General features: G+C 68.7%; 41 protein-coding genes, 1 tRNA gene, 1 pseudogene and 2 CRISPR repeat arrays (1 of these 45 cut by a window edge). Of the genes and pseudogenes, 23 read left to right on the plus strand and 20 right to left on the minus strand.

Features of this window, described 5'->3' with window-relative positions; genetic code table 11:
- The 3 genes in view from OZ671_RS17070 to dnaN are tightly spaced (at most 15 nt apart) and all read right to left on the minus strand, a layout consistent with a single transcriptional unit that may run on beyond the window.
- Positions 1–450 carry the beginning of a 2-dehydropantoate 2-reductase gene (locus OZ671_RS17070; RefSeq protein WP_268861865.1) on the minus strand. 576 nt of this gene lie to the left of the window's left edge, so the window shows 450 of its 1,026 coding nt (coding positions 1–450); its start codon is at positions 448–450; its stop codon lies off the left edge, out of view.
- A 15-nt stretch (positions 451–465) separates the two neighbouring features.
- Positions 466–1,374: a bifunctional methylenetetrahydrofolate dehydrogenase/methenyltetrahydrofolate cyclohydrolase FolD gene (gene folD, locus OZ671_RS17075; RefSeq protein WP_268861866.1), complete on the minus strand. Its 909-nt coding sequence runs from the start codon at positions 1,372–1,374 to the stop codon at positions 466–468.
- A gap of 6 nt (positions 1,375–1,380) precedes the next feature.
- Complete coding sequence (gene dnaN / locus OZ671_RS17080) at positions 1,381–2,499, minus strand: DNA polymerase III subunit beta (RefSeq protein WP_268861867.1); 1,119 nt, start codon at positions 2,497–2,499, stop codon at positions 1,381–1,383.
- A 318-nt stretch (positions 2,500–2,817) separates the two neighbouring features.
- Between dnaN and OZ671_RS17085 the strand changes: the two genes are divergently transcribed.
- Positions 2,818–3,258: a hypothetical protein gene (locus OZ671_RS17085; RefSeq protein WP_268861868.1), complete on the plus strand. Its 441-nt coding sequence runs from the start codon at positions 2,818–2,820 to the stop codon at positions 3,256–3,258.
- 111 nt (positions 3,259–3,369) lie between these two features.
- Here the strand turns inward: OZ671_RS17085 and dnaA are convergent, their stop codons facing one another.
- The 3 genes from dnaA to rpsT form a co-directional block, all read right to left on the minus strand.
- Positions 3,370–4,779, minus strand: coding sequence for a chromosomal replication initiator protein DnaA (dnaA, locus tag OZ671_RS17090; protein WP_442957093.1), 1,410 nt, complete (start codon positions 4,777–4,779; stop codon positions 3,370–3,372).
- A gap of 170 nt (positions 4,780–4,949) precedes the next feature.
- On the minus strand, positions 4,950–5,396 hold the full coding sequence (locus tag OZ671_RS17095) for a rhodanese-like domain-containing protein (protein ID WP_268861869.1): 447 nt from the start codon (positions 5,394–5,396) through the stop codon (positions 4,950–4,952).
- A gap of 734 nt (positions 5,397–6,130) precedes the next feature.
- Positions 6,131–6,397, minus strand: coding sequence for a 30S ribosomal protein S20 (gene rpsT / locus OZ671_RS17100; protein WP_038304775.1), 267 nt, complete (start codon positions 6,395–6,397; stop codon positions 6,131–6,133).
- Positions 6,398–6,626: 229 nt separating this feature from the next.
- Between rpsT and OZ671_RS17105 the strand changes: the two genes are divergently transcribed.
- The 4 genes from OZ671_RS17105 to OZ671_RS17120 all read left to right on the plus strand — a co-directional run bounded on the left by OZ671_RS17105 (position 6,627) and on the right by OZ671_RS17120 (position 10,544).
- Positions 6,627–7,547, plus strand: a complete 921-nt coding sequence (locus OZ671_RS17105) for a DMT family transporter (RefSeq protein WP_268861870.1) — start codon at positions 6,627–6,629, stop codon at positions 7,545–7,547.
- A gap of 289 nt (positions 7,548–7,836) precedes the next feature.
- Complete coding sequence (locus tag OZ671_RS17110; protein WP_038304769.1) at positions 7,837–9,396, plus strand: 2-isopropylmalate synthase; 1,560 nt, start codon at positions 7,837–7,839, stop codon at positions 9,394–9,396.
- Positions 9,397–9,421: 25 nt separating this feature from the next.
- Positions 9,422–10,333 (plus strand): ROK family protein, encoded by a 912-nt coding sequence (locus tag OZ671_RS17115; protein ID WP_268861871.1) that lies wholly within the window; start codon positions 9,422–9,424, stop codon positions 10,331–10,333.
- A gap of 135 nt (positions 10,334–10,468) precedes the next feature.
- Positions 10,469–10,544, plus strand: a tRNA-Lys gene (locus OZ671_RS17120).
- Between the two features lie 615 nt (positions 10,545–11,159).
- Positions 11,160–13,068: direct repeats of the CRISPR family, unit length 32 nt; unit sequence GTCGCCCTCCGCACGAGGGCGTGGATCGAAAC.
- Between the two features lie 115 nt (positions 13,069–13,183).
- Here the strand turns inward: OZ671_RS17120 and OZ671_RS17125 are convergent.
- Together OZ671_RS17125 and OZ671_RS17130 are read right to left on the minus strand one after the other, a co-directional pair.
- Positions 13,184–14,302: a patatin-like phospholipase family protein gene (locus OZ671_RS17125; RefSeq protein WP_268861872.1), complete on the minus strand. Its 1,119-nt coding sequence runs from the start codon at positions 14,300–14,302 to the stop codon at positions 13,184–13,186.
- Positions 14,303–14,398: 96 nt separating this feature from the next.
- On the minus strand, positions 14,399–15,265 hold the full coding sequence (locus OZ671_RS17130; RefSeq protein ID WP_268861873.1) for an N-acetylmuramoyl-L-alanine amidase: 867 nt from the start codon (positions 15,263–15,265) through the stop codon (positions 14,399–14,401).
- Between the two features lie 276 nt (positions 15,266–15,541).
- Between OZ671_RS17130 and OZ671_RS17135 the strand changes: the two genes are divergently transcribed.
- Positions 15,542–17,560, plus strand: coding sequence for a BTAD domain-containing putative transcriptional regulator (locus OZ671_RS17135; RefSeq protein WP_268861874.1), 2,019 nt, complete (start codon positions 15,542–15,544; stop codon positions 17,558–17,560).
- 62 nt (positions 17,561–17,622) lie between these two features.
- Here the strand turns inward: OZ671_RS17135 and OZ671_RS17140 are convergent, their stop codons facing one another.
- The 3 genes from OZ671_RS17140 to OZ671_RS17150 all read right to left on the minus strand — a co-directional run bounded on the left by OZ671_RS17140 (position 17,623) and on the right by OZ671_RS17150 (position 21,437).
- The gene (locus OZ671_RS17140) at positions 17,623–18,111 is read right to left on the minus strand and encodes a hypothetical protein (protein ID WP_038304753.1); all 489 of its coding nucleotides are present in this window, start codon (positions 18,109–18,111) and stop codon (positions 17,623–17,625) included.
- Positions 18,112–18,185: 74 nt separating this feature from the next.
- On the minus strand, positions 18,186–20,027 hold the full coding sequence (locus OZ671_RS17145) for a peroxidase family protein (RefSeq protein WP_268861875.1): 1,842 nt from the start codon (positions 20,025–20,027) through the stop codon (positions 18,186–18,188).
- 99 nt (positions 20,028–20,126) lie between these two features.
- The gene (locus OZ671_RS17150; protein WP_268861876.1) at positions 20,127–21,437 is read right to left on the minus strand and encodes a YcaO-like family protein; all 1,311 of its coding nucleotides are present in this window, start codon (positions 21,435–21,437) and stop codon (positions 20,127–20,129) included.
- Between the two features lie 306 nt (positions 21,438–21,743).
- Between OZ671_RS17150 and OZ671_RS17155 the strand changes: the two genes are divergently transcribed.
- The 10 genes and pseudogenes from OZ671_RS17155 (at position 21,744) to OZ671_RS17195 (ending at position 32,584) form a co-directional block, all read left to right on the plus strand.
- Complete coding sequence (locus tag OZ671_RS17155; protein WP_268861877.1) at positions 21,744–22,751, plus strand: hypothetical protein; 1,008 nt, start codon at positions 21,744–21,746, stop codon at positions 22,749–22,751.
- 70 nt (positions 22,752–22,821) lie between these two features.
- Positions 22,822–23,046, plus strand: a pseudogene (locus OZ671_RS31975) (type II toxin-antitoxin system prevent-host-death family antitoxin); the annotation flags it as partial.
- 54 nt (positions 23,047–23,100) lie between these two features.
- Complete coding sequence (locus tag OZ671_RS17160) at positions 23,101–25,347, plus strand: CRISPR-associated endonuclease Cas3'' (RefSeq protein ID WP_328286377.1); 2,247 nt, start codon at positions 23,101–23,103, stop codon at positions 25,345–25,347.
- Between the two features lie 80 nt (positions 25,348–25,427).
- Entirely contained in the window at positions 25,428–26,123 is a 696-nt protein-coding gene (cas5c, locus tag OZ671_RS17165; RefSeq protein WP_268861879.1) for a type I-C CRISPR-associated protein Cas5c, read from the plus strand.
- 342 nt (positions 26,124–26,465) lie between these two features.
- On the plus strand, positions 26,466–28,214 hold the full coding sequence (gene cas8c / locus OZ671_RS17170) for a type I-C CRISPR-associated protein Cas8c/Csd1 (RefSeq protein ID WP_268861880.1): 1,749 nt from the start codon (positions 26,466–26,468) through the stop codon (positions 28,212–28,214).
- Positions 28,214–29,164 (plus strand): type I-C CRISPR-associated protein Cas7/Csd2, encoded by a 951-nt coding sequence (gene cas7c / locus OZ671_RS17175; RefSeq protein ID WP_268861881.1) that lies wholly within the window; start codon positions 28,214–28,216, stop codon positions 29,162–29,164. Before cas8c ends, cas7c begins: the two co-directional genes overlap by 1 nt.
- 4 nt (positions 29,165–29,168) lie before the next feature.
- The gene (gene cas4, locus OZ671_RS17180) at positions 29,169–29,825 is read left to right on the plus strand and encodes a CRISPR-associated protein Cas4 (RefSeq protein ID WP_268861882.1); all 657 of its coding nucleotides are present in this window, start codon (positions 29,169–29,171) and stop codon (positions 29,823–29,825) included.
- Positions 29,822–30,856, plus strand: a complete 1,035-nt coding sequence (gene cas1c / locus OZ671_RS17185) for a type I-C CRISPR-associated endonuclease Cas1c (protein ID WP_268861883.1) — start codon at positions 29,822–29,824, stop codon at positions 30,854–30,856. Before cas4 ends, cas1c begins: the two co-directional genes overlap by 4 nt.
- Before the next feature lie 25 nt (positions 30,857–30,881).
- On the plus strand, positions 30,882–31,172 hold the full coding sequence (gene cas2, locus OZ671_RS17190) for a CRISPR-associated endonuclease Cas2 (protein ID WP_268861884.1): 291 nt from the start codon (positions 30,882–30,884) through the stop codon (positions 31,170–31,172).
- 188 nt (positions 31,173–31,360) lie between these two features.
- Positions 31,361–32,058: a CRISPR direct-repeat array (repeat unit 32 nt; unit sequence GTCGCTCCCCGCGTGGGAGCGTGGGTCGAAAC).
- Between the two features lie 217 nt (positions 32,059–32,275).
- Positions 32,276–32,584, plus strand: coding sequence for a HigA family addiction module antitoxin (locus OZ671_RS17195; protein WP_038304716.1), 309 nt, complete (start codon positions 32,276–32,278; stop codon positions 32,582–32,584).
- 1,012 nt (positions 32,585–33,596) lie between these two features.
- Here the strand turns inward: OZ671_RS17195 and OZ671_RS17200 are convergent.
- The 4 genes from OZ671_RS17200 to hutI form a co-directional block, all read right to left on the minus strand.
- Positions 33,597–34,178: a HutD/Ves family protein gene (locus tag OZ671_RS17200; RefSeq protein ID WP_328286375.1), complete on the minus strand. Its 582-nt coding sequence runs from the start codon at positions 34,176–34,178 to the stop codon at positions 33,597–33,599.
- Positions 34,179–34,218: 40 nt separating this feature from the next.
- The gene (hutU, locus tag OZ671_RS17205) at positions 34,219–35,892 is read right to left on the minus strand and encodes a urocanate hydratase (protein ID WP_268861898.1); all 1,674 of its coding nucleotides are present in this window, start codon (positions 35,890–35,892) and stop codon (positions 34,219–34,221) included.
- 94 nt (positions 35,893–35,986) lie between these two features.
- Positions 35,987–37,522, minus strand: coding sequence for a histidine ammonia-lyase (gene hutH / locus OZ671_RS17210; protein WP_268861885.1), 1,536 nt, complete (start codon positions 37,520–37,522; stop codon positions 35,987–35,989).
- A 105-nt stretch (positions 37,523–37,627) separates the two neighbouring features.
- Positions 37,628–38,773 carry an imidazolonepropionase gene (hutI, locus tag OZ671_RS17215; protein ID WP_268861899.1) on the minus strand — a complete coding sequence of 382 codons (1,146 nt, stop codon included), beginning with the start codon at positions 38,771–38,773 and terminating at the stop codon, positions 37,628–37,630.
- 233 nt (positions 38,774–39,006) lie between these two features.
- Here hutI and OZ671_RS17220 point away from each other — a divergent pair, with 233 nt between their 5' ends.
- Together OZ671_RS17220 and hutC are read left to right on the plus strand one after the other, a co-directional pair.
- Positions 39,007–40,353, plus strand: a complete 1,347-nt coding sequence (locus tag OZ671_RS17220) for a formimidoylglutamate deiminase (protein WP_268861886.1) — start codon at positions 39,007–39,009, stop codon at positions 40,351–40,353.
- A 38-nt stretch (positions 40,354–40,391) separates the two neighbouring features.
- Positions 40,392–41,177 carry a histidine utilization repressor gene (hutC, locus tag OZ671_RS17225; RefSeq protein WP_268861887.1) on the plus strand — a complete coding sequence of 262 codons (786 nt, stop codon included), beginning with the start codon at positions 40,392–40,394 and terminating at the stop codon, positions 41,175–41,177.
- A gap of 69 nt (positions 41,178–41,246) precedes the next feature.
- Here the strand turns inward: hutC and OZ671_RS17230 are convergent, their stop codons facing one another.
- Positions 41,247–43,154 (minus strand): acyl-CoA synthetase, encoded by a 1,908-nt coding sequence (locus tag OZ671_RS17230; RefSeq protein ID WP_268861888.1) that lies wholly within the window; start codon positions 43,152–43,154, stop codon positions 41,247–41,249.
- 471 nt (positions 43,155–43,625) lie between these two features.
- On the opposite strand from OZ671_RS17230, the gene OZ671_RS17235 reads away from it, so the two are divergent.
- The 5 genes from OZ671_RS17235 (at position 43,626) to OZ671_RS17255 (ending at position 47,639) form a co-directional block, all read left to right on the plus strand.
- Positions 43,626–45,041, plus strand: coding sequence for a purine-cytosine permease family protein (locus tag OZ671_RS17235; RefSeq protein WP_268861889.1), 1,416 nt, complete (start codon positions 43,626–43,628; stop codon positions 45,039–45,041).
- A 65-nt stretch (positions 45,042–45,106) separates the two neighbouring features.
- Entirely contained in the window at positions 45,107–45,622 is a 516-nt protein-coding gene (gene tsaA, locus OZ671_RS17240; protein ID WP_268861890.1) for a tRNA (N6-threonylcarbamoyladenosine(37)-N6)-methyltransferase TrmO, read from the plus strand.
- Positions 45,623–45,627: 5 nt separating this feature from the next.
- Complete coding sequence (locus tag OZ671_RS17245) at positions 45,628–46,695, plus strand: FUSC family protein (RefSeq protein ID WP_103169489.1); 1,068 nt, start codon at positions 45,628–45,630, stop codon at positions 46,693–46,695.
- A 175-nt stretch (positions 46,696–46,870) separates the two neighbouring features.
- The gene (locus tag OZ671_RS17250; protein WP_038304686.1) at positions 46,871–47,161 is read left to right on the plus strand and encodes a hypothetical protein; all 291 of its coding nucleotides are present in this window, start codon (positions 46,871–46,873) and stop codon (positions 47,159–47,161) included.
- A gap of 79 nt (positions 47,162–47,240) precedes the next feature.
- Positions 47,241–47,639, plus strand: coding sequence for a hypothetical protein (locus OZ671_RS17255; protein ID WP_268861891.1), 399 nt, complete (start codon positions 47,241–47,243; stop codon positions 47,637–47,639).
- 154 nt (positions 47,640–47,793) lie between these two features.
- Here the strand turns inward: OZ671_RS17255 and OZ671_RS17260 are convergent, their stop codons facing one another.
- From OZ671_RS17260 to OZ671_RS17275, 4 genes are all read right to left on the minus strand, one after another.
- Positions 47,794–48,423, minus strand: a complete 630-nt coding sequence (locus OZ671_RS17260) for a flavin reductase family protein (protein WP_268861892.1) — start codon at positions 48,421–48,423, stop codon at positions 47,794–47,796.
- 120 nt (positions 48,424–48,543) lie between these two features.
- Positions 48,544–49,221: a DUF2155 domain-containing protein gene (locus tag OZ671_RS31980; RefSeq protein ID WP_328286376.1), complete on the minus strand. Its 678-nt coding sequence runs from the start codon at positions 49,219–49,221 to the stop codon at positions 48,544–48,546.
- Positions 49,222–49,413: 192 nt separating this feature from the next.
- A complete protein-coding gene (locus OZ671_RS17270) occupies positions 49,414–49,821 on the minus strand; it encodes an NADH:ubiquinone oxidoreductase subunit NDUFA12 (protein WP_038304685.1) in 408 nt (135 codons plus the stop codon).
- Positions 49,822–49,987: 166 nt separating this feature from the next.
- A partial coding sequence (locus OZ671_RS17275; protein ID WP_268861893.1) for a DUF2076 family protein occupies positions 49,988–50,423 on the minus strand: 436 nt, incomplete at its 5' end.

The raw sequence follows: 50,423 nt of genomic DNA on the forward strand, positions 1-50,423 counted from the left end.
GTGGGCGTGACGCCGCCCATCCGCCTGGCGCGACAGCACCACGTTGAACGGCACCATGCCGGCGATCGGTACGAGCGCGGCGGCGGCGGCGCGGATACGTCCGACATTGTCGACGCCGTTCTGCAGCGACAGGACCGGCGTGCCGGCGGCGAAGGCCGCGCCGATGTCGCCGGCCGCGGCCGCGGTCGCGCCGCCCTTGGTCGTCAGCAGCACCAGGGCCGAGGGCAGGGCTGCGGCAGCCTCGGCCGGGCTTGCCACGACGGTCAGGTCGGCGGGCGCGAGCGCGGCCTGCCAGCCGTCGAGATCGCTGACGACGAGGCTGTGGCGCGCGAGGTCTTCGGCCATTTGCGGACGGGCGACGAAGACGACCTTCTCACCCGCCGCGGCCAGCCGGCCGCCGACATGGCAGCCGACCGCCCCGGTGCCGACGATGACGAAGCCGTCCGTCATGGCGCCGCGTCCGGTTCAGGCGTTGAAGGCCGGCCTCGGCAGGCCTTCGCGCAGATGCGCGGCGGTGACGGTGTTGGCCATCAGCATGGCGATGGTCATCGGTCCGACCCCGCCGGGCACAGGCGTGATGGCGCTGGCGACGGCCGCGGCCTCGGCGGTGGCGACATCGCCGACGAGCCGCGTCTTGCCCTCGCCGCGTTCGGGCGCCGGGATCCGCTGGATGCCGACATCGATCACGACGGCGCCGGGCTTGATCCAGTCGCCGCGGATCAGTTCCGGGCGGCCGACCGCCGCCACCAGCACATCGGCCGTGCGGCAGATGGCTGGAAGGTCGGCAGTGCGCGAATGGGCGATGGTGACGGTCGCATCGCGCTGCAGCAGCAACTGGGCGACCGGCTTGCCGACGATGTTCGAGCGTCCGACCACGACGGCCTGCTTGCCGGCGAGCGAGGCGCCGATCGCGCTTTCGACGAGGATCATCGCGCCGGCCGGCGTGCAGGGCACCAGCGCCTTCTCGGCCGAGCCCGCCGCCAGCAGGCCGACATTGACCGGGTGGAAGCCGTCGACATCCTTGGCCGGGTCGATGGCGGTCAGGACGCGGCTCGCATCGATCGCCTTCGGCAGCGGCAGCTGGACCAGGATGCCGTCGATGCCGGGATCGGCATTGAGCCGGGCCACGAGGTCGAGCAGCGCGGCCTCGCTGGTGGTCGCGGGCAGGTTATGCTGCTCCGACCTGAAGCCGGCGGCTTCCGCCTCCCGGCTCTTGTTGCGCACATAGACCTGGCTCGCCGGATCCTCGCCGACCAGCACCACGGCAAGCCCAGGCGGGCGCCCGGCTGCGGCCTTGAAGGCCTCGGCCGCGGCCCGTGCCTTGGCGGTGACGGTTGCGGCGACCGCCTTGCCGTCGATGATCCTTGCCGTCATCCGTCCTCACACACGCATCGGCATCAGCACATAGAGCGCGTCCGGACCGGTCGGGTCCTGGATCAGCGTCGGCGAGCCGGGATCGGCCAGCTTCAGTTCGATCGTGTCGCCGTCGACCTGGCTGGTAATGTCGAGCAGATAGCGCGAATTGAAGCCGATATCGATGGCATCGGCCTCATAGGAGACCTCCAACTCCTCGGTGGCGCTGCCGGAATCGGGATTGGTCACCGAGAGCGTCAGCTTGCCGTCGCCGGCCGAGAGCTTGACCGCCCGGCCACGTTCGGAGGAGACGGTCGAGACGCGGTCGACGGCGGCGGAGAATTCCGACTTGTCGACGGTCAGCGTCTTGTCGTTGCCGAGCGGGATGACGCGCGCATAGTCCGGGAAGGTGCCGTCGATCAGCTTGGACGTCAGCACCGTCTCGCCGAAGCGGAAGCGGATCTTGGCGGTGGACAGCTCCACCGAGACGGCGACGTCGGGATCGTCGGCGAGGCGCTGCACCTCGGCAACCGTCTTGCGCGGCACGATGACGCCGGGCATGCCGGCGGAGCCCTGCGGCGCCTCGAATTCGACCTGGGCCAGCCGGTGGCCGTCGGTCGCCACCGCCCGGATCAGGCTCGCGCCGGCCTTGTCCACCGTGTGCAGGTAGATGCCGTTCAGATAGTAGCGTGTCTCTTCGGTCGAGATGGCGAACTGGGTCTTGTCGATCAGCCGCTTCAGGTCCTTGGCCGGCAGCGCGAAACTGTGGCTCATCTCGCCGGCGGCGATGTCGGGGAAATCGCTCTCCGGGATCGTCTGCAGGGTGAAGCGCGAGCGGCCGGCGCGCACGGCGAGCGTGCCTTTGTCGCCGACCGTCTCGATCACCACCTGCGAGCCGTCCGGCAGCTTGCGCACGATGTCGTAGATCATGTGGGCGGGCACGGTCGTGCCGCCGGCCTGGCCGACCTCGGCCGGCAGGCTCTCGACCACCTCGATGTCGAGGTCGGTCGCCTTCAGGCGCAACTGCTGGCCCTCGGCGCGCATCAGCACGTTGGAGAGAACGGGGATCGTGTTGCGCCGCTCCACGACGCGATGCACATGGCCGAGGGATTTCAGGAGCTGGGCCCGCTCGACGGTCACCTTCATCAACGCTGCTCCTCGATCGGAACCGGGGAACGCCGGCCGGGCCGGCCGCATTCCGCCTGGGAAAACAAGGGCCGACAGTCAACCCTGCCGCTGCTCAGGTTGCAAGCTGTGCGCTGCACATGCGAACAGCTTTCCCGTCTTTCCGGTGGTTCGCCGCCGGCAAACGCCCGCAGGCGGCGGCTGCGCAGAGGCGCGGGATGGCGCAGCGGGCAGCGCAACTGTGCGTGAAACGCAGGCCGCGGCCCTTGAAACAGCTCTCGAAAAGGCAAAGAATCCCACGCAAATTCGGCGTTCGTGCCGATCGCAGGAGGTTTCGTCATGTCGGGTCTCGAGGCCAACAGCCGCCTTGCCGGGCCGCGTCGCATCGCGGGGCGGGCACTCTATGGTCTGGCGACGCTCGCGGCATTGCTGCCAATGCTGCTGACCGCGCCCGCTTTCGCCAACCGCTTCGGCTCGCCGGGCGCCGACCGGATGGAGCCGGAGGATCCGCGCAACCGCTCGACCGTGTCGGTCCGCACCGTGCCGGTCGGGGCCTTCTGCGTCCGGGTCGTGGAGGTGGTCGGCTACGATCCGCGCCTCAATCAGCGGCTCTACCGCGTGCGGCTCGATTCCGGGGTGCTGGCGAGCCTCGGCATCACGGCCTATGAGAACGCGCTGGCCTTCGCCCGCACCGAAAACGACGCGCTGCGCAGCCTCGACCTTGCCCGGCATGACGCGGAGACGTTCAGGCGCAGCCCCGGCCAGTGCGGCCAGCAATAGGCCGCCGCGTCCCGACCCCGCCGGCCGGCGTGGCGCCGGCCTGTTTCCGGGAGGCCTGTCTCCTGGATGTCGCGGGCCATCGGCCCGCGGCCATGCGTGCCCTTGCGCGGCTCAGTCGTTGAGCCGCCGCTTCAGCACTTCCACCTCTTCATTGAGCGCGGGATCCTGGCCGACCAGGCCCTCGATCTTGCGCACGGCGTGCAGCACGGTGGTGTGATCGCGCCCGCCGAAGCGGCGGCCGATCTCCGGCAGCGAGCGCAGCGTCATGGTCTTGGCGAGATACATCGCGATCTGGCGCGGCCGGACCACGGTCGCCGTGCGCCGCGAGGAGAGGATGTCGGAACGGCTGACATTGTAGTGCTGGGCGACGATCTTCTGGATCTCCTCGATCTTGACGCGGCGCGGCTCGGCGACGCGCACGAGGTCGCGGATCGAGCGCTCGGCCATCTCGATGGTGACGGGCTGGTTGGTCAGCCGGTTGGTGGCGAGCAGCCGGTTGAAGGCGCCGTCGAGGTCGCGGCCGTTCTGGGTGACGTTCTTGGCGACATAGCCGAGCACGGCGAGCGGCACGTCGAAGCCCTGGTGCTGGGCCTTCGCCTGGGCGAGCTTCTGCTTGAGGATGTCGAGGCGCAGGTTCTCGTCGAGGCTGCCGATCTCGACGGTCAGGCCGCCGGCGAGGCGCGAGCGCACGCGCTCGTCGAGGTTTTCCAGATCCGAGGGCGGCCGGTCGCCGGCGACCACCACCTGGCGGCCGGCATCGATCAGCGCGTTGAGCGTGTGGCAGAACTCGGCCTGGGTCTGCTTGCCCTGCAGGAACTGCAGGTCGTCGATGATCAGCAGGTCGATATTGCGCAGCGCCTCCTTGAAGGCGATGGCGGTCTGGTTCTTCAGCGAGGCGACGAAGCCGAAGGTGAACTTCTCGGCCGTCAGATAGAGGATGCGCCGGCCGGCGGCCTGCGCGGTACCGGCGATCGCCTGCAGCAGATGGGTTTTGCCGAGGCCGACGCCGGCATGGATATAGAGCGGGTTGAACAGCACGCTGTCGGACGCGCGCGACTGGGCGACCTGCATGGCGGCGGCGCGGGCGAGGGTGTTGGAGCGGCCCTGGACGAAGCTGTCGAAGGTCAGCCGCGGATCGAGCGGCGAGCCGCCGAGCGTCTCGCCGTGGCTGGCGGCGACCGGCGCCTGCTCGAGGGGGCGCGCTGCGCCGGCCGGCGCGGCCGGCCGCGGCGCCTCGGCGACCGCTTTCGGTTTCGGCGCGACGCGGTTGGCCATGGCCGAGCGCACGGTCATGTCGATGCGCACCGGCCGGGCGGCCTCCTCGCTCCAGCGGGCGATGATGCGGTCGCGATAATGGTTGTCGATCCAGCTCTTCAGGAACCGGGTCGGCACCGACAGGCGCACGGCGTCCTCGCCGGCCTGGTCGATCTCGATGCTCTTGAACCAGCTGTTGAACACGTCCTCGCCGAACTCGGCCCTGAGCCGCCGCCGCACCCTCTCCCAGACGGCGCCCGCCCGCATGGCGTCGCTCATGGTCTCGGTCTTGTCGTCGGACAGTTCACGGACAAGGTCGGGGGTGGCGAACACGAGATTCTCCATCGGTCGGAATGCGGCAATAAAGCGGTGAAACGCGGGGGATCCCTGCCCGTGGAGGCGGGATCGGAACTGGCTCAGCAGGGCTTGGTCTGAAATCAGGTCTGGGTCCAGGGGAGCCCGTCGACCTTCCACCCCGCTACGCGGCCACGATGGCCATCGGGGTCCGGCGGGCCTTCAAAGCCCCCGGTGACATTGAAACAGCTGACATAACCGGCCTGCGTCATGGCGGCGGCGGCGGCCTTCGACCGGACACCGGAACGGCACAGGAAATAGAGCGGGGCATCCTTGGCCACGCCCTTCGACGCCAGGGCCGCCTCGACCTTGGCGACAAAACCGGGGTCGACGGTCATCGTCGGGAAGACCTGCCACTCCGCCCGGATCGGCTCCTTGCCCGCGGCCTTCAGGTCGGGCGAGCCGACATAGGCCCATTCGGCCGTCGTTCGAACATCGACGAGCTGAGCCGAGACATTCTGCATCAGGCCTTCCAGGCTGGCCCGCGGCGCAACGTCTCCGGCATATCCGGCATCATTCAATGACGACATGTCACCCCCATGCGAACGCCGCCGCGCCCGCACGCCTCAATTCTACTGGTTTGTTTTGTTCGGAAGGTCCGATTGCCGCTTATTATCTACGCCGCCACAACAATCAAACCATCAGCCCTCAATAATACTTCTAAAGTTTTACCTGGCTTAACTCACCCCTAACAAGGGACGAACTGTCCAAGGCCATCTTTCGATGGCTTGTTACTTTAGATATTTCGTGGAACCCAAGGTGGTGCCCCCGAGTGCCTTGAACGATACACAGCCCCCCCGGGCTGGGCAACGGATTTCAATTAAGAAATGGTAAATGACAGACGCTTGACAGTTGGCCCGTTTTAGGCCCGCGATAAGCCGGCTTTCAACCCACTGACGAATCGTTGAAATCCGAATCCCTCCGAACGCGATCGAGCCGGGGCTGGGATAAAATTTCGCCGCCATTGACGGTTTCTGCGTACCGCCACCTCGATCATTACGCCTGCGATACAAACTGTCCCCTCCGCAACCTACTGATTTCTCTTGTGATTTCCTGTGAGATCCTGAGCCGGATTAAGGTCGTGCGGTTCTGGGTGAAACCAAAAATTTAGGTTGCATTGCTTCTCTTTTCCCTGTGGCCAGACCGCAACGGCTTACGTAACGAAGCGCACACGGCAGGGCCGCGGCCGGTCTCCGCACGACAAAAACCCGGCCGCGAGGCCGGGTTTGGAATCGTCCGTCTGGTGCCTTGAAGGCGGGCCGGTTCAGGCGCCGATCTTGGCGATCCGATGCGCGAGGCGCGAGACCTTGCGGGCGGCCGTATTGCGGTGCAGCACGCCCTTCTGCGCGGCCCGGATGATCTCCGGCTCGGCGACGCGGAAGGCGGCCACGGCGGCAGCCTTGTCGCCGCTGGCGATCGCCTCGTCGAGCTTGCGCAGGAAGGTGCGCACGCGCGAGCGACGCGACTGGTTGATGGCGGTACGCCGCGCGATGACGCGGGTGGCCTTTTTGGCCGAGGCGGTGTTGGCCATGGGTTTCCTGTCCCGGTGGCTGGCGCCGGCACGAAGGCGGCGCAGGTCAAAATAACGGCGGCGGCACGCGGCCGCCAAGGAGCCGGGTCTATACGCGGGAGGACCTGCGGCGTCAACTGGAAACGGGCCGGCGCTTTGCGAAAATCGCGGGGGACCGGCGCCGGCGCGGCCACTAAGAGAGGAAGGCAGAGTGCCGGCCGATCCGGGCGGGCGCGTGAATTGAGATCCGATGGTCGAGCCCGCCCCCCGCAATTTCGGCAAGGTCGTCTTCTGGATGGCGGGCTCGCTCCTGTCGTTCTGCGCGGTTGCCGTGTCGGTGCGCGCGCTCTCCGCCCGGCTCACCGTGTTCGAGATCCTCGCCCTGCGCAATCTCGGCGGCCTCGTGCTGCTCGCGGCCATGGCGCTTCTCGCCCATGATCCCGGCATGCGGCTGCGGCCGGCGCGGCCCTGGATCCATGTGCTGCGCAACGGGCCCCATTTCCTCGGCCAGGCGCTCTGGGCCTATGGGCTCACCGTGCTGCCGCTGACCACCGTCTTCGCCATCGAGTTCACGACGCCGGCCTGGGTCGCGGTCTTCGCCGTGCTGTTTCTCGGCGAGCGGATGAGCGCGACGCGCCTCGTCGCCCTGGCGCTGGGTTTCGTCGGCGTCGTGGTGATCCTGCGGCCGGGCATGGACAGTTTCCGCCCGGAGGCGCTGGTGGTGGCCGGCGCCGCCGTCTGTTTCGGCATCCAGATCACCACCACCAAGTTCCTCACCGCCTCGAACTCGACCTGGACCATCCTGTTCTGGATGAACCTGATGCAGCTGCCGCTGAACCTCGGCGCCGACGTCGCGCTGGGCGAGCCGCTGTTCTTCCTGGCAAAGCTCGACCCCGGCCTCTGGCTGCCGGTCGCCGGGATCTGCTTCTGCGGGCTGACCGCGCACTATTGCCTGACCAACGCCTTCCGCTTCGGTGACGCCATCGTGGTGATCCCGATCGATTTCCTGCGCGTGCCGCTGATCGGCGTCATCGGCTGGCTGCTTTATGCCGAGCGGCCGGAACTGGCCGTGCTGGTCGGCGCCGGCATCGTCATATCGGGGGTGCTGATCAACATCTACGCTGAGTCGCGCGCGCACGCGCGTGAAGGTCCGCCACGGCCGCGCCCATGACGCCCCTTGCGCGCGGGGGGCTCGATCGGCTACGCAGGAAGCCAACTGCGGCGCCCGCCGCTCGTCCCGAGGTGATCCTGCCGTGCCGATCGCGCGTGCTTCCGCACCGGTCCGCATTCGCGCCCTGAGCGCCATCCCCTCGCTTTCGCTCCTTCTGCTTACCTGCCCCTGAGCTCCGGACGGGCCTTCAGGCCTTGGCGCTCAGGGGATTTCAGCCGCACCCGATCATCGGGCCGGCGATGTCTGCGATGCAGCCGCCGGCCGCCTCAAGTCCAAGGATCCTGACGCCATGACCACTTCCGCCAAGGACCGCGTCCTCATCTTCGACACCACGCTGCGCGACGGCGAGCAGTGCCCCGGCGCGACCATGACGCTCGAGGAGAAGCTGCAGGTGGCCGACCTGCTCGACGAAATGGGCGTCGACATCATCGAGGCCGGCTTCCCGATCGCCTCGAACGGCGATTTCGAGGCGGTGCAGGCGATCGCCGCGCGCATCAGGAACGCGACCGTCGCCGGCCTGGCGCGCGCCGGCATGGCCGACATCGACCGCGCGGGCGAGGCCGTGCGCGGCGCCGTGCGGCCGCGCATCCACACCTTCCTCTCCACCTCGCCCGTGCACATGAAGCACAAGCTGCAGAAGGAGCCGGAGCAGGTCCTGGAAATGGTCATCGCCTCGGTGACCCGCGCCCGCAATCTCGTGCCCGACGTCGAATGGTCGGCCGAGGACGGCACGCGCACCGAGCACGACTTCCTCTGCCGCTGCGTCGAGGCGGCGATCAAGGCCGGCGCGACCACCATCAACATTCCCGACACGGTCGGCTACACCGCGCCGCACGAATACAAGGCCCTGTTCGAGATGGTGCGGGCGCGCGTGCCGAACGCCGACAAGGCGGTGTTCTCGGTGCATTGCCACAACGACCTCGGCATGGCGGTGGCCAATTCGCTCGCCGGCGTCGAGGGCGGCGCCCGGCAGATCGAGTGCACCATCAACGGCATCGGCGAGCGCGCCGGCAATGCCGCGCTCGAGGAGATCGTCATGGCGATCCGCACCCGCAACGACATCTTCCGCTACGAGTGCGGCGTCGAGGCCAAGCTCCTCACCCGCGCCTCCAAGCTGGTCGCCACCGTCACCTCGTTCCCGGTGCAGTACAACAAGGCGATCGTCGGCCGGAACGCCTTCGCCCATGAGAGCGGCATCCACCAGGACGGCATGCTGAAGAACACCCAGACCTACGAGATCATGACGCCGGCCTCGGTCGGCGTGAAGGCGACCTCGCTGGTGATGGGCAAGCATTCCGGCCGCAACGCCTTCAAGGACAAGCTGAAGCATCTCGGCTACACGCTCTCCGACAACCAGCTGGAGGACGCCTTCGTCCGCTTCAAGGACCTCGCGGACCGCAAGAAGGTGGTCTACGACGAGGATATCGAGGCCCTCGTCGACGAGAAGCTCGCCAATTCGCACGATCGCATGAAGGTCATGTCGCTGCTGGTCGTCGCCGGCACGATGGGGCCGCAGGCCGCGACCCTGACGCTCGATCTCGACGGCGTGCACCGCACCGTCCAGGCCACCGGCAACGGCCCGGTCGATGCCGTGTTCAACGCCATCAAGGCGATCGTGCCGCACGAGGCCAGCCTCGAGCTCTACCAGGTCCATGCCGTCACCGCCGGCACCGACGCCCAGGCCGAGGTCTCGGTGCGGCTCGAGGCCGACGGCCAGACCTTCACCGGCAAGGGCGCCGATCCCGATACGCTGGTCTCCTCGGCCAAGGCCTATCTGTCGGCGCTGAACAAGGTGATCGGCAAGCAGGAGCGCCTGCACCCCCAGCGCGCCATCGAGGCCGCCGAATAGCCGCCGGCGGAGCGCGGGCGGCGCCATGCGCATCGGCATCGATCTCGGCGGCACCAAGATCGAGATCCTCGCCCTCGACGACAAGGGCCGGGAGCTCGTGCGCCGCCGCGTGCCGACGCCGAAGGGCGACTATGCCGGCACGATCGAGGCGATCGCCGGCCTCGTCGCCGGCGTCGAGGCCGAGCTCGGCCGCACCGGCACGGTCGGCGTCGGCATCCCCGGCGCGGTGTCGCCGGCGACCGGCCTCGTCAAGAACGCCAATTCGGTCGTGCTCATCGGCAAGCCGCTGGACCAGGATCTTGCCGCCCGGCTCGGCCGGCCGGTGCGGCTCGACAACGACGCCAACTGCTTCGCTCTGTCGGAGGCCGTCGACGGCGCCGGCCGCGACGCGGAGGTCGTGTTCGGCGTCATCCTCGGCACCGGCGTCGGCGCCGGCATCGCTGTCGGCCGCCGGATCCTGCGTGGCCGCCACCTGATCGCCGGCGAATGGGGCCACAATCCCTTGCCCTGGCCTTCGGTCGAGGAGGTGGTGCGTGCGCCGGCCTGCTATTGCGGCAGGCGGGGCTGCATCGAGACCTGGCTGTCCGGCCCGGGCCTTGCCGCCGATTTCGCCCGCGCCACCGGCCGGCGCCTCGCGAGCGCCGAGATCATCGCCGAGGCCGCCGGGACGGACGACGCCGCGGCGCCGGCGCGCGCGGCCTATCGCGCCTATGTCGACCGGCTCGCCCGCGCGCTCGCCCATGTCGTCAACATCCTCGACCCCGACGTGGTCCTGCTCGGCGGCGGCATGGGCAAGATCGACAGGCTCTACGGCGACCTCGCCGAGGCCATGCGGACTTACGTCTTTTCCGACATCGTCACGACCCCGGTCCTGCCGCCCCTGCACGGCGACTCCTCGGGCGTGCGCGGCGCCGCCTGGCTCTGGCCGCCGGCCTGACCGGCAGGCCGCCGGGCTGCCATGCGCCGCCCGCCGCGGGTCATCTCAAAAAACTTCGCGCGGCTTCTGGACATGCCCATGGGTCTCTGCTAGTCAGCGCGCTCTCGCGGCGGCCTTGCGGCCCAAGCGACGGTCGGGTGATTAGCTCAGTTGGTAGAGCAGCTGACTCTTAATCAGCGGGTCGAAGGTTCGAGTCCTTCATCACCCACCAACAACCTCTTGAAATCGTTGAAGAAGCGAAAGTGCCCTGGCGGAGCAACTGGGAAACGTGCGACTTTTCCGACGTTTCCGTTTCCGACTTTTGATCACTGGCCGTTCCGTTTTTTTAGCGAGGAACGCCCCGGATTTTTCCATCGCGCCGGTGGCCGTCCTTCATGCGGAGCGTGATCGGGCCCCGCCATCTGCGCAACGGTCGAGGGGCTGTCTGATGACCGGATGGACGCAAGGCTTCTGCCGGCGCGCTCATCAAGGTATTCGCCACCTCTGGCCACGTCTCACCCTGCGTGCGCATGCGACCGGTGCGGTTTGCGCGCGGTGAACTCAGCCTGCTCGCTCGCACCCGCATGGAGACGGTTGCCAGCGCACCATACCATCGCCGTCGCTGGTGCGTGGCCGGCCGACGAGGTCTTGGTACTGGAGGGGGCGTAGCGCGAACCGTAAGCGTGCCCGCATTCCCCGGGAGGTTCGCGCTTGGACCAAGTGACCGAGAAGACAGGCATATTGGCGAAAGCGCGTGGAGCTGAGGGACGGTTTGGCAGGAGGAGGATGGAGGTTCGCGCTGACCGCCGGATTTCTTCAGGTTGCGAAATGCATTAGACGGGGAGCCGTCGCCCTCCGCACGAGGGCGTGGATCGAAACCCAAGCTGCTCGCCGGTCGGCAGCGGCGCCAGGACGGTCGCCCTCCGCACGAGGGCGTGGATCGAAACTTGGCCCGGTAGCTCTTCGGTCCAGCGAGATCGAGTCGCCCTCCGCACGAGGGCGTGGATCGAAACTCGTCGCCGACCAGCGTCGCGATCGGCAGCGTGGTCGTCGCCCTCCGCACGAGGGCGTGGATCGAAACTGGCGATGAAGGCCGAGCGCAGCAAGGCGCCGGGTCGCCCTCCGCACGAGGGCGTGGATCGAAACGCGCACATAGTTCGGCGGCTGCGGCGCCGGCGCGGGTCGCCCTCCGCACGAGGGCGTGGATCGAAACGCGCACATAGTTCGGCGGCTGCGGCGCCGGCGCGGGTCGCCCTCCGCACGAGGGCGTGGATCGAAACCTTCGACCGGAGCCTCAGGCGCTGCATCCGCATGCGAATGTCGCCCTCCGCACGAGGGCGTGGATCGAAACGATGCGAAAAAGGTGCGTGAAAATCTCTATGTCGATGGTCGCCCTCCGCACGAGGGCGTGGATCGAAACAACGTCGGCCTCGGCGCCCTATCGCGGTCGACGGTCGCCCTCCGCACGAGGGCGTGGATCGAAACATTCGCAACGGCATCGCGACCGGCTCCACGAGCGTCGCCCTCCGCACGAGGGCGTGGATCGAAACCGGCGGGTCGAGCGGCGGGACTGCCAGCGCTTGTAGTCGCCCTCCGCACGAGGGCGTGGATCGAAACTGGGTGTCGCTCGAAAAGCGCGCATAGATGGCCACGTCGCCCTCCGCACGAGGGCGTGGATCGAAACGATGCGGCAGTCTCGATCCGGCCGGGGCGCCGGCGGTCGCCCTCCGCACGAGGGCGTGGATCGAAACCGCGATCCCCGCGAAGCGGGCCAGCTCGACCGTCCCGTCGCCCTCCGCACGAGGGCGTGGATCGAAACGCCGTCAAGCAGTCCTTTGCGGACGCCACACGGCGGTCGCCCTCCGCACGAGGGCGTGGATCGAAACCACGGCCGCTCCGCCGATGGCCGAGGCCTCAAGAGTCGCCCTCCGCACGAGGGCGTGGATCGAAACGCGGCCGATCGCGTCTATGACAGCGCGATCGATCCCGTCGCCCTCCGCACGAGGGCGTGGATCGAAACCTCGCCGAGGGTCACTTCGCGCACCTGTTCGGCCGGTCGCCCTCCGCACGAGGGCGTGGATCGAAACATCGCTCGGCCGGGAGGTTCCGCGCCGTTGGGCCTGTCGCCCTCCGCACGAGGGCGTGGATCGAAACATGCAGCGTGCCGCGCGCGTCTTCGCGGAGAGCGATGTCGCCCTCCGCACGAGGGCGTGGATCGAAACGCGAGCAGCCAGGGCATCAGGCGGCACCCCGGCTGTCGCCCTCCGCACGAGGGCGTGGATCGAAACTTTCGCCGGCGGCTTCGCGGTAACCTTGGCGTGCGTCGCCCTCCGCACGAGGGCGTGGATCGAAACATTGCGACGGCCGAACAGCGCCAAGCGTTCGACCAGTCGCCCTCCGCACGAGGGCGTGGATCGAAACGCGAGCAGCCAGGGCATCAGGCGGCACCCCGGCTGTCGCCCTCCGCACGAGGGCGTGGATCGAAACCGAAAAGAACGGAAACAGGCGCGGGTTGTACGGCCCGTCGCCCTCCGCACGAGGGCGTGGATCGAAACGGGGACGATCAATCGGGCTGCATGCGGCTGCGACGGTCGCCCTCCGCACGAGGGCGTGGATCGAAACACGGCGGTGGGGAACATGACCTCCCCGGACACCGTGTCGCCCTCCGCACGAGGGCGTGGATCGAAACCCTGGCGGGCATTTGAGGTGGGACAGGTGGGACAGGTCGCCCTCCGCACGAGGGCGTGGATCGAAACCAGTTGGAGATCAGATAGGCGAACACGCCGACGAACATCACCGCCCGCGCATGTGCACGGATCGAAACTCACTCGGCCGCCTACGCAAGCGGCTGGATGATCGGCCGCCCACCGCCTATCCGAGCGCCCATCTCGGCCTGGGCCAGGCGGTCGGGGCGGGCGCCGCCGTGTCGACATAGCTGCGGGCGGCGAGGTCGGTCATGGACCAGCCCCAGTTGATCAGCCGGCCCTGTTCCTCCTCGCTGAACGGGTTGAGGCGGGTCCTCAGCCGGGCGAGGCCGCGGGTCAGCCGCGGATCGGTGGCGAGTTTCCGCGCGGCGGGATAGTCCGCCGGGTCGCCGTCGATGCCGGCGAAGGCGAAGGGCCTTGCCGCCGGCTGGCCCGGCGCGGCGCCGCGGCTGCGATGGAGGAAGCGCTTGCGCAGCGCGCGCGCCTGGTCGGTCGCGATGTCGAGGACGCGCATCAGCTGCTGCGGCCAGAGCAGGCCGGCCTCCGCGTCGATGGTGAACGGCGCGCCGGCATCGCTGACGAACAGCGGCGCGAAATCGTCGACGGTTTCGAGCCCGAGATTGTCGTAGGCCCCGCCATCGGTGAGCGACAAGGTCCTGGTGAAGGCCGGATCGCCGAAATGGCTGGTGCCGGCGAGGTCGCTCCAGCGGCCGACGGCGCCGGCCGCGACGGTGACCGGGGAGAGGACCGGGGGGAAGGCGCTGGAGGCCGCCACCGCCACCGCCAGCCTGAGCTTCGGCTGCCGGATCTCGCCGATCGAATAGTCGGCGAGCCGCAGCTTCTGCATGCGGACGAGGCGGCCGGTCTGCAGATTGGTGGCGTTGAACACGAATTGCGGCGTGTCCGGCAGTTCGGCCAGCGTCCGGCCCTCGTACATCTCGTCATAGATGTCGGCGAGCACGTCGCCGATCGACTTGCCCGGCAGCAGCGCGCCCCAGCCGACGGCGGCCTTGTCGATGGTGCGGGTGCAGAAGCTCTGCAGCGGGGCGATCACCGCCTCTTCGAGATTGGTGAACCGTGCCCCCTTCAGCCTGAGCCGCGGCCAGGCGGCGGCGAGCATGCCGGCGGCGATGGCGCCGCCCGACACGGCGGAGATGCGTTCCATGCGCGCCAGGAAGCCGAGTTCGTTGAGGCGGATGAAGGTTCCGCAGTGGAACAGTGTGGCGCGAAAGCCGCCGCCCGACAGGGCGAGGGCTGGCGCATCGCGGCGCGCGCTCTCTGGCATGGTCGATCCCCCCGGTGATGGCTCGGCGGTCGCCGGCGACCGGCAACCGCTTGCAGCCTGCCTGTCATCCTGCGCGGCGGGCGATGCCGGCCGGCCTCAAAGCAGCGCCGCGAGCGCCGGCGACAGCGGCGTGGCGGCGAGGTATTTCATGTTGACGAAGCCGGCGTGGCGGTCGGCGCTGTCGAGGCCGACCGAGGCCCAGCGCGTCAGGTAGCGTGCGCGGGCGGTGGCCGGACGCGGGTCGATGCAGGCCTCGCGCCCCCCATAGGCGATCGATCGGACATGCACCGTCCGCCCGTTGCGCAATTCGGCGAGAACCGGGCTGTCGGTCGAAGGCCCCTGGCGCAGGTTGAGCCTGCCGTCGGGCGAGGCGACCTCGGTCTCGAAGCCGAGCCGCGGCTGCCGGGCGATCAGGGCGTTGAGGCCGGCGACGTCGAACAGCGGTCCCGGATCGAACCTGCCCATGATTGCGACGTCGTGGTGGCCGACCACTTCCTCGATGTCGTAGGCATCGATGATGTCGCGCACGATCTTGCGGCAGGCGCTCACCTGGGCCGCCGGATAATGCTCCCAGAGCTGCATCGCCGCGTCGTCGGGATTGTAGATGAGCCGGCCCGGCCCGTACGGCGCGCCGGCATCGAAGGCATGACCCTTGTTCATCAGGCAGATGCCGACCGAGCCGAGCTGCACCGAACTGTCCAGCCCGACATTGCCGAGTGGCTTCCAGTTGCTGAGGCCGGGATGCGCGGCCGTCTCGGTGAAGCGCCGGGTCTGGAAAGCCGCGCCGCTCCTTTCGATCAGGATGTGGTGGCTCGCCCTCTGCGCGTCGAGCGCGGCGACCGCTTCGGCGACCGTGTTGGTCTCCGAACAATGGATGACGGCGAGGCGCGGCGTCTGGTTCGCGCCCTGGTGCAGAAGCGTCAGCTTCGCAAGGCCGTCGATCCAGTGATGGGTGATGCTCAAGGGTCGTCTCCCGCCGTCGGACCGGCACCGATCCGCCCGCCGGCGGATGCGGGCGCCGGGACACCGAACGCGTGAGGCGGAGACTATGGGCAGGTCGTGAGCGCTCCGTGATTTGCTTCGGCACGCCTCGGCCTTCCCTGCGCGCGCTTGTCGCGCCTTGCGGGGGTCCTCCCCGGGCGCATAGACTTCCAGGCCTGTCGGCTTGCTGCCAGGCGTTCACGGGAACGGAAAAGTGCTTTCGCTTCTGCGTATAGAAGCGCATCGGGGTAGGCTTCTATGCTGTCGATCTCAGTCCTGGGCGGCTTCGATCTCGCCATAGGCGGCCAGCGCGCGGAACTGCGCAGCCGCAAGGCGCAGGCGCTTCTGGCCTATCTCCTGCTCAACCCGATGCCTTCGGATACCCGCGAGCGGCTCTGCGGCCTGCTCTGGAGCGAGTTCGCCGAGGAGAAGGCGCGCGCCTCGCTGCGCCAGGTGCTGCATGGGCTGCGCGAGACCTTCGAAAGCCTCGGCTTCGCCGGCCTGCAGCTGGACCGGGAGGCTGTCAGGCTGGACCGCGATGCCATCGCCTTCGATGTCGGCGCCGTGCTCGCCGACCTGTCGCGCGGCGCGGTGCCCGAGATCCTCACCGCCATGGAGCAGCCGCACGAGGCGCTGCTCGCCGGCTTCGACGGCCTCGACCCCGGTTTCGACGTCTGGCTCACCATTCACCGCCGGCTGATCCGCGAGCGGTTCGAGCACTCGCTCTTCGCGCTCGCCGAAGGCGATGTCGGCCAGGAGACGACCATCCGCGCGGCGACCGCGCTGATGAACATCGACCCGACCAACGAGGTCGCCTGCCGCACCCTGATGCGGGCGCGCGCCGCGCGCGGCGAACTGTCGGCCGGCCTCAAGGTCTATCGCAAGCTCTGGGATCATCTTGCCGACGAATACGACATGGAGCCCTCGCCGGAGACGCAGGCGCTGGCCGTCGAGCTGAAGAGCGCGCCGCCGGCCGTGCTGACCCGCAGCGAAGCCATCGTGCTTCCGGGCGGCGGCGAGCCCGACCCTCGCGACCCGCGTGGCGAAGCCTCGGCGCAATATGCCATCGTGGTCGCGCCCTTCGACGCGCGCGGGGTCAATACCGAGTTCGGCTATCTCATTTCCGGCCTGCGCCAGGAGCTGATCGCCAAGCTCGTCCGCTTCCGGGAATGGGCGATCATCGACGGCCGGCATGTGCAGACCGACGCCATGCAGTCCTTCGCCGCGCGCTGGCCGGGCCATATCTGGCTGGACGCCCTGATCTTCGAGGCCGGCGGGCAGATCCGCATCAGCATCACCGTGCGCCGGCACGACGATGCCAACGTGATCTGGAGCGACAGCTTCAATTTCGGCCTCGACAACTGGTTCAAGATCGAGCGCGAGCTCCTCTCGCGCATGGCGGCGACGCTGAACATCCACGTCTCCACCGCCCGCCTGATCGCCTCCTCCGGCGCGCCCGACGTGTCGCTCGCCGTCTATGACCGCTGGCTGCGTGGCCAGTCGATCATCATGAACTGGAAGCCGGAGCGGGACCAGGCACGCGGCATCTACCGGCAGATCCTCGCCGAGGCGCCCTATTTTTCGCCGGCGCATTCGAGCTTGGCGCAGCTGGAGAACATGGAGCACCTGGCGCTGCCGGGGACCTTCCGGACCAGCGAGCGCGAAGCCGCCGGGCTCGACCATGCCCGCCACGCGGTGCGCTACGACCCGTTCGATTCGCGGGCCCATCTCGCGCTCGGCTGGGCCTCGGCGATGAACCGCCAGTTCGACCAGGCCTATGCCGCCTTCACCATGGCGCTCGAGCTGAACGAGAACGATCCCTGGACGATCAATTCGGCGGCGCTCGGCTGCGCCTATTGCGGCGATATCGACCACGCCAAGGCGACGCTCGAAAAGGCGCTCACCTGGGGCCTCAAGCCGACCGCCTTCCACGCCGCCTATCAGGGCGCCATCCGCTTCATGGCCGGCGACTATCCGGCCGCGCTGCAGGCCTATGAGCAGGCCGGCGACATCATCGGCGACCTCGCCGCCTGGAAGGCGGCAACGCTTGCCCATCTCGGGCGCACCGAGGAGGCGCGCCAGACCATGCAGCATTTCAAGGCCCACGCCCGGGCCCGCTGGAGCGGGACGGAGGAGGCGACCGAGGAGCGGCTGGCAGCCTGGCTGCTGCATGCCTTCCCGATCCGCGCCCGCAGCGTCTGGGAGCGGCTGCGCGAGGGCGTCGTCCTCGCCGGCCTCGCCGTGCCGCGCGAGGACGAGATCCCGCGCAGGCCCTGAAGGCCTCGCGCGCCATGGGCCGCCGCGGGCCGCCGCGAGCCGCCGTGGCGGCACCGCGGGCATCAGCCGCAATGCGAGATGACGTAGTCGCAGATCCGCGTGTTGAGGATCTCCTCGGGCGACTTGCGCGGCGTCAGGCCCTTGTAGATCGGCGGCACGACATAGTCCGAGCCCTTGGCCTCCGGGTTCTTGGCATGCAGATAGGCCTGCCGTGCGAGCTCCTTCGGCGGCAGCGCCAGATAATAGGTGCCCCCGGGTTCGGTCTGGACATACTCGACCGAGGTGATCCAGGCCGGGATCGGCTGTTTCAGCATGCCGGCCGTCGCCGCCTCGAATTCGGCGCGTGTCTGCTTCAGCCCGTGCGCGCCCTTCATGGACAGCTTGAGGAAATAGGCCCCGAGCTTCTTCCAGCCGTCCGCGCCGATCGGCTCGCACTGGTTCTCGGCGAAATAGGCCATGTACTGCTCGTAGAGCTTCTTGAGCTCGGCCGTGTTCCTGGCCTCCACCAGGTCCTTGACCTGCTGTTCGGTCTTATAGGGCGGTCTCTGCATGATATCCTCGCTCTGGATGCGCCCCTTGGTCCCCTCCGCGGCATGGCGCGACTGCCGGTCGGCACATTGGCGGCTCAGGGTCCGAGATGCCGGATCAGGTCCTGCATGGTGGCCGGCAGCGTGCCGCCGAAGGCCGCCCTGATGTCCCGGTCGACCACCTTCGGCGGCGACGTGAGCCCGCGTGGACTGTAGCGCCGGCCGGCTTCGACGGCCGTTGCGGTGGCATCGGCCACGAGCCGCGCGAACAGCGTCTCGGCGACGATGAACGACCCGAGCGGGCCGAGCCGGAGCCCGCCGCCGATCTGCTCGGCCTCGAACAGCACGAAGAAGAACAGGGGCGGGTTGCGTGTCAGGAAGTCGGCCTGGGCTTCCGAGAAGGCGACGTCCTTCGGCTGGCCGGCCATGCCGGCGGCATCGAGCCAGCGCCGCACGGCCTGCGCGCGGTGCTCCGCTGAAGCGAGCAGCCGGTGCCGCTCGATGATGCGGCGCAGGGCTTCGTCGCGCTTCATCACGGCGAGGATGGCCGCGACCGATGCCATCGGCACGCTATAGGCGCGGGCGAGGTCGCGGGTGGCCATGCCGGTCGCCGGCCCGGTCTGCCCCGATTTGGTCACCGCGATCGGCAGGGCCCGGTCGAGGCCGTCGGGGCCGGCCGCCACGAAGGTCGTGTCCGGCCCCATCGGCGTGATGGTGGGGCCGAGCGGGCGCGAGAACATGAACTCGGCGGGCGAGTCGCCGGGCTGGCCGCCGAAGAACCGGTTCCAGTCGATCAGCCAGGATTCGTCGAACGGCATCAGGTCGGGCTCGTTCGACGAGCTGTGCCGGAGGATGTCGTCCAGCTCGAAAGGCCTGAGAAGGCCGAGCCGGTAGGACGGCCTGACCATGGCATGGCCGAACCGGAAGGCGGCGTGGGAGAACTCGACCGGCATGCGCAGCACGGGCGCCGCCGTGACCAACCGGATCGCGCCGTCGGTGCGCCCGGCATCCGGCGCATAGCGCGCGAAGACGTCGGGATCGAGCATGCGCCGGAGATAGTCGTTCCAGACGATCGTCCGGTAGATATGGACATTGGCCGCCCGGGCCCGCTCGAACACCTGATGGTAGTCGAGCTCCGTCATGGCCTCGCCCGCATGGGACGCGGACTGCAGCACGGCATCCGCGATGCGGTTGTGCGACCGCATGAACAGGGTCGTCAGCTGCGAGATCAGCGCGTGGTCGTCATTGCGTCCGTCGGGCACGAGCACGTCGGTCGCGCCGCGCTCCGCCTCGGCCGGCGCGCCGTCGAGCCCGTTCAGCACCGGGCAGGCGAGCCGCGGCAGATCGGGCGCCTGCGGCCCGCCGGAGCTGCGCGTCAGGCCGAGGCGCAGATGGGTGCGCTCGGTGCGCCAGGGATCGGCGCCGCCCGCGCCGACCGGGCAGGCATAGGCGAGCGGGAAATATTTCGGCCCGCCGCCATAGATCGTCTCCAGGCGCAGCGATGCCGAGCGCAGATTGTCGAGCGACTCGGCACTGGCGCCGCCGCCCTGGTGCGGAAAGCGCTCGGCGGCGAAGCTGATATCGTGCGCGATGAACTGGCCGAGATAGGTATAGCCGGCCGGCGCGGTGCGGCTGTCGATCGGCCGGACCGGCGCCGTCGCGCTCGGCACGTTCCAGTCGAGCATGCGCGCGCCGATATTGGCGATGAGCTGGCACTGGTCCTCGACCGCCGGAAAATCCTGCATCAGGCGACGGCTGTCGTCGGCGTCTCGCAGGTCGCTCGCGCCGATGAGCGAGACATAGTCGTCAGCCGCGGGCGGCGGGGCCGCGGGCGGCGCTGCCGGCGCCGCCACGCGCTCGGCCATGGCAAAGCCTGCGGACGTGGCGACCCCGGGCGGCTGCGCGCGCCGGAACGGCAGATTGTTCCCGTGTTGTCCCATGATGGCCAGCCTCCCCCGACAGAACCAGCGGTTCGGATGTTCAGCCCATCCAGCGTGATCCGAGCGTGATCGGCCGCACGCCGCTTGGCAAATGCGCCGCTAGTAGAGCGGAATGTCGGTCTGGCCGGCCGAACCCGGCGACGCGGCGGCGCGGGCGAGGCGCGCGGTCCTGACGCTTGAGGGAAGCGGCTGCAGGCCGGGCACGATCGTCTTGACCACCGGCACGCCGATGGCGGCATGGGCGAGATCGACGGCGAGCGCGGGGTAGCCGGCTTCGGCAAGACGCCCGACAAGGCCTTCGAGATTTTCGGGCGTCGCGGCCGCGGCGGGCAGGGCCGGCGGCCGTCTCGGCGCGAGCATCGGCAGCGCGGCTGCATCGATCCGGTCGAACCGTGCCTGGTGCCTGAGGTCGGCCGGGCTCGACGGCGCGCGGCCGCTGGCGCGCTTGAGCGCCATCAGGTGCCAGGCGACCTCCATCTGGCAGAGCTCGACGAAGGCAGCCCGCGCCGCCGCCGCCGGCGAGAGGCGCGCCGCGGCGCCATGGGCGAAGCCCTGGCCGTCGGCCGTCACCGAGACGCAGGCGATGCAGGGCACGCCGAGATCCGAGGTGATGTCGAGCATCCAGGTGCGCCGGGCGGCCCGGCCCTGGCGTACGGCCCCGATCATCGCCAGCAGGCCGGCTTCCTCGAGCGTTTCCAGCGCTACGAGGCGCGCGGGCCGGCCGGCATGCCACCAGAGCGCGGCGGCGTCGCGCTCGACCCATTCCAGCAGGCCGGAGAGGGTGGCCTCGGCCGCCGTCGGTCCGCAGGCGCAGCCGATGCTCGGATTGACAGCCGCTTCGCCGGCTCCCCTCAGGCAGAGCGAGGCCGGCACCAGGGTCGTGCCGCCGCCGGCCAGGATTCGGGCGGCAAGGCCGGCCCGTACGCCGTCGGCCGGCGCGTCGGGCCCGGCGAGCGCGGCCAGCGCCGCACGCGCCGCCGGGTCGAGGCCTTCGCCGAACCGATCGGCGGGCAGGGCGGTGGCCGCCGCCGCGCTGCCGGACTGGGCGAGCCGCTCCGCCGTTTCGCCGAGGCAGGCCACGAGCGCCTCGCGAAAGGTTGCGCCGCAGGCGCCGGCGCTGATCATGTCGGTTGCCTGCGGCGTGTCGAGGTGTCGCTCCGGCGTCGTCATGGCGCCGACGAAATGGATGCCCGGCGCATCAGGCGCCTCGATCTCGAAAATGTCGGCGGCGCGCGCCGCCAGCGCCAGGAACGCCGGGGGGATCGGGCGCTCGGGTCCCGGCCCGCTGGCCTCGTTGAGGCGCGCCGCCAGAACGGCGGCGTCGGCTGTCGTCGCTTCGCCGGCAAAGCGTCCATCGGCGTCCATCGACAGCGCCTGCCAGGCCGAGGCCGGATGAGATGTCCACTTCATGATCCAAGACGATCCGCTTCGCTGTCCAAGTCCAGGATAGCGGCTGCCATAGGGGCAAGGTCAATCCATTTGCGCGACGGGCGCCGCCTGTTCTTCCGTGCCGCGCCGGTGGCCGGCGGATGGATTTGGCAACTCACGCTGGACTCACAGAGATGCGTCCAGTCTGTGGCCATCGTTTCTTGGCTGCCGGACTTGGGGGGCTGTCATGGCGAAGACGACAGGCGGAGGCGGGGCCGCGGCCGTGGCGCGCGCTGCCGGGCGGGCGCGCAGCGAGCGCGACGGCGCCGTGCGGGGAGGCGGCCGGTCATGACCCTGGCCGAGGCCGAACCGCGTGCCGCATCGCCCGGCCGCAGCGACAGGGTACGCCAGCCGATGAACGGCACCTTCGCGGCCATCAGGCTCGCCCCCGAGGACTATGGCCGGCTCGGCTTCGACGATTTCGTCCAATACATCCTCGGCAGGCTCGACGAGGCGCGCGACCAGCGCGCCGGCTATTACGGCGCGCTGCGCACCCGCAATTCCCGCTGGGTGATGGGCTCGCGCCGATGGCTGGCCCTTGCCGGCGCCGTCGCGCTGCTGCTGACGACGCTCGGTGCCGGCCTGCGGCTCAGCCAATGGGCCGCCGACGGCTGGGACAAGGCGGCGCTGCTCGCCGCCCTGGTGCTCTATGCGGTCATGGGCGCGGTCGCCTTCTACGAGCGCGGCGCCGACCGGACCAGCACCTATTTCCGGCACGTGGCGATCATCCTTGCCATCCGCGATCTCTGGACCAGGCTGCAGTTCGAGGTGCTGCGGGAGGTCATGGGCTTCCGGCAGGCGGGCGCGGCCGGCGACGAGGCCGCGGTGCGCACGCGCATCGTCGCCCTCGCCGAGGCCTTCAGCAACGACCTCAACCGGCTGACCGAGACCGAGGTCTCCGACTGGCGCGCCGAAATCCTGACCTCGCTCTCCGAGCTGGAGGCCGCGGCCCGCAAGGGCGGCGAGGATGCCGGCGCGCGCCTCGCGGCCCATGTCGCGGAGGCGCAGAAGGCCGCAGCCGCGGCCGAGGAGGCGGCCGGGCGTGCGCTTGCCGCGGTCCGCCCGAGCTTCCTCAACCTCGAGCTTTCGGAAGGCTATGACAGTCCCGTCACCGTCACCATCGACGGCGTCAAGGTGATCGAGGCGAGCGGCCGGCGCTTTGCGCTCGGCGAGCTCAGGCCCGGCCCGCGGACGATCGCGGTGACTGCGCAGAAAGGCGGCAAGCCGGTCGGCGCCTCGCTGACCCATGACGCCAAGCCCGGCGTCGAGCGGCTGGCGCTGACGCTCGAAGGGTGAGGGGGATGCGCGAAGGATGTGATTGCGTAATTTACGTCAATGATGTAATTTACAGCATTGACGGAGTCCCATTGTGGCAGTTTACTCGACCAGCGATCTCTCAAGACGGGCGGGTGACGTCATCGCTGATGCGATGCGCGACCCGGTCATCATCACCCAGCGCAACAAACCACGCCTTGTCTTGCTTTCCATCGAGGACTATCGCCGGCTTATCGAGCGGACGGAGACTCGCGCTGTGGGCACGCTCGAAAATATGCCGGATGACTTGTTCGAAGAGATCAAGGCGACACTCGATCGCTGCTACGCGCATTCGACGCTGCGTAATGACCGTTCAGACTGGCAGCCGCTGATTGAACATCTCACCAATGTAGCGGACCTCGCGGCTAAGTTCGGTACGAAATTCGGCGCGGAGCGGTTGGCGTGGTTGGCTGGGATGCTGCACGATCTCGGCAAATATTCGAGCGCTTTTCAGTCTTATATCGCGGGTCGTGGGGTGGCCCCGGACCACTCAACGGCGGGCGCGCAGGAAGTGCGGAGGCTTGCGAGAACGGAGCGCGACAACATCGCTGCGCAACTGGCGGCCTATGCGATCGCGGGTCATCATGGCGGGCTTCCAGATGGCGAGCGAGGCGCCTCCTCGCTGGCGAAGCGCCTCGAAAAGCAGATTGAACCCCTGGCTCCTATTTGGCGCGCCGAGATCCAACTGCAAACCCAGGATCTTCTGCCGGCCTGGGTCAGGCCGCGGCCCACAAAGGAGCAGACGGGGTTTGCGCTCGCCTTCCTGGGGCGCATGATTTTCTCATGCCTAGTCGATGCCGACCGACTCGACACTGAGGCCTTTCGCGACAAGATCGAAGGCCGAGCGAGCGACCGTGATTGGCCGAAACTCACCGCCAGGATTGATGGTCTTGTCGCTGCTTTCGATGCCTATATGGCAGGCAAGCTTGCCACCTTGTCGGAAGCTGCCCTTCAATCCGATATGAATCGGCTGCGCACCGCGGTTCTTGCGCACGCCCGTGCGAAGGCGAGCTTGCCGAAAGGCGTCTTCACGCTCGATGTGCCCACCGGTGGCGGCAAGACATTGGCCTCGCTCGCCTTCGCGCTGGACCATGCGAAGTGCCATCGCATGGACCGCATCATCTACGCCATTCCGTTCACCTCGGTCATCGACCAGGCGGCGGAGATCTTCCGGGGCGTGCTGGGCGCAGACATGGTCCTCGAACATCACAGTTCGATCGACAGCAGCGACCCGGAAAAAGAAGAAGATGCGAGCGCGGACGCTCAGCGTCTCGACATGAGGTTGCGCCTCGCCTTGGAGAACTGGGCGGCGCCTGTGGTCGTCACCACCAATGTCCAACTCTTCGAGAGCCTATTTTCGCACAAGACGACTCGCTGCCGGCGACTGCACAATCTCGCCAATGCGGTGATCGTGCTCGACGAGGTGCAGACGATCCCGCTTCATGTCTTGCGCCCCTGTGTCGCGGCGCTTGACGAGTTGGCGCGCAACTACGGCTGCTCCATCTTGCTTTGCACGGCCACCCAACCTGCGCTCAAGGCGCCTAACTTCGCGGGCGGCTTTGTCATCGGACCGGAGCGTGAGCTGGCGCCTGATCCGTCGGCTCTCCACGCCGCGTGCCGGCGCGTGACGCCGAGGTTCGCCGGCCGAATGACCGATGGTGCCTTGATTGGCCAACTCGCTGCGGTGGAGCAGGGCTTGGTGATCGTCAATAGCCGGGCGCACGCCCTGACGCTCTATCGCGCCGGCCGGGACGCGGATCTTGCGGGCTTGATCCATCTGTCGACCCGCCAAACAGCGGCCGACCGGCAGGTGATCCTGGCCGAAATCCGCCGGCGACTTGCTTCCGGCGAACCCTGCCGCGTTGTCGCGACCAGTTTGGTCGAGGCCGGCTTAGACTTGTCACTTCGGCGTGTTTGGCGCGCGCTGGCCGGTCTCGACAGCGTCATTCAGGCTGCCGGGCGCTGCAATCGCGAGGGGCGCTGGTCGGCGGTCGACAGCATCGTGACGGTGTTCGAACCGACGGAGGCGATGCCGCCGGCTGAAATCAGGCAGGCTGCCGAAGCCATGGGACGCATCGCTTCCCGTTATGACGACTTGTTCTCGCCTGGCGCGATCGAGGCTTTCTTTCGGGAAGTCTATTGGCAGAAGGGTGACGGCCTTGACCGCACGTATCTGCAGACGCTGGACGGCGAGGTTGGACTGGCGGTGCTGGATCAGTTCAGGATCGGCTCGGGCGCGACCGATTTCGCCTATCGCAATGTCGGCGAGAATTTTCGCCTTATTCGCGATGGCATGGCGCCGGTGATCGTTGGGATCGATAAAGAGCCCAAGGCCGTTCTCTCGGAACTCGAATTTGGCGAGATATCGCCCGGCGCCGCTGCTCGCCGCCTCCAGCGCTTTCTTGTCCAGGTGCCACCGCGCGCGCGCGACGAACTCGTACGTGGTGGCGATGCGCAATATGTCGAGAATTTTGGCGATCAGTTCGCTGTGCTGAAGACCGAGACTTTGTACAGCCGCGAAGAGGGGCTCGCCTGGGAGCGCGTCGCTCATCTGGGGACCGACGACAGTATCGCCTAACCGGCGCTGGCCAGGACAATCATGCCGTGCATGATGGAAAAGCGCTCTGCATAAGTGCAGGGCGCGCGGGGAGGGGCTGGATGGCCTACGGAATTCGCCTGCGCGTGAGCGGCCGGTTCGCCTTGTTTGTCCGGCCCGAATTGAAGGTCGAGCGCGTTTCCTATGACGTCATGACGCCCTCCGCCGCGCGCGGCATTCTGGAGGCGATCCATTGGAAGCCGGCTATCCGCTGGTCGATCGATGCGATCCACGTGCTGAAGCCCATCCGCTTTCAGTCGATCCGGCGCAACGAGGTGGGCGCGAAGGCGCCGGTCGGCAAGATCCGCTCGGCGATGAAGTCGGGCGAGATCGGCGACCTGACCCTGGTCGTCGAGCACGATCGCCAGCAGCGGGCTTCGACCGTCCTTGTCGATGTCGACTATGTCATCGCCGCCCATTTCGACATGACCGCCAAGGCCGGTCCCGACGACAATCCGGCCAAGCACGCCGAGAGCTTCAGCCGGCGCGCTCGCAAGGGCCAGTGCTTCCACCAGCCGTGTCTCGGCACGCGCGAATTCCCGGCCGATTTCAGCCTGATCGAGCCGGACGAGCCCATGCCTGTCGTCGCTCAGCAGGATCGTTCGGCAGCGCTCGGCTTCGGCGCGCCGCGCGATCTCGGCCTGATGCTCTACGACATTGATCACGAGCGTGATCGGTCATCGATGTTCTTCCGGGCAAGGCTCGTTGACGGGGTGCTGCAGGTTCCGGCGTCGAGGTCGCTGGAGGTGCTGCGATGATCGGCGCGGTCAATTGGGTGTGAAGTTGCCGAGTGCCCCGCCGGAGGCGTTGTTGGATTACCGCCTCCGGCCGCAGGCTTCCGCGGAGAATGCTCCAACGCTTGCGCGGTGAGCATGCCGAATTCCATACCACGACGATTCGTCTCGAGTCAACCATCACTCAGGTTGCTGAAGTTGAAAATGGGATTGCGATCTGCTATATCTCTCGACGGCCCACCTTGCGCGCCGTCCAAAAAGTGTCGCTCCCCCCGCGGGGGCGTGGATCGAAACAGCAAGCCTGATTGATTGTCGAAAACACTGGCGCGCAGGTGGGCTATCCGCCTTGTGCAAGACGGCTGCACCATGACTATCCTAGCCTCTCTCGTTCGCGCGCATGGTCGGCTGACGAGCCGCGGCGAAGTGCCGACCTTCGGCTTCAGCCAACAGGGCATTGGTTGGCTGATCGCGCTCGACACCGACGGAAAGCCTGTCGGCAGTCCCCATGATCTCGCTCGGGTCCAGGGCAAGAAGCGTTTGCCGCAGCAGATGGCTGTGCCGAGCCCCGTCAAGCGCACATCTGGCATCGCTCCGAATTTTCTCTGGGACAAGACGGCCTATGTCCTCGGCGTGACGGCCGGTACCGGCGCGCGCACGGCCCAGGAGCATCAGGCCTTTCTCGACCGGCATCGCGAATGGATCGCCGGCACGAATGACGAAGGCCTCGTCGCCTTTCTGCGGTTCCTGGACTGGTGGCGGCCGGAAAAATTCGTCGAACTCGGTTGGTCCGAGGAGATGAAGGATCAGAACCTCGTCTTCGCTCTCGAGAGCGAGCGGATGGCGAATGTCCGGCTGCACGACCGGCCGGCGGCGAAAGCCTTGTGGGCGCGTCTCCAGTCTGACGGCGGGCGGCCGGAGGCGGTCTGCCTCGTGACCGGCGAACGCGCGCCAATCGCGCGGTTGCATCCGGCCATCAAGGGGGTCTGGGGCGCGCAGACGGCAGGCGCTTCCATCGTCTCCTTCAATCTTGACGCCTTCACCTCCTATGGAAAGGAACAGGGCGACAACGCCCCCGTCTCCGATGTCGCGGCGGCGGCCTATACCTCCGCGCTCAACCACTTCCTCGAGCGCGGCAGCCGCCATCGTCTTCAGATCGGCGACGCCTCCACCGTCTTTTGGGCCGAGGCGGCGGACAGCGCCGCAGCGGATGCGGCCGACGCCATGTTCCAGCAGTTCTTCGCCATTGACGAGAACATGGAGGCCGACAAGGTCGGCGCGCTGCTCGACAATTTGCGTCACGGCCGGCCGGTCGGCGACCTGCAGCCGGCATTGTCATCAGGCGTTCGTTTCTTCGTGCTGGGCCTTGCCCCCAACGCCGCGCGATTATCCGTCCGTTTCTTCGTCGAGAACGATTTCGGCGTCATTGCGAAGCGCTACCTCGATCATCTCGAAAGGCTGCGCATCGACCCGCCGCCGCGGGAGGAAAACCCGTCGATCTGGCGCATGCTGATCGAGACGGCGGTGCTGCGCAAATCCGACAACATCCAGCCGAACCTTGCCGGCGACTGGTTCCGCGCCATCCTCACAGACACGCCCTATCCGATGACGCTTCTGTCGTCGCTGATCATGCGCCTGCGTGCGGACCATGACGTCAATGCGCTCAGGGCCGCGATCCTGAAATCCGTGCTCATCAAGAACTTCAACGTGGAGGCGCCCGTGTCGCTCGATCCCGCATGCAGGGATAAAGGCTATCTCTGGGGCAGGCTGTTTGCTGTCTTTGAGCAGGTGCAAGTGGCGGCGCTCGGGACAGGAGTTAATGCCACGATCAAAGATAAATTTTATGGGGCCGCATCTGCCCAGCCACGCAAGGTCTTCCGCATTATTCAAAGCGGCTCGGCCTACCACCTGTCGAAGATCGGAAAGCAGAATCCCGGTCGGCGGATCAATCTGGAGAAGTTGATCGCCGAGATTATGGAAGAGATGACGCCGAGCGACGATCCCTTCCCGGCCAGTCTGCCGGACAAGAGCCAGGCCCTCTTCGCGCTCGGCTACTACCACCAGCGCAATGCGTTTTTCCGCAAGACCGACAAGACCGGGCCAGGGGAGGCTGCCTGATGACGACGCTCGCCAACAAATACGACATCGTCTTCCTGTTCGATGTCACCCGGGGCAATCCGAACGGCGACCCGGATGCCGGCAACCTGCCGCGCCTGGACCCCGAGACCAATCACGGCCTCGTCAGCGACGTCTCGCTGAAGCGCAAGATCCGCAACTACACCGAACTCGCCAAGGGCGATCAGCCGGGCTACCGGATCTATGTCCAGGAAGGCGCCATCCTCAACGAGCGGCACCGCGAGGCCTATCGCGCGGTACGGCCGGGCAATGACAAGGTCGACAAGGACGCCAAGCTGAACCCGCAGGGCGATGACGAAGCGCGCAGGATCACCGGCTTCATGTGCGACAACTTTTTCGACGTTCGCAGCTTCGGTGCGGTGATGAGCACCGGCATCAATGCCGGCCAGGTTCGCGGGCCGGTGCAGGTGACCTTCGCCTCCTCGGTCGAGAAGATCCTGCCGCTCGAAATCTCGATCACGCGCATGGCCGCCACCAACGAGAAGGAGAAGGCCGAGCGCGACAAGGGCGAGGGTGACGATCGCACCGAGAACCGCACCATGGGGCGCAAGCACATCGTGCCCTACGGGCTCTACCGCGCCCATATCTTCGTCAATGCCAAGCTGGCCGAGCGCACCGGCTTCAGCGAGGCGGACATGGACCATCTTTTCCAAGCGCTCGCCAACATGTTCGAGCACGACCGTTCCGCCGCGCGCGGCGAAATGGCGGCGCGCCGTGTCATTGCCTTCAAGCACGCCTCGGCGCTCGGCAATGCCGCGGCGCACCGACTGTTCGAACGGGTCACCGTGCGCCGGCGTATCGGTGACAGCCTCTATGACCCGCTCGACGAAAAGCTCGACAATTATCCGCCGGCCCGGCGGTTCGAGGACTACGAGGTGACCGTCGACACGGCGAACTTGCCCGAAGGCGTGGAGGTGCTGGAACGGGCCTGAAGCGATGCTGCCGGAGGCCGACGACCCGATCCCCTTGTCCGCGCTCCAGCACGCCGTCTTCTGCCTCCGGCAGGCTGCTCTCATCCACATCGAGCGGCAGTGGCAGGAGAACCGGTTCACGGCCGAGGGGCAGGTGCTGCACGCGGCGGCGCATGATCCCTCGCGCCGCACGCGTGGCGGCACGCGGCGGGTGACCGGCCTGCCGCTGCTGTGCCGGCGTCTCAACCTCGCCGGCGTTGCCGATCTCGTCGAGTTCCGATCGGAAGCCGGCGGCGAGGTCGCCTATCCCGTTGAATACAAGCGGGGCAAGGCCAAGCTGCATCGCGCCGATGAGGTGCAGCTCTGCGCGCAGGGCTTGTGCCTCGAGGAGATGACCGGCCGCGCGGTGCCGGAAGGCGCCCTGTTCTATGCCGAGACCAAGCGCCGTGTCGCGGTTCCGTTCGACGAGGCCTTGCGTGCCCTGACGGAGGAGACGGCACGCGCCTTCGGTGCTCTGCTCGCGGCGGGCCGCACGCCGCCGGCTGTCTATCGCCATGATCGCTGTCGGGCCTGCTCGCTCTTCGATCTCTGCCGGCCGAAGGAGGCGAGCCGCACGGCGCTCGGGCTCCGCGCCACCGCGATTGCCGATGCGCTGACGCGTGACGAGGACGGCGTGCCGTGAAGAAGCTGCTCAACACGCTCTACGTCACGACCGAGGGCGCGAGCCTGCGCAAGGACGGGGACAATCTCGTCGCCGAGATCGAGGGCGTCGAGCGGGCCCGCGTGCCCTTCCACATGCTGGGCTCGGTGGTGATCTTTGGCGGCATCTTCGTTTCGCCGCCCCTGATTCAGGCGCTCGCGCCGCTCGGCATCACCATTGTCCTGCTCGATCGGGCCGGCCGCTTCCAGGCCCGAATCGAAGGACCGGTCTCGGGCAATGTGCTGCTCCGGCGCGCCCAGCATCGCGCCGCCGAAGCGCCCGATGACATCGTGCGCAGCATCGTCTCGGCCAAGATCGCCAATCAGCGGGCCGTGCTGCAGCGGGCGCTGCGAGACTATGGCGCCGACATGCCGGCGGAGCGCAGGGCGGCGGTCGAAGCCGCCGTCGAGCGGCAGGCGCGGATCCTCAGGCGCGTTGCCTTTGCGGATGAGAGCCTCGATGCGTTGCGCGGCGCGGAAGGCGAGGCGGCCCAGCTCTATTTCGCCGTGTTCGGCGATCTCGTCCGTTCGCCCGACGCCGATATTCGCTTCCTCGGCCGCAGCCGCCGGCCGCCGCTCGACCCGGTCAACGCTCTGTTGTCGTTTCTCTACACTTTGCTCACCCATGACTGCCGGAGCGCGACCGAAGGCGTCGGGCTCGATCCGGCGGTCGGCTTCCTGCATCGCGACCGGCCGGGCCGGCCGAGCCTGGCGCTCGATCTCATGGAGGAGCTGCGCCCGATTCTCGCCGATCGCCTGGCCCTGTCCCTGCTCAACCGGCGGCAGCTGCGCGAGCGCGATTTCGAACGGCGCGACGGCGGAGCCGTGCTGCTGACCGACGACGGGCGGCGGACCGTCCTGGCGGCCTGGCAGGAGCGCAAGAAGGAGGAGCGGCGCCATCCCTTCCTCGACGAGGCGGCGCCGCTCGGCCTCGTGCCGCATCTGCAGGCCCTGCTGCTCGCCCGCCACCTGCGCGGCGACCTCGACGCCTATCCGCCCTGGATCTGGAAATGAGGGCGGCCGCCCGGAGAGACGGAGCATGATGGTCCTGGTCACCTATGACGTGCGCACCAACGAGCCCGGCGGGGCGCGGCGGCTGCGCCGCGTCGCCCGGGCCTGCCGCGACTATGGCCAGCGCGTGCAATATTCGGTCTTCGAGATCGAGGTGGATCCGGCGCAGTGGACGAAGCTGAAGGCGCGCCTCGAAGGCCTGATCGACCCCGCGCGCGACAGCCTGCGCTACTACATGCTCGGCGCCAACTGGCAGCGGCGCATCGAACATGTCGGCGCCAAGCCGGCGACGGATCTCAACGGCCCGCTGATCGTGTGAGGCAATGGCCGCGCGAACCCCAAGCAAGCCCGGATTCCCCGGCAGGTTCGCACTCGCCTCAAGCCCTTGAAAGCATTGATGATGAACGCCAACCCGCCCGCTGCCGCCATTCGCCCGCACGGCGGCGGCGGCACGTTCGCGCTCCCGTGCCGGTTTCGTGGGGGCGAAAAGCGGTTTATCAGGAGGGCGTCGCTCCCCGCGTGGGAGCGTGGGTCGAAACCTCTTCGAAAACCGGGGCGCCGCGAATGTCGGCGTCGCTCCCCGCGTGGGAGCGTGGGTCGAAACGTGTGCTCCAGCGTGATCCAGCGGCCGCTGATGTGTCGCTCCCCGCGTGGGAGCGTGGGTCGAAACAATTTCGTTGCGGCATTCGTCGTCATGGTCACTGGTCGCTCCCCGCGTGGGAGCGTGGGTCGAAACTTCGGGGGCAACGTTGCGCAGGTCAACGACCGCATGTCGCTCCCCGCGTGGGAGCGTGGGTCGAAACGCCACAAGCCGACCCTGAAGGCCAAGGGCGAGATCGTCGCTCCCCGCGTGGGAGCGTGGGTCGAAACCACGCTGTCGAAGATGAGCCCGTCGCCGCCATGTGGTCGCTCCCCGCGTGGGAGCGTGGGTCGAAACGATTTCGACACATACAACACGTGATAGCTACATAGTCGCTCCCCGCGTGGGAGCGTGGGTCGAAACGGCTCGACGGAACAAACAACCGAACGTGAGGCCCGGTCGCTCCCCGCGTGGGAGCGTGGGTCGAAACCGTCGCGTACGGAAATCGTCGATCTTCGGCGCGGTCGCTCCCCGCGTGGGAGCGTGGGTCGAAACATCGGCCACAGCGTGGCGGATCGAAAGGTAATCGAAGGTCGCTCCCCTTGCGGGGGCGTGGATCGAAACTGGTGCGGGCGCGGTGCAATGATATTGTCCGAGACGTCGCTCCTGTCGCAGGAGCGTGGAGCGAAACCATGACGTCGTGGTGTGATGCATTCATCGGATGGCCGAGCCTTATGCGGAAGCGCGGCACCAAACGGCAGGCCGGAGTTGGGCGAAGATCGCGGAGCGGCGGCTGAAGCTTGCCGCCATGATCGCAGCGACAGACGAGCGGATGGGCACTCATGCTGACGACGAAGCGGAAGCCGGCAACCGTCGGTGAGATCTTGACCGAAGAATTCATGGAGCCGCTGGGGCTGACCCAGGGCGCGCTGGCCGAGGCGATGGGCGTGCCGCGGAAGCACGTCAATGAACTCTGCCGGAATCGCCGGAATGTGACGGCCGCCACCGCGCTGATCCTGGCACGGGTGTTCAGCAACAGCCCGGATTTCTGGCTCAACGTGCAACGGCGCAGCGATCTCTGGGCGGTCATGAACACGCCAGCAGAACGCGCCCGTGTGGACCGGGCACGGCCGCTCGAGCGCGCCGCATAAAGAAAAGACGACCGCAGTTCTCAACGCCTGCGTGGCCGCCGATGGAACCACTGCGCGCTGGCGCAGGGACGCGGATCGAAACATATCTTCTCGGCGGTCCGTGCCACCGTGAAACCGGCCGCTTCCAACGCGCGCGTGTTGATCGAAGCCGGGCGTTGCTCGTCTCAAGCGCGAACCCCAAGCGGGCCCGGATTTTCCGGGAGGTTCGCGCTTGGCCTAAGCAATTGAAAATATGAAGAAAAGGTCACGGCTGACAGGCTGCTGCCACTCGCCCGAGCCAGCATGGCCGGAGGTTCGCATTTCCATGCCGATTTCGCGAGATCGAAAAGGCGTTTATCAAAGGGGTGTCGCTCCCCCCGCGGGAGCGTGGGTCGAAACAGCATGAAGCTCCAGACCGCGACGCGGGCGACACCGGTCGCTCCCCCCGCGGGAGCGTGGGTCGAAACAATGAACATCTCGTTGTCGTTCGAGCGCCGCCGCAGGTCGCTCCCCCGCGGGAGCGTGGGTCGAAACCGCCGCCGGGCAAATTCGTGATCCCGCCAGTCGAGGTCGCTCCCCTCGCGGGAGCGTGGATCGAAACCAGCTCTGGTATTCGACGCGGCCATACGGCCCCTCGTCGCTCCCCTCGCGGGAGCGTGGATCGAAACCCGTAGCGCAGCTCGACCAGCATTTCGATGATGCAGTCGCTCCCCTCGCGGGAGCGTGGATCGAAACGCATGCTGATGTTTGCAGTCGGCCTGGTGGTGGTGTCGCTCCCCTCGCGGGAGTGTGGATCGAAACGATGCCGGAGATCAGCGCTGGTATCGGGTCGCGTGTCGCTCCCCCTCGCGGGAGTGTGGATCCAAACCGATTGCCAGCCGCATGGGCGTGGCGCGCCCACCATGAGGAGGCCAACAACCCGGCATCAGTCTGCGTTCATGAAATGCCGTGCGCAGTGCTCCGGAACCAACCCTGAGGCCGCTCTCGCGCCTGCCGCATGACAAAGCGCTCGCCCTGCTCCGCAGCCGCGCCGCTACGCCTCTTCCTCGATCGCGACGCGATAGCACCGCGCCGTCCCGTTCGCCGCGGCGAGCGTGACCTGCGCCGCGCCCTCCACGACCAGCACGTCGAGCGGGGCGAGCCGCAGGGTGCCCTCGCCGGTCACCGCCTCCAGGGCATCCACTGCCATGAGCAGCGTCCAGCGCGTGGCGAGGGCCAGCGTCTGGCGGCCCGTCGCCGTCAGCGGCGTCAGGCTGTGGCGGTAGCGGCCGCGGCGGGTCATCACGTTGAGGTCGGTGATCGTGCCGTCGATCAGGCGCGCGCCCGCCGGCGCGTCGGCGGGGAAGGGGAGCGGCGGGCTTGCCGGCGTCAGGCGCCGCGTGCCGAGGCCCTCGACGTCGAGCCGGATGCCGGCGCCGGTCAGCACGGCGAGCGTGCGGTCGATGCCGGGGAAGAGCGAGAACGGGCCGTCGCTGGCAACGGTCGCCATGCTGACGCGCCAGCCGAAATCGGCCAGGCCCGCGCTTTCGGGGTGAACGGCGATCTCGGCGGTCTCGCCGCCGCCGTTCTTCCAGGGCATGCGGCGATGGCCGGCCGCGCGAAGATGTTTCACCATGATGCGTCTCCGCGCGGCCATGTCCGCTCGTTGCCGCGGCTCAGTTGCCGAGGATGCCCGGCAGGCGCAGGCCCTTCTCGCGGGCGCAGTCGAGGGCGATGTCGTAGCCGGCATCGGCATGGCGCATCACGCCGGTCGCCGGGTCGTTCCACAGGACGCGCTCGATGCGGCGGGCGGCATCCTCGCTGCCGTCGCAGCAGATGACGACGCCCGAATGCTGCGAGAAGCCCATGCCGACGCCGCCGCCATGGTGCAGCGACACCCAGGTCGCGCCCGAGGCGGTGTTGAGCAGGGCGTTGAGCAGCGGCCAGTCGGAGACCGCGTCCGAACCGTCCTTCATCGCCTCGGTCTCGCGGTTGGGCGAGGCGACCGAGCCGGAATCGAGATGGTCGCGGCCGATCACGACCGGCGCCTTCAATTCGCCCGAGCGCACCATCTCGTTGAAGGCAAGGCCCAGGCGATGGCGGTCGCCGAGGCCGACCCAGCAGATGCGCGCCGGCAGGCCCTGGAAGGCGATGCGCTCGCGCGCCATGTCCAGCCAGTTGTGCAGGTGCCTGTTGTCGGGCAGGAGCTCCTTCACCTTGGCGTCGGTCCGGTAGATGTCCTCCGGATCGCCCGACAGCGCCGCCCAGCGGAACGGGCCGATGCCGCGGCAGAACAGCGGGCGGATATAGGCCGGCACGAAGCCCGGGAAGGCGAAGGCGTTCTCGAGGCCCTCGTCCTTGGCCACCTGGCGGATATTGTTGCCGTAGTCGAACACCGGCACGCCCATGGCCTGGAAGGCGAGCATCGCCTCGACATGCTCGCGCATCGAGGCGCGCGCCGCCTTCTCCACCGCCTTCGGGTCGCTTTCGCGCTTCGCCTTCCATTCGGCGAGCGTCCAGCCCTTGGGCAGGTAGCCGTTGACGGGGTCGTGGGCGGAGGTCTGGTCGGTGACCAGGTCGGGGCGGATGCCGCGGCGCACCAGTTCGGGGAAGATGTCGGCGGCGTTGCCGAGCAGGCCGACGGACTTCGCCTCGCCCGCCTCGGTCCAGCGCTCGATCATGGCGAGCGCCTCGTCCAGCGTCTCGGCCTTGGCGTCGACATAGCGGGTGCGCAGGCGGAAATCGATCGAGTCGGGATTGCACTCGACGGCAAGGCAGGAGGCGCCGGCCATGACCGCGGCGAGCGGCTGGGCGCCGCCCATGCCGCCGAGGCCGCCGGTCAGCACCCAGCGCCCCTTCAGGTTGCCGTCATAGTGCTGGCGGCCGGCCTCCACGAAGGTCTCGTAGGTGCCCTGCACGATGCCCTGGGTGCCGATATAGATCCAGGAGCCGGCGGTCATCTGGCCGTACATGGCCAGGCCCTTCTTATCGAGCTCGTTGAAATGGTCCCAGGTCGCCCAGTGCGGCACCAGGTTGGAATTGGCGATCAGCACCCGCGGCGCGTCCTTGTGGGTGCGGAAGACGCCGACCGGCTTGCCCGACTGCACGAGCAGCGTCTCGTCGTCGTTGAGCGTGCGCAGCGAGGCGACGATCCGGTCGAAATCGTTCCAGGTGCGCGCCGCCCGGCCGATGCCGCCATAGACGACCAGCTCGTGCGGGTTCTCGGCGACCTCGGCGTCGAGATTGTTCATCAGCATGCGCAGCGGCGCCTCGGTCAGCCAGCTCTTGGCGGTCAGCTCGGTGCCGCGCGGCGCGCGGACGTCCCTGATATTGTGGCGCGGATTGCTCATCTGGCTCGTTCCCTTTGCTGTGGTTGCCGGAAGGCTGGTCATTTGCCGGCTCCGGATATGTCCTGATCGATGCGGAATGGTCGCCGCCGCCGGCTCAGACGGCGAGCGCCGGCAGGATGCCGGGGCTCACCGCGGCATTGAGCCGGCCGGAAGCGACGAGGTCGCCGGCCGCCTTCAGGTCGTCGGCGAGATAGCGGTCTTCCTCGATGGTGGGTGAGACGGCGCGCAAGGCCGCCGCGGCCTTCTGCAGCTCGGCGCTGGTGGCGAGCGGCGCGCGCAGCTCGACGCCCTGCACCGCGGTCAGCGCCTCGATGCCGATGATCGCGTTGAGATTGTCGGTCATCTGCAAGAGCCGGCGGGCGCCGTGGCAGGCCATGGAGACGTGGTCTTCCTGGTTGGCCGAGGTCGGCGTCGAATCGACGGAGGCCGGATGGGAGAGCTGCTTGTTCTCCGACATCAGCGCGGCCGAGGTGACCTCGGCGATCATCAGGCCGGAATTCAGCCCCGGCTTCCTGGCGAGGAAGGCCGGCAGGCCATAGGACAGGGCCGGATCGACCAGCAGCGCGATGCGCCGCTGCGCGATGGCGCCGATCTCGCAGACCGCGAGCGCGATCTGGTCGGCGGCGAAGGCCACCGGCTCGGCGTGGAAATTGCCGCCGGAGACGACGCTGTTGTCGGAGAGCACCAGGGGGTTGTCGGTCACCGCATTGGCCTCCGTCGCCAGCGTCCGGCCGACATGGCGCAGCAGGTCGAGGCAGGCGCCGTCCACCTGCGGCTGGCAGCGGATGCAATAGGGATCCTGCACCCGCTCGTCGCCCTCGATATGGCTCTCGCGGATGGCCGAGCCCTCGAGCAGCCGGCGCAGCGCGGCGGCGGTGTCGATCTGGCCCTGGTGGCCGCGCAGCATGTGGATGTCGGGATGGAACGGCGCCGAGGAGCCCATGGCGGCATCGGTCGACAAGGCGCCGGTGATCAGCGCCGCCTGGGCCGCGCGGTGGGCGCGGAACAGTCCGGCGAGCGCCAGCGCGGTCGAGACCTGCGTGCCGTTGATGAGGGCAAGGCCCTCCTTGGCCGCCAGCGCCACCGGCGCGAGCCCGGCGCGGCGCAGGGCCTCGGCCGCGCCGAGCCGGGCGCCGGCGTGGAAGGCCTCGCCATGGCCGAGCATGACCGCGGTCATGTGGGCGAGCGGGGCAAGGTCGCCGGAAGCGCCGACCGAGCCCTTTTCCGGGATGACCGGAATGACGCCGCGCTCCAGCATGGCCTCGATCAGCCTGACCACGGCGAGCCTGACGCCGGAGGCGCCGCGGCCGAGCGAGATCAGTTTCAGCGCCATGATCAGCCGCACGATCTTCTCGTCGAGCGGCGCGCCGACGCCGCAGCAATGCGACAGGATCAGGTTGCGCTGAAGCGTTGCGACGTCAGCCCGGTCGATCTTGATCGAGGCGAGCTTACCGAAGCCGGTATTGATGCCGTAGACCGGCTGGTTGCCGGCGACGATCTCCTCGATGCGCGCCGCGGCGCGCACGATGCCGGCATCGAAGCCCGTGTCGAGCCGCGCCGGCTCGCCGGTCCAGTAGAGCGTCTCCAGCGTCGCCAGCGGCACCGAACCCGGATGAAGGATGATGGCCATGTCGAATGCTCCCCTGAAGGCGGCGCGGGCCGCCAAGCCTGTCGGTCATGCCTGCCGGCCGCCGCGGTGCGGGCGAACGAATGACGGCTTTCGCCGCCATTCCTGTCAGTGACCGCCGCGAATGCGGGCGAACAGCGGGTTGAAGCCGATGCGATAAACGAGCTCGGCCGGCCGGCCGATGGACCAGACGGCGAAGTCGGCCTGCTTGCCCGCCTCCAGCGTGCCGATCTCGTGGCCGAGGCCGAGCGCCCGCGCGGCCTCGCGGGTCACGCCGGCGAGGCATTCCTCCACGGTCATGCCGAACAGGGTCGCGGCCATGTTCATGGTCAGCAGCAGCGAGGTCAGCGGCGAGGTGCCGGGATTGCTGTCGGTCGACACCGCCATGGCGACGCCGTGCTTGCGGAACAGGTCGATCGGCGGCTTCTTCGTCTCGCGGATGAAATAGAAGGCGCCGGGCAGGATCACCGCCACCGTGCCGGCCTTGGCCATGGCGGCAGCGCCGGCTTCGTCGGTATGTTCGAGATGGTCGGCCGAGAGCGCGCCGTAGGAGGCGGCGAGCGCCGCGCCATGAAGGTTGGAGAGCTGGTCGGCATGCAGCTTGACCGGCAGGCCATGGGTCCTGGCGGCGTCGAACACCCTGGCGATCTCTTGCGGAGAGAAGGCGATGCCCTCGCAGAAGCCGTCGACCGCGTCGGCGAGGCCCTTGGCCGCGATGGCCGGCAGCATGTCGGTGACGATCGTGTCGATGAAGGCGGCCTTGTCGCCGTTCATCTCCGGCGGCAGCGCATGCGCGCCGAGGAAGGTGGTGCGGATGCCGACGTCGCGCAGCGTGCCGAGCTTGCGCGCCGCGCTGAGCGCCTTCATCTCGCTCGCCGTGTCGAGGCCGTAGCCGGACTTGATCTCGACCGTCGTCACGCCCTCGGCGATCAGCGCGTCGAGCCGCGGCAGGCTCTCGGCGACGAGCGTGGCTTCGTCGGCGGCGCGCAGCGCGCGCACGGAGGAGACGATGCCGCCGCCGGCACGGGCGATCGCCTCGTAGGAGGCGCCTTCCAGCCTGAGCTCGAATTCATGGGCGCGGTTGCCGGCATAGACGAGGTGGGTATGGCAGTCGACGAGGCCGGGGGTGATCCAGCGGCCGCCGCAATCGATGCTTTCGGCGCAGGCGAAGGCGGCCGGCAGCTCGGCCTCCGGGCCGGCAAAGGCGATGCGCCCGTCGCGGACCGCCAGGGCGCCGCGCTCGATCAGGCCCATGCCCTGGCGCGAGGGGGCGAAGGTGGCGAGATGGGCGTTGCGCCAGACCTTTGGCGCGCGCTTATCCGGCGCCGGCGTGGCAGACTGCGTCGTGGCGGGGCGGGGCTCGGCAGGTGAGGTCATGGCAGAAGCGCCTCCGGTCCTGTTTCCTCTTTTATGATTGGCAAGTTATGTATATACATAATAACAGGGATGCAAGCCGAATTTTCAGGCCCGCGGGAGGATCGAAGGCTATGACCGTCATTCATGCAAAGGAAGCGCTGACTGCCGACGGCTGGGCCCGGAACGTGCGGATCGCGATCGCCGGCGGGCGCATCGCGGCGATCACGCCGGGCGCCGCGGCGGCCGCCGGCGACGAGCGCCACGACCATGTGGTGGCGGGCATGCCGAACCTGCACAGCCACGCCTTCCAGCGCGGCATGGCCGGCCTTGCCGAACTGCGCGGGCCGGGCGCCGACTCGTTCTGGAGCTGGCGCACCGTCATGTACCGCTTTGCGCTGAGCATGACGCCCGACCAGGTCGAGGCGGTCGCCGCCCAGCTCTATGTCGAAATGCTGGAGGCCGGCTTCACCCGCGTCGGCGAATTCCACTATCTGCATCATGACGGCGACGGCCGCGCCTACGCCGACATCGCGGAAATGGCCGCGCGCATCGCCGCCGCCTCGGCCTCGACCGGCATCGGCCTGACGCTGCTGCCGGTCTTCTATGCCCATGCCGGTTTCGGTGGCACCGCGCCGGGCGAGGGCCAGCGCCGCTTCATCAACGATCTCGACGGCTATGCGCGCCTCCTCGACCGCTGCCGGACGCTGGCGGCCGGGCTCCCCGGCGGCCTTGCCGGCGTCGCGCCGCACAGCCTGCGCGCGGCGACGCCCGAGGAGCTCGGCGCGGTCGTCGCGCTCGCCGGCGAGGCGCCGATCCATATCCACATCGCCGAGCAGGTGAAGGAGGTCGAGGACTGCCTTGCCTGGTCCGGCCGGCGGCCGGTCGAATGGCTGCTCGCCAACCAGCCGGTCGACGGCCGCTGGTGCCTCATCCATGCCACCCACATGACCGAGGCCGAGACCCGCGGCATGGCCGCCGCCGGCGCCATAGCCGGCCTGTGCCCGGTGACCGAAGCCAATCTCGGCGACGGCACGTTCCCGGCGGTCGATTTCACCGGCCATGGCGGGCGTTACGGCGTCGGCTCGGATTCGAACGTGCTGATCGGCCTGCCCGACGAGCTGCGCCAGCTCGAATATTCCCAGCGCCTCGCGCACCGCGCCCGCAACGTCCTGGCGGCGCCCGGCGGCTCCACCGGCCGCGCACTGTTCGATGCGGCGCTGACCGGCGGCGCGGCCGCGCTCGGCGGCGCCGAGGCGCTGCGCGTCGGCGCTCCGGCCGATCTCGTCAGCCTCAGGGCGCGCCACGGACTGGACCTTGCCGGCGACGGCCTCCTCGACGCCTGGATCTTCGCCAACGGCGCCATGGTCGACGGCGTCTGGGTCCACGGCGTCAGGCAGGTCGTGGACGGCCGCCATGTCGCGCGCGACGCGATCGGGTGCCGCTTCACGGCCGTCATGCGCGCGCTCGCGGCGGCCTGACCGGCGCGATTGAAGGCCCTAAGGGCTTTTCGTATAGCATGGGGGCGCAGCCCAGCGAGGTCGAGGCCATTTCCGCATTGGACGACACGATCGAAGCACCGGCCCAGCGGGAACCCTCGCTGCACAGCCGCATTCTCGACGACGTCGAGGGCCGGATCCTGTCGGGCGAATGGCCGCCCGGCTTCCGCATCCCCTTCGAGCACGAGCTGACCGAGCAGTACCGCTGCTCGCGCATGACCGTGAACAAGGCGATCACCGAGCTGGTCAAGCGCGGCCTCATCGAGCGGCGGCGCAAGTCCGGCAGCTATGTGACGCGACCGAAAGCCCAGTCGGCCGTGCTGGAAATCCACGAGATCCGGCTGGAGGTCGAGCAGCTCGGCCTGCCCTACCGCTACCAGCGGCTGGAGCGCGCCGAGCGCCCGGCGGCGGCGGCCGAACGCAAGCTCCTGTCGCTCGACCAGGGCGCGCGCGTGGTGAGCCTCGTCGCGCTGCATTTCGCCGGCAGCCGGCCGTTCTGCGTCGAGGACCGGCTGATCAACCTCGCCGCCGTTCCGGAAGCCGCGGGCGAAAGCTTCGAGGCGACCGCGCCCGGTGCCTGGCTGATCGAACAGGTGCCCTGGAGCGCGGCCGAGAACCGCATCCGCGCCGTTCCGGCCGATGCCCGCACCGCCGGCCTGCTGCAGGTCGCCGAGGGCACGGCCTGCCTCGTCATCGAGCGCCGCACCTTCAGCGCCGGCGCCTATCTCACCCATGTCCGCCTGACCTATCCGGGCGATCGGCACGAGCTCGTCGCCGAGTTCGCGCCGAGCCAGGCGAAGCCCTGAGGCGGGAGGCGCATCGCGGGCCTGCGTTGCGGCAGGCCGTGGTGCGATGCACTTCGCGGCCGCGCCCGCTCAGGCGAAACGGATCTCGTGGCGCATCACGAAGGGGCCGAGCAGCTGCTCCACCTCCGCGGTCACCGCCGCACGCTGGTCCTCGGGCAGGTCGGTGATCGTCACCGTGGCGACGCTGCCGTGGCTGCCATGGGCGCCGACATCCACGGCGCAGGCGATGCCGCGGTCCCGCAGGGGGGCGAGGGTGGCGGTGAAGACGCGCTGGGCGGCATCCCAGCGCAGCCGCGGCTTGAAGATCTTGCCGACGCTGGTGAGCGGCATGGGATCGACCGCAATGACCTGCACGGGGACGGCGGCGCGCTCGGGCGTGCGCTCGCGCACCCACGCCTCGAGCTCGCCGGCCGCGACGCTGGCGCCCGGCTTCAGCTGGACATAGCCGACCGGCAGTTCGCCGGCATAGGCATCCGGCTGGCCGACGATCGCCGCGAGGCCGACCGCCGGGTGCTGGAACAGGATGTCCTCGATCGGGCCGGGGTCGATATTGTGGGCGCCGCGGATGACCAGGTCCTTGGCGCGGCCGGTGATCCAGAGCAGGCCGTCCTTGTCGACGCGGCCGAGATCGCCGGAATTGACCCATTTTCCGTCGATGAAGGCGCCCTTGTTGTGGGCGTCGTTCAGATAGCCGCCGAACACGCCCGGACCCGCCATGGTGACGACGCCGATCTCATCCACCGCGCAGTCGCCGGCATAGGCGCCCGCGGCATCCAGCTTGACGATGCGCACCCGGGAATAGGGCAGCGGCAGGCCCGCGGAGCCGATGGCGATCGGCCGGTCGGCATAGGCCATGGTGTGGACGCTGGAGGTCTCGGTCATGCCGTAGACCTCCAGCACGGGCAGCTTGAACCTGTCCTGGATGGCGTGGCCGACGGCGACGGGAATGGCCGAGCCGCCGCCGGAGGCGAAGGTCAGGCTCGATATGTCCGCCTCGCCCACCGGCACGGCGAGCGCCGCCGCCAGCACCGTCGGCACGCTCGCCAGCGCCTCCGGGCGGAAGCGCTCGACGAGGCGCCAGATGTTCTTGATGGCGGACGGATTGCGCCAGCCGGCGGGCGACAGCACCACGCAGCAGCCGCCGGCCGCAAAGGTCGCGAGCGCCTGGGTGAGCGCGCCGCCGACATGGAACAGCGGCAGGCCGAACAGGAGGTTCACGCCCGGCCGCGTCTTGAGCATCAGGTTGACGCCCCAGGCCTGGTAGACCTGGTTGCCGTGGGTGTGGCGCACCAGTTTCGGCGTGCCAGTGGTGCCGCCGGTGTGGAAATAGGCGGCGACCGCCTCCGGCGAGATCGTCCGGCCGCTGACCAGCCGGTCCGCCGGCTGCTGCCTGATCAGGTCGTTGAAGGCATGCACCCCTTGCGCCGGATCGCCGCCGCCGCCCACCACCACGATGGCTTCCAGGTGCTTCAGCTTGCCCCGGATGGCCTCGACCTTCTGCCAGACGTCGACGCCCGGCATGGGGCCGAGGGTGACCAGCACCTTGGTCCGCGCCGCCTCCAGGATCTCCTGGAGCTGGTGGGCTTCGAGCAGCGGGTTGACCGGATTGGCGATGCCGGCCGCCTCCGCGCCGAGCAGCGTGACGAAGGCCTCGGGCAGGAGCGGCAAGAGGAAGCTCACCACGTCGCCGTCGCCGACGCCCAGCCCGTGGAACATGTTGGCGGCCTGGGTCACCCGGCCGAGGAAATCGCGATAGGTGAGGGTGACCGGCTGGTCGGCCGGGTCGGCATTGGGCAGGAACTGGATCGCCGGCGCGTCCGGATCGTGGGCCGCGCCGCGTTGCAGGGCCTCGTAGGTGCTCGCTGCCGCGATGCGCTCCGCGTAGGGCGTCCGTTCGAAGGCCTCGAGCTCGGCATCGGTCGCCAGGCTCGGATAGGCATCGCCAATGAAACGATCGAGCAGATGGATGCCCGTCATGGTCAGCTTCCTCCCCTATAATCCTGAACAATTCCCCGGTGGCTCGGCCCTGTTGCGGACCTCGACCAGGTTTTCCCGGACCAAGCCTTCGTGCGGGCTTTTTTGAAAGTGTGAGCGATCGGTCCGGCGCGTGCAACGACGCCATCCGGCCGACGGCACGGCCATTTTTCCCGGCGACCTGCCGGTCTCGCGGCCCCATCGCGCTGAGTGCTCGTCATGGCCTCGATGATCGCTCTTTGCCGCCGTTTTCAGATCCAGACACGGCGATCAGAGCAGCGCCGGGTCGCACGCGTCTTGCGCGCACTGGCTACCGCCGGCCGGCGCCGCGGCGGGCCGAAGACAGAGGGGACACCACCTCGGTCGTGCGCCGACATGTCGTCCGCTTGACAGAATTCGGGCCGATCGATGATTATGTATAGACAATAAACGGTCGGCGATCGCGGGCCGTCTCGGCTCGAAGGGAGGTCCGGCATGGCAGGACATGCGCAAGGGTCGATCGTCGAAAGGCGTACGATCGACATGATTCCGGAGAGCGAGCGACACGGTTCGCCGTCGAGCCAGTTCACCCTCTGGTTCGGCGCCAATCTGCAGATCACCGCGGTGGTCGACGGGGCGCTCGCGGTCGTCTTCGGCGCCGAGGCGGCGGTCGCCATTCTCGGCCTGCTGATCGGCAATGTCCTCGGCGGCGCGGTGATGGCGCTGCATTCGGCGCAGGGGCCGCGCCTCGGCCTGCCGCAGATGATTTCGAGCCGGGCCCAGTTCGGCGTGCGCGGCGCCATCCTGCCGCTGGTCCTCGTCATCGTCATGTATCTCGGCTTTGCCGCCACCGGCACGGTGCTGTCCGGCCAGGCGATCAACCTGATGTTCGGCGTCGAGGCGCCGCAATTCGGCATCATCGTCTTCGGCACGCTCACCGCCATCGTCGCGGTGGTCGGCTACAACCTCATCCACGTGCTCGGCCGCATCGCCACCGTCATCGGCATTCTCGGCTTCGGCTATCTGACGTTCCGCCTGTTCAGCCAGTACGACGTCGCCCAGGCCTTCGGCCAGAAGCCGGTTACGCTTGCCTCGTTCCTGCTGGCGGTGGCGCTCTCGGCCGGCTGGCAGCTCACCTTCGCGCCCTATGTGGCGGATTATTCGCGCTACCTGCCGTCCAGGGAGACCGGGGCGGCCACCTTCTGGTCGACGTTCCTCGGCACCGCCATCGGCGCGCAGCTCGCCATGACCTTCGGCGTGCTGGTCGCGGCCCTCGGCGGCAACTTCCTGAAGAACCAGGTCGGCTTCATGGGCGAGCTGGCCGGCGCCAGCCTCGCCATCGTCGCTTATCTCGTCATCGTCACCGGCAAGCTGACGGTCAACTGCCTCAATGCCTATGGCGGCTTCATGACCATGCTGACCACCGTCACCGCCTTCAACAACCGGCAGCGCATCTCGGCCCTCGCCCGTATCGCCTACATCGTCGGCTTCGTCCTCGTCTCGATGATCATCGCGCTCTTCGCGAGCGCGAACTTCCTCAACAACTTCAAGAATTTCGTGCTTCTGCTGCTGGCCGTCTTCGTGCCCTGGAGCGCGGTCAACCTGGTCGACTACTATCTGATCTCGAAGGAGCGCGTGGACATTCCCGCGCTCTATGACGCGGCCGGCCGCTACGGCGCCTATAACGGCACCGCGCTCGGCTCCTATCTGCTCGGCGTGGTGATCCAGATCCCCTTCCTCAACCAGGCGCTCTACGAGGGGCCGATCGCCCGCATGCTCGGCGGCGCCGACATTTCCTGGATCGTCAGCCTCGCGGTCACCTCGATCGTCTATTACCTGCTCGCCCGCCGCACCATGAGCGTGCCGGACCGGATGATCCTGCCGGCCGAGGCCGTCACGGCCGGCCGCTGAGCTCTCGGGTTGCCCGCTTGTCCCGGCCGGCGGATAGTGCCGCCGGAACAAGGACAGGCGACGGCATGGTCAGGCTCAACGAGATCAGGGCGGGGGAGAAGACGGTCGAGGCGCCGGCGCCCGACGATGCCGGCCTCGTCTTCATCGGCCGGATCCGCACGCCCTGGAGCTCGCGGCTCGAATGTCCGCGGCTCGGCCGTCCGGACGGCCCGCTGTGCCGCATCGAGCTGTTCGAGCCCTGGCTGGAAGCGCTCGACGGGGTCGCGGCCTTCGAGCGCCTGGAAGTGCTCTACTGGATGCACCTGTCGCGCCGCGACCTGGTGCGCCAGAGCCCGGCGGACGACGGCGTCACGCGCGGCACCTTCGCCCTGCGCTCGCCGGCCAGGCCGAACCCGATCGGCACGGCGGTCGTCTCGCTCGTCGCAGTCGACGGGCCGGTGCTGTCGGTGCGCGGCCTCGATTGTCTCGACGGCACGCCGCTCATCGATCTCAAGCCGGATCGGGGTCTGTTCACGCCGCTGGCGCGGCCGCAGAAAGGCGATTTCGACGTCGACGGCCCGCAATCGGCGGACCCTGCGTGAGTGCCATGCCGGACGCGGCTGCCATCCGTCCGGCCACACCGCCGCCGGGCCGTCCGCCGTCCGCCGATCCGCTCTGGGCTCGTTCGCTGCGGTTCACCGCCATGCTGCTGGTGCCGGTCGCCGTCGGTCTTTCGCCCGGCGGCGGCGCCTGGTTTCCTTATGGCATGCTGGCGGCTGTCGTGGCCTTCAGCGCCGATACCGGCGGCCGGCCGCTGCCGCGCCTGGCCTGGATGGCGGCGGTCGCCGCCTCGCTCGCGCTCGGCGGCTGGATCGGCGCCCTCGTCCAGGGTTCGCCCGGCTGGCTCTGTCTTGCCTTCGCCGCGGCGGGCATCTTCTACGCCCTGACCGAAAGCGCCCATCCGATCGCGATGACCGCCTCGCGCTTCCTGTGCTTCGCGCTGGCGCTCGGCGCCCTGCAGAGCCCGTTCGGCCTGTTCGATCTCGCGGTGGTCACCGCGGTGACGCTCATCGCCTGGCTGGTCTCGATCGCCTGGGACCTTGCCGCCGGCGGCTATCGCACCTCCACCGTGCCGCATTGGCGCGAGGTGCTGCGCGCGCTGCACGCCCGCGAACTGCCGCGCATCACTTTTGCCGTGGCCACCGCCGTCGCCATCCCGCTCGCCTTTCTGGCCAGCATGGCGCTCTCGCTGCAGAAGCCCTACTGGACCATGTTGACCCTGGTGCTGGTGCTGCGGGTGGATTTCCTGTCGAGCCGCAAGCTGATGCGGGACCGTTTCGCCGGCACTCTGCTCGGGGTGCTGGTCGCCGGCGCGGTGGCGGTCGCCGCCCCGTCGCATCTCGCCATGCTGCCGGTGCTGCTGATGGCGGCGCTGCTGCGCTGGCCGGCCCAGCAGCAGCACGGCCTGCTCGGCGTCGCCGCCATGACCGCCTTCGTCATGCTCACCATCGAGATCGCCGCTGTCTCCGCCGGCGATGCCCTGCCGCTGCTCGAGGCGCGCATCCTCGACACCATGCTCGGCTGCGGCTTCGCGCTCGCGGCGCTCGTCCTCGAACGCATCCTGCGCCGCATGGTGCTGCGCATGCGGCTGCGGCGGCACGCGCGCGGGCTTTAGCCGCCGCGTCCGCGCCCCAGCCTGGAGGCGGCGAGCCCAACGATCTCGCGATCGAGGGATCCCGGACCCGCCGGGTTCGTTTCACGTCTAATTGGACGTCCTTTCCGCCGCCGCGCCGGCGAGCCACGCAACGGGGCGGGCGCCAAGAGGCAAAGCACTCTCGAGGAGGCCGCAGATGAACCTTGCACCTGGCCAGAAGCAGCGCGCCCTGGAATTGTACGAGGCCCAGGTCGTGCCTGACCATGCTGCCGTCATGCCGCAGCTCGTCTCCCTGTTCGGACCGCACACCTTCTTCGTCAACGATGCCGGCTTGAGCATCGTCGAGCCCTTCGAGGCCGACGGGGCGGAGCGCGAGGCCGTCCAGGTCGTCCGGCTGGCCCGCTGGGGCGACGACGAGCATACGAGCCTCATTCCGCATGCGCCCGAGCGGACCGACACCGTGCTGCAGCTCGCCCTGAACTCCTGAGGGCGGGTCGGGCCACCAGGGCCAGGACGCGCATGCGCGCAGCGCCGGCCTGCCGCCGGAAAGCGGAAAGGATACCCGCATGAAACGTGAACTTTTCACCGCGATGATGGCATCGCTGCTGATCCTGGCCGTGCCGCGGGCGGCTGCCGCGGCCGCGGCTCCGGTCGTCCCGGCCGTTCCGGCCGCTGCGCCACTGCCGGTGGTCGACGAGACGCCTCCTTCGCAGCCGCGCGAGGGATCGCCGCGGGTGCGGCGTGTCGAGGTGATCCGCCTCGACCAGTTGCCCGCCGAGGTCCGGGAGGACGTCGACCAGCAGGTCGCCGCGACCAGCCCGGACGACATGCAGGCGCTGCGCAAGGTCATCGACGAGACGCCGCAGCTGGCCGGCCCGCTGGCCGAATCCGGTGCGAAATCCTCGCAGGTCGTCGCCGCCATCCTCAATGACGAGGGCGTGCTGACCCTGGTCATCGCGGCCTGATCAGCCCGAGATCCGCCGAATGGCGGTCTCGGCAGCCGCCTTTTCGGACCTCTGCGCCGGGCGCCCACCGCGGCGCCGCTGCGCTCTGCATCCGCCGGACTGCCCGGCGGCGTGGCCGGCCGGTGAACGGCTTCGCCGGCCCGCGCGGGACGGTTCAGCCGTTGCGCGGATCCTTAAAGGTCGGGCGGACCATGGCGAACACGTCGCGCTGGCGGGTGTAGAGATTGCCGTAGAGCCGGCCCACCGGCCGATAGGCTTCGATATCGACGTCGAAACGCTCGTTCATCACCGCCTCGCGAACATGGACATGCAGCACGCGGCCGATGAGCAGCTCGCGCTGCGGACCGAAGCTCAGCGCCACCTCCCGGCGGCATTCGAGCGCGGCCGGGGCCTCGGCGATGCGCGGCGGCGCGATGCGTGTCGAGGCGGCGGTGGTGAGCCCGGCGGCATCGAGCTCCGACATGTCGGCCGGAAAGTCGGTGGCGCAGACGTTCATCGCCTCGGCGAGAGCCTCGTCGACGAGATTGACCACGAACTCGCCCGAAGCCTGGATGTTGCGCGTCGTGTCCTTGGCCGAATGGTCGGGCTTGTGCTGCAGGCCGAGCACGACGAGCGGCGGCGCTTCGGAAAAGACGTTGAAGAAGGAGAAGGGCGCGGCATTGACCACGCCTTCGGCGTTGAGCGAGGAGACCAGCGCGATCGGGCGCGGAATGACCAGCGAGCAGAGGATCTTGTAGACGCGGTCGTCGGGCAGGGTGTCGAGGGCGATCGAGCGCATGGTCATGCGAGGGGCAGCCTCATTCGCGGGAAAGACGAGCCCCTTCATGCTGGCCGAGGGCCGGCCATTGCAACCGCCGATTCGGCGCGGCTGCCCCGCGCCCTGACCGCCGCATCGGCGGGCTGGTCAGCGCTGGGCGGGCTGCCGGCTCTGGGCCTGGCCGGGAATGACCGGCGCCGTCTGCTTGCAGTCGGTGAGCCAGACGTCATAGACAGCGTGCTCGACGCCGCTGAGGCCCGGGCTCGCGGCGAACATCCAGCCCGAATAGATGCGCCGGACCTCGCCCGACAGCGTCACCTCGTCGACCTCGACGAAGGTGGTCGTCTGCGGCGTCTCGGTGGCCGGCCGCGTGTAGCAGACCCGCGGCGTCACCTGCAGGGCGCCGAACTGCACGGTCTCGTCGATCGCCACGTCGAAGGAGATGATGCGGCCGGTGATCTTGTCGAGGCCGGAAAACACGGCGGTCGGATTGGCGATGCGCTGGCGCGGCGGTGCGATCACGGTTTCATCGGGGGCGGGAGCGACCGTCTCGCCGGGCAGGGCGCGCCGGCGCTGGTCGCGATTCGGGTCGGGCTGGGCCGACGGCGGCGTATCCGAGGGCGTGGCCTGGCGGGCCGGCCGGGACGGCTGCGGCCGCGGCGCCTGGGGATTGAGCTGCTGGGGCTGGCCCGGCTGGGATGGGCGCTGCTGCTGCTGTTGCGACGGCGGGCCGAGCTGCAGCTGCGCCAGCGCGCCGGTTGCGGCCAGCGGCAGGGCGGCAAGGGCGGCACAGAGTGCGATGCGCGGAGCAAGGGGCGTCGCCAAGCGAGGTCCACCGTCTTCTTGATACGCGGCCCACGGATGGTCCCGGAGCATCCGGTCCGGTGAGCGGCAGGAGATCAATGAGGGCGCGAAAGGCCCGGTACGGTCAGGGATCTATCACGCCGATCGTGGCGGAACCAAGCCGAAGCCGGGATTTCCCCGGAAAGCCGGCGGGGGCCCCACCGGCCACCCGCGTCAGCGGCCCGGGTTCCAGGCCTCGTAGTCGCCGGTCGCCTGGGGCCGCTTGCCGCCCGACAGGGTCGAGCCCGGCGGCCGGTAGGCGAGGGCCGTGCCGGTCATGTTCTGCAGATGCGGCTTCTGCCAGGGGCGCGGCTCATAGGCGTCCTCGGTCGGCGGAAGCTCGCTCTTGTGGTGCATCCAGCCCCACCAGCCGGGCGGAATGGCGCTGGCCTCCGCCACGCCCTTGTAGACGACCCAGCGGCGCTCGTGACCGAGCGCCGGGTCCTTGGCGAAGCGCGAGCGGTAATATTTGTTGCCGAACTCGTCCTCGCCGACGAACACGCCGTAACGCCAGATGGTGTACTGCGTGCCGAAGGTCTGGCTGTTCCACCAGGTGAAGAACTTGAGGAAGAAGGTCTTCATCGCCGTCCGCTCATTGCCCGCGCCCTGTCGGGGGCCGCCATGGGCCGAGGTTCATGCCATCAGCCACCGGCCTTGTCCAGCTTTGGCGGCGTCGAGGGCTTGAATGGCAAGGGGCCGCCCGATCGGCGGCCCCGCGATTCACCGAACTGCCCGGCGAAGCCAAGCTTCAGACGTCTTCGCTGTCGTCGTAGCCGCCGAAATCGTCGTCGTAGGACCCGTCGTCATACGACGCGTTGTCGTACGAGCCGTTGTTGTAGCCGGCATTGTCATAGTTCTTGTCGGCGCCGTAATCGGCATTGGCATTGCCGCTCTTGTCATAGCCGCCATCGCTGCCGGTGAGGCTGTCCTGATTGTTGCCGGCCTGATCGTTCTGGGCCGTCTGGGTCGAGCCGGCGGCCGGGGTCGAACTTGCCGGCGTCGAGGATGCGGCCGAAGCCGGGGTCGACGAGCCGCCGAGCGCCTGGGCGGCGTGCGAGCCGCTGCCCAGCATGCTGGAAATGGCATTGGCCGCCAGCATGCCGCCGGCGACACCGACCGCCGCCGTCGCCGCCGTCGCGAGGAAGCCGCCGCCCTGGCGCTGCGGGGGCTGCTGCGGCGGCTGC

The organism is Phreatobacter sp. AB_2022a (genome assembly GCF_026847585.1).
Lineage (GTDB): Bacteria > Pseudomonadota > Alphaproteobacteria > Rhizobiales > Phreatobacteraceae > Phreatobacter.

What these genes read in the sequence shown, in the direction of transcription:
- folD (WP_268861866.1), bottom strand. Translation starts at nt 1,374, where the DNA reads ATGACGGCAAGGATCATCGACGGCAAGGCGGTCGCCGCAACCGTCACC.
- dnaN (WP_268861867.1), bottom strand. Translation starts at nt 2,499, where the DNA reads ATGAAGGTGACCGTCGAGCGGGCCCAGCTCCTGAAATCCCTCGGCCAT.
- OZ671_RS17085 (WP_268861868.1), top strand. Translation starts at nt 2,818, where the DNA reads ATGTCGGGTCTCGAGGCCAACAGCCGCCTTGCCGGGCCGCGTCGCATC.
- dnaA (WP_442957093.1), bottom strand. Translation starts at nt 4,779, where the DNA reads ATGCGGGCGGGCGCCGTCTGGGAGAGGGTGCGGCGGCGGCTCAGGGCC.
- OZ671_RS17095 (WP_268861869.1), bottom strand. Translation starts at nt 5,396, where the DNA reads ATGTCGTCATTGAATGATGCCGGATATGCCGGAGACGTTGCGCCGCGG.
- rpsT (WP_038304775.1), bottom strand. Translation starts at nt 6,397, where the DNA reads ATGGCCAACACCGCCTCGGCCAAAAAGGCCACCCGCGTCATCGCGCGG.
- OZ671_RS17105 (WP_268861870.1), top strand. Translation starts at nt 6,627, where the DNA reads ATGGTCGAGCCCGCCCCCCGCAATTTCGGCAAGGTCGTCTTCTGGATG.
- OZ671_RS17110 (WP_038304769.1), top strand. Translation starts at nt 7,837, where the DNA reads ATGACCACTTCCGCCAAGGACCGCGTCCTCATCTTCGACACCACGCTG.
- OZ671_RS17115 (WP_268861871.1), top strand. Translation starts at nt 9,422, where the DNA reads ATGCGCATCGGCATCGATCTCGGCGGCACCAAGATCGAGATCCTCGCC.
- OZ671_RS17125 (WP_268861872.1), bottom strand. Translation starts at nt 14,302, where the DNA reads ATGCCAGAGAGCGCGCGCCGCGATGCGCCAGCCCTCGCCCTGTCGGGC.
- OZ671_RS17135 (WP_268861874.1), top strand. Translation starts at nt 15,542, where the DNA reads ATGCTGTCGATCTCAGTCCTGGGCGGCTTCGATCTCGCCATAGGCGGC.
- OZ671_RS17140 (WP_038304753.1), bottom strand. Translation starts at nt 18,111, where the DNA reads ATGCAGAGACCGCCCTATAAGACCGAACAGCAGGTCAAGGACCTGGTG.
- OZ671_RS17145 (WP_268861875.1), bottom strand. Translation starts at nt 20,027, where the DNA reads ATGGGACAACACGGGAACAATCTGCCGTTCCGGCGCGCGCAGCCGCCC.
- OZ671_RS17150 (WP_268861876.1), bottom strand. Translation starts at nt 21,437, where the DNA reads ATGAAGTGGACATCTCATCCGGCCTCGGCCTGGCAGGCGCTGTCGATG.
- OZ671_RS17155 (WP_268861877.1), top strand. Translation starts at nt 21,744, where the DNA reads ATGACCCTGGCCGAGGCCGAACCGCGTGCCGCATCGCCCGGCCGCAGC.
- cas5c (WP_268861879.1), top strand. Translation starts at nt 25,428, where the DNA reads ATGGCCTACGGAATTCGCCTGCGCGTGAGCGGCCGGTTCGCCTTGTTT.
- cas8c (WP_268861880.1), top strand. Translation starts at nt 26,466, where the DNA reads ATGACTATCCTAGCCTCTCTCGTTCGCGCGCATGGTCGGCTGACGAGC.
- cas7c (WP_268861881.1), top strand. Translation starts at nt 28,214, where the DNA reads ATGACGACGCTCGCCAACAAATACGACATCGTCTTCCTGTTCGATGTC.
- cas4 (WP_268861882.1), top strand. Translation starts at nt 29,169, where the DNA reads ATGCTGCCGGAGGCCGACGACCCGATCCCCTTGTCCGCGCTCCAGCAC.
- cas2 (WP_268861884.1), top strand. Translation starts at nt 30,882, where the DNA reads ATGATGGTCCTGGTCACCTATGACGTGCGCACCAACGAGCCCGGCGGG.
- OZ671_RS17195 (WP_038304716.1), top strand. Translation starts at nt 32,276, where the DNA reads ATGCTGACGACGAAGCGGAAGCCGGCAACCGTCGGTGAGATCTTGACC.
- OZ671_RS17200 (WP_328286375.1), bottom strand. Translation starts at nt 34,178, where the DNA reads ATGGTGAAACATCTTCGCGCGGCCGGCCATCGCCGCATGCCCTGGAAG.
- hutU (WP_268861898.1), bottom strand. Translation starts at nt 35,892, where the DNA reads ATGAGCAATCCGCGCCACAATATCAGGGACGTCCGCGCGCCGCGCGGC.
- hutH (WP_268861885.1), bottom strand. Translation starts at nt 37,522, where the DNA reads ATGGCCATCATCCTTCATCCGGGTTCGGTGCCGCTGGCGACGCTGGAG.
- hutI (WP_268861899.1), bottom strand. Translation starts at nt 38,773, where the DNA reads ATGGGCCTGATCGAGCGCGGCGCCCTGGCGGTCCGCGACGGGCGCATC.
- OZ671_RS17220 (WP_268861886.1), top strand. Translation starts at nt 39,007, where the DNA reads ATGACCGTCATTCATGCAAAGGAAGCGCTGACTGCCGACGGCTGGGCC.
- hutC (WP_268861887.1), top strand. Translation starts at nt 40,392, where the DNA reads ATGGGGGCGCAGCCCAGCGAGGTCGAGGCCATTTCCGCATTGGACGAC.
- OZ671_RS17230 (WP_268861888.1), bottom strand. Translation starts at nt 43,154, where the DNA reads ATGACGGGCATCCATCTGCTCGATCGTTTCATTGGCGATGCCTATCCG.
- OZ671_RS17235 (WP_268861889.1), top strand. Translation starts at nt 43,626, where the DNA reads ATGGCAGGACATGCGCAAGGGTCGATCGTCGAAAGGCGTACGATCGAC.
- tsaA (WP_268861890.1), top strand. Translation starts at nt 45,107, where the DNA reads ATGGTCAGGCTCAACGAGATCAGGGCGGGGGAGAAGACGGTCGAGGCG.
- OZ671_RS17245 (WP_103169489.1), top strand. Translation starts at nt 45,628, where the DNA reads ATGCCGGACGCGGCTGCCATCCGTCCGGCCACACCGCCGCCGGGCCGT.
- OZ671_RS17250 (WP_038304686.1), top strand. Translation starts at nt 46,871, where the DNA reads ATGAACCTTGCACCTGGCCAGAAGCAGCGCGCCCTGGAATTGTACGAG.
- OZ671_RS17255 (WP_268861891.1), top strand. Translation starts at nt 47,241, where the DNA reads ATGAAACGTGAACTTTTCACCGCGATGATGGCATCGCTGCTGATCCTG.
- OZ671_RS17260 (WP_268861892.1), bottom strand. Translation starts at nt 48,423, where the DNA reads ATGACCATGCGCTCGATCGCCCTCGACACCCTGCCCGACGACCGCGTC.
- OZ671_RS17270 (WP_038304685.1), bottom strand. Translation starts at nt 49,821, where the DNA reads ATGAAGACCTTCTTCCTCAAGTTCTTCACCTGGTGGAACAGCCAGACC.